Annotated in this window: 44 protein-coding genes and 1 riboswitch (1 of these 45 only partly in view); of the genes, 31 read left to right on the top strand and 13 right to left on the bottom strand. The window is 60.6% G+C overall.

Features of this window, described 5'->3' with window-relative positions; all coding sequences use genetic code 11:
- Positions 1-716 carry the start of a TolC family outer membrane protein gene (locus KW846_RS15490; RefSeq protein ID WP_007977451.1) on the bottom strand. 724 nt of this gene lie to the left of the window's left edge, so the window shows 716 of its 1,440 coding nt (coding positions 1-716); it begins with the start codon at positions 714-716; the stop codon falls past the left edge of the window.
- Positions 717-922: 206 nt separating this feature from the next.
- Positions 923-1,028, top strand: a riboswitch (TPP riboswitch).
- 150 nt (positions 1,029-1,178) lie between these two features.
- Between KW846_RS15490 and thiC the strand changes: the two genes are divergently transcribed.
- Positions 1,179-3,068, top strand: a complete 1,890-nt coding sequence (gene thiC / locus KW846_RS15485; RefSeq protein WP_007977453.1) for a phosphomethylpyrimidine synthase ThiC — start codon at positions 1,179-1,181, stop codon at positions 3,066-3,068.
- Between the two features lie 151 nt (positions 3,069-3,219).
- Positions 3,220-4,512, top strand: coding sequence for a putative hydroxymethylpyrimidine transporter CytX (cytX, locus tag KW846_RS15480; RefSeq protein ID WP_007977456.1), 1,293 nt, complete (start codon positions 3,220-3,222; stop codon positions 4,510-4,512).
- Here the strand turns inward: cytX and KW846_RS15475 are convergent.
- On the bottom strand, positions 4,481-5,227 hold the full coding sequence (locus KW846_RS15475; protein ID WP_116580721.1) for an RsiV family protein: 747 nt from the start codon (positions 5,225-5,227) through the stop codon (positions 4,481-4,483). The genes cytX and KW846_RS15475 overlap by 32 nt on opposite strands.
- Positions 5,228-5,451: 224 nt before the next feature.
- Between KW846_RS15475 and KW846_RS15470 the strand changes: the two genes are divergently transcribed.
- The 9 genes from KW846_RS15470 to KW846_RS15430 all read left to right on the top strand — a co-directional run bounded on the left by KW846_RS15470 (position 5,452) and on the right by KW846_RS15430 (position 15,149).
- Complete coding sequence (locus KW846_RS15470; RefSeq protein WP_218483209.1) at positions 5,452-6,069, top strand: NUDIX domain-containing protein; 618 nt, start codon at positions 5,452-5,454, stop codon at positions 6,067-6,069.
- Positions 6,060-6,512, top strand: a complete 453-nt coding sequence (locus KW846_RS15465) for a DUF1249 domain-containing protein (protein ID WP_007977461.1) — start codon at positions 6,060-6,062, stop codon at positions 6,510-6,512. Before KW846_RS15470 ends, KW846_RS15465 begins: the two co-directional genes overlap by 10 nt.
- A 112-nt stretch (positions 6,513-6,624) precedes the next feature.
- A complete protein-coding gene (cpdA, locus tag KW846_RS15460) occupies positions 6,625-7,440 on the top strand; it encodes a 3',5'-cyclic-AMP phosphodiesterase (RefSeq protein ID WP_218483206.1) in 816 nt (271 codons plus the stop codon).
- A 203-nt stretch (positions 7,441-7,643) separates the two neighbouring features.
- Complete coding sequence (locus KW846_RS15455; protein WP_218483204.1) at positions 7,644-8,252, top strand: YqiA/YcfP family alpha/beta fold hydrolase; 609 nt, start codon at positions 7,644-7,646, stop codon at positions 8,250-8,252.
- Positions 8,253-8,302: 50 nt separating this feature from the next.
- Positions 8,303-10,207 (top strand): DNA topoisomerase IV subunit B, encoded by a 1,905-nt coding sequence (gene parE, locus KW846_RS15450; protein ID WP_007977465.1) that lies wholly within the window; start codon positions 8,303-8,305, stop codon positions 10,205-10,207.
- A complete protein-coding gene (locus KW846_RS15445) occupies positions 10,207-11,196 on the top strand; it encodes an esterase-like activity of phytase family protein (protein ID WP_218483202.1) in 990 nt (329 codons plus the stop codon). Before parE ends, KW846_RS15445 begins: the two co-directional genes overlap by 1 nt.
- The gene (locus tag KW846_RS15440; RefSeq protein WP_218483200.1) at positions 11,193-11,717 is read left to right on the top strand and encodes a TIGR02281 family clan AA aspartic protease; all 525 of its coding nucleotides are present in this window, start codon (positions 11,193-11,195) and stop codon (positions 11,715-11,717) included. Before KW846_RS15445 ends, KW846_RS15440 begins: the two co-directional genes overlap by 4 nt.
- 7 nt (positions 11,718-11,724) lie before the next feature.
- A complete protein-coding gene (parC, locus tag KW846_RS15435) occupies positions 11,725-13,992 on the top strand; it encodes a DNA topoisomerase IV subunit A (RefSeq protein WP_218483199.1) in 2,268 nt (755 codons plus the stop codon).
- A gap of 443 nt (positions 13,993-14,435) precedes the next feature.
- Positions 14,436-15,149 carry a membrane integrity-associated transporter subunit PqiC gene (locus tag KW846_RS15430; RefSeq protein ID WP_218483197.1) on the top strand — a complete coding sequence of 238 codons (714 nt, stop codon included), beginning with the start codon at positions 14,436-14,438 and terminating at the stop codon, positions 15,147-15,149.
- Between the two features lie 259 nt (positions 15,150-15,408).
- Here the strand turns inward: KW846_RS15430 and KW846_RS15425 are convergent, their stop codons facing one another.
- Positions 15,409-16,926, bottom strand: a complete 1,518-nt coding sequence (locus KW846_RS15425) for an AhpA/YtjB family protein (protein ID WP_218483195.1) — start codon at positions 16,924-16,926, stop codon at positions 15,409-15,411.
- 135 nt (positions 16,927-17,061) lie between these two features.
- Here KW846_RS15425 and serB point away from each other — a divergent pair, with 135 nt between their 5' ends.
- Positions 17,062-18,276: a phosphoserine phosphatase SerB gene (gene serB / locus KW846_RS15420; protein ID WP_102673167.1), complete on the top strand. Its 1,215-nt coding sequence runs from the start codon at positions 17,062-17,064 to the stop codon at positions 18,274-18,276.
- Between the two features lie 105 nt (positions 18,277-18,381).
- Here the strand turns inward: serB and asd are convergent, their stop codons facing one another.
- From asd to KW846_RS15405, 3 genes are read right to left on the bottom strand one after another with little or no spacing between them, the layout of a single operon-like run.
- Positions 18,382-19,242: an archaetidylserine decarboxylase gene (gene asd / locus KW846_RS15415; RefSeq protein WP_104451570.1), complete on the bottom strand. Its 861-nt coding sequence runs from the start codon at positions 19,240-19,242 to the stop codon at positions 18,382-18,384.
- 9 nt (positions 19,243-19,251) lie between these two features.
- Positions 19,252-20,076 (bottom strand): rhodanese-like domain-containing protein, encoded by an 825-nt coding sequence (locus KW846_RS15410; protein WP_218483193.1) that lies wholly within the window; start codon positions 20,074-20,076, stop codon positions 19,252-19,254.
- Between the two features lie 42 nt (positions 20,077-20,118).
- The gene (locus KW846_RS15405; RefSeq protein ID WP_218483191.1) at positions 20,119-21,657 is read right to left on the bottom strand and encodes an HDOD domain-containing protein; all 1,539 of its coding nucleotides are present in this window, start codon (positions 21,655-21,657) and stop codon (positions 20,119-20,121) included.
- Between the two features lie 167 nt (positions 21,658-21,824).
- On the opposite strand from KW846_RS15405, the gene motA reads away from it, so the two are divergent.
- Both motA and motB read left to right on the top strand, forming a co-directional pair.
- On the top strand, positions 21,825-22,676 hold the full coding sequence (gene motA / locus KW846_RS15400) for a flagellar motor stator protein MotA (protein ID WP_015093220.1): 852 nt from the start codon (positions 21,825-21,827) through the stop codon (positions 22,674-22,676).
- Positions 22,677-22,679: 3 nt separating this feature from the next.
- The gene (motB, locus tag KW846_RS15395; protein WP_218483189.1) at positions 22,680-23,726 is read left to right on the top strand and encodes a flagellar motor protein MotB; all 1,047 of its coding nucleotides are present in this window, start codon (positions 22,680-22,682) and stop codon (positions 23,724-23,726) included.
- A gap of 372 nt (positions 23,727-24,098) precedes the next feature.
- On the opposite strand, the gene KW846_RS15390 is transcribed toward motB, so the two are convergent.
- From KW846_RS15390 to rsgA, 4 genes are all read right to left on the bottom strand, one after another.
- On the bottom strand, positions 24,099-24,590 hold the full coding sequence (locus KW846_RS15390; protein ID WP_116580711.1) for a toll/interleukin-1 receptor domain-containing protein: 492 nt from the start codon (positions 24,588-24,590) through the stop codon (positions 24,099-24,101).
- A complete protein-coding gene (locus KW846_RS15385; RefSeq protein WP_218483187.1) occupies positions 24,590-25,549 on the bottom strand; it encodes a caspase family protein in 960 nt (319 codons plus the stop codon). The genes KW846_RS15390 and KW846_RS15385 overlap by 1 nt, the downstream gene beginning before the upstream one ends.
- Before the next feature lie 2 nt (positions 25,550-25,551).
- Positions 25,552-25,959 (bottom strand): TIR domain-containing protein, encoded by a 408-nt coding sequence (locus KW846_RS15380; protein WP_007978807.1) that lies wholly within the window; start codon positions 25,957-25,959, stop codon positions 25,552-25,554.
- Between the two features lie 198 nt (positions 25,960-26,157).
- On the bottom strand, positions 26,158-27,189 hold the full coding sequence (gene rsgA, locus KW846_RS15375; RefSeq protein ID WP_007978809.1) for a small ribosomal subunit biogenesis GTPase RsgA: 1,032 nt from the start codon (positions 27,187-27,189) through the stop codon (positions 26,158-26,160).
- Between the two features lie 106 nt (positions 27,190-27,295).
- On the opposite strand from rsgA, the gene orn reads away from it, so the two are divergent.
- The 5 genes from orn to KW846_RS15350 all read left to right on the top strand — a co-directional run bounded on the left by orn (position 27,296) and on the right by KW846_RS15350 (position 38,692).
- Positions 27,296-27,838: an oligoribonuclease gene (gene orn, locus KW846_RS15370; protein WP_007995036.1), complete on the top strand. Its 543-nt coding sequence runs from the start codon at positions 27,296-27,298 to the stop codon at positions 27,836-27,838.
- Positions 27,839-27,987: 149 nt separating this feature from the next.
- On the top strand, positions 27,988-28,599 hold the full coding sequence (locus KW846_RS15365; protein WP_218483185.1) for a trimeric intracellular cation channel family protein: 612 nt from the start codon (positions 27,988-27,990) through the stop codon (positions 28,597-28,599).
- 108 nt (positions 28,600-28,707) lie between these two features.
- A complete protein-coding gene (locus tag KW846_RS15360; protein ID WP_218483183.1) occupies positions 28,708-32,727 on the top strand; it encodes a dermonecrotic toxin domain-containing protein in 4,020 nt (1,339 codons plus the stop codon).
- Positions 32,728-32,916: 189 nt separating this feature from the next.
- Positions 32,917-33,888 carry a hypothetical protein gene (locus KW846_RS15355; protein ID WP_218483180.1) on the top strand — a complete coding sequence of 324 codons (972 nt, stop codon included), beginning with the start codon at positions 32,917-32,919 and terminating at the stop codon, positions 33,886-33,888.
- A 70-nt stretch (positions 33,889-33,958) separates the two neighbouring features.
- A complete protein-coding gene (locus KW846_RS15350; protein ID WP_218483178.1) occupies positions 33,959-38,692 on the top strand; it encodes an RHS repeat domain-containing protein in 4,734 nt (1,577 codons plus the stop codon).
- On the opposite strand, the gene queG is transcribed toward KW846_RS15350, so the two are convergent.
- Positions 38,683-39,762 carry a tRNA epoxyqueuosine(34) reductase QueG gene (gene queG, locus KW846_RS15345; RefSeq protein ID WP_218483176.1) on the bottom strand — a complete coding sequence of 360 codons (1,080 nt, stop codon included), beginning with the start codon at positions 39,760-39,762 and terminating at the stop codon, positions 38,683-38,685. The genes KW846_RS15350 and queG overlap by 10 nt on opposite strands.
- Before the next feature lie 63 nt (positions 39,763-39,825).
- Here queG and KW846_RS15340 point away from each other — a divergent pair, with 63 nt between their 5' ends.
- The 12 genes from KW846_RS15340 to KW846_RS15285 all read left to right on the top strand — a co-directional run bounded on the left by KW846_RS15340 (position 39,826) and on the right by KW846_RS15285 (position 54,820).
- A complete protein-coding gene (locus KW846_RS15340) occupies positions 39,826-41,325 on the top strand; it encodes an NAD(P)H-hydrate dehydratase (protein ID WP_218483174.1) in 1,500 nt (499 codons plus the stop codon).
- Entirely contained in the window at positions 41,313-41,783 is a 471-nt protein-coding gene (tsaE, locus tag KW846_RS15335) for a tRNA (adenosine(37)-N6)-threonylcarbamoyltransferase complex ATPase subunit type 1 TsaE (protein WP_218483171.1), read from the top strand. Before KW846_RS15340 ends, tsaE begins: the two co-directional genes overlap by 13 nt.
- A complete protein-coding gene (locus tag KW846_RS15330) occupies positions 41,784-43,214 on the top strand; it encodes an N-acetylmuramoyl-L-alanine amidase (RefSeq protein WP_371321752.1) in 1,431 nt (476 codons plus the stop codon). It begins immediately after the preceding gene.
- Positions 43,211-45,121 (top strand): DNA mismatch repair endonuclease MutL, encoded by a 1,911-nt coding sequence (gene mutL, locus KW846_RS15325; protein WP_007973255.1) that lies wholly within the window; start codon positions 43,211-43,213, stop codon positions 45,119-45,121. Before KW846_RS15330 ends, mutL begins: the two co-directional genes overlap by 4 nt.
- Positions 45,121-46,092 carry a tRNA (adenosine(37)-N6)-dimethylallyltransferase MiaA gene (miaA, locus tag KW846_RS15320; RefSeq protein WP_218483169.1) on the top strand — a complete coding sequence of 324 codons (972 nt, stop codon included), beginning with the start codon at positions 45,121-45,123 and terminating at the stop codon, positions 46,090-46,092. The genes mutL and miaA overlap by 1 nt, the downstream gene beginning before the upstream one ends.
- 93 nt (positions 46,093-46,185) lie before the next feature.
- Positions 46,186-46,446 carry an RNA chaperone Hfq gene (gene hfq, locus KW846_RS15315; protein WP_003221112.1) on the top strand — a complete coding sequence of 87 codons (261 nt, stop codon included), beginning with the start codon at positions 46,186-46,188 and terminating at the stop codon, positions 46,444-46,446.
- 12 nt (positions 46,447-46,458) lie between these two features.
- Complete coding sequence (gene hflX / locus KW846_RS15310; protein ID WP_218483166.1) at positions 46,459-47,760, top strand: ribosome rescue GTPase HflX; 1,302 nt, start codon at positions 46,459-46,461, stop codon at positions 47,758-47,760.
- A gap of 96 nt (positions 47,761-47,856) precedes the next feature.
- Positions 47,857-49,032 carry an FtsH protease activity modulator HflK gene (gene hflK / locus KW846_RS15305; RefSeq protein ID WP_007973262.1) on the top strand — a complete coding sequence of 392 codons (1,176 nt, stop codon included), beginning with the start codon at positions 47,857-47,859 and terminating at the stop codon, positions 49,030-49,032.
- Complete coding sequence (gene hflC, locus KW846_RS15300; protein ID WP_007973264.1) at positions 49,032-49,901, top strand: protease modulator HflC; 870 nt, start codon at positions 49,032-49,034, stop codon at positions 49,899-49,901. The genes hflK and hflC overlap by 1 nt, the downstream gene beginning before the upstream one ends.
- Positions 49,902-50,214: 313 nt before the next feature.
- Positions 50,215-51,402 (top strand): ATP phosphoribosyltransferase regulatory subunit, encoded by a 1,188-nt coding sequence (locus tag KW846_RS15295; protein ID WP_007973265.1) that lies wholly within the window; start codon positions 50,215-50,217, stop codon positions 51,400-51,402.
- Between the two features lie 54 nt (positions 51,403-51,456).
- A complete protein-coding gene (locus KW846_RS15290; RefSeq protein ID WP_007973267.1) occupies positions 51,457-52,746 on the top strand; it encodes an adenylosuccinate synthase in 1,290 nt (429 codons plus the stop codon).
- 139 nt (positions 52,747-52,885) lie between these two features.
- Positions 52,886-54,820, top strand: coding sequence for a methyl-accepting chemotaxis protein (locus KW846_RS15285; RefSeq protein WP_218483164.1), 1,935 nt, complete (start codon positions 52,886-52,888; stop codon positions 54,818-54,820).
- 86 nt (positions 54,821-54,906) lie between these two features.
- On the opposite strand, the gene KW846_RS15280 is transcribed toward KW846_RS15285, so the two are convergent.
- Positions 54,907-56,463 carry an iron ABC transporter permease gene (locus KW846_RS15280; RefSeq protein ID WP_218483162.1) on the bottom strand — a complete coding sequence of 519 codons (1,557 nt, stop codon included), beginning with the start codon at positions 56,461-56,463 and terminating at the stop codon, positions 54,907-54,909.
- Complete coding sequence (locus KW846_RS15275) at positions 56,463-57,473, bottom strand: extracellular solute-binding protein (protein ID WP_218483159.1); 1,011 nt, start codon at positions 57,471-57,473, stop codon at positions 56,463-56,465. The genes KW846_RS15280 and KW846_RS15275 overlap by 1 nt, the downstream gene beginning before the upstream one ends.
- Positions 57,474-57,671: the final 198 nt, after the last annotated feature.

Raw genomic sequence — 57,671 nt, 5'->3', positions numbered from 1 at the left:
TTCGGTACCGGCGGCAGGATTGGCAGGTTATGGCTGATGCCCCAGATCGAGTTGTACTGACGGTTGGTCAGGGTGATCAATGCTTCAAAGGCGTCGTCCACCTGGCGCTGCGCAACGATGCGGTTGGCGCGCGCGGTGTCGTAGCTGGCCTGTGAGTTCAATACGTCGGTCTTGTCCGAGAGGCCGACATCGAAACGCTCGTTGGATTGATCGAGCTGGCGCTTGAACGCCGCTTCTTCGGCCTTGGTCGAGGCCAGGTTGTCCTGAGTGCGCAGCACGTTGAAATAGCTGTCGGCGGTTTGCAGGATCAGGTTCTGCTCGGTCGCCGAGAGTTGCAGGGCGGCCTGTTCATTGACTTCCTTGGCGGCCTGGAACTGGAACCAGCGGTCAGCCCGGAACAGCGGCTGCGCCAAAGTGGCCTGGTAGGAATGAGCATCGCGGTTGGACGTGCCCGAAGGTTGATCGAGCGACGTACGCACCTCGGAAACATTCGCACCGCCCGAGAGGTTCGGCAGCAGCCCGGCGCGGGCCTGGGGCACGACTTCCTTCTGGGCGCCGTATTGGGCGATGGCCGCCGCCAGATCGGCGTTGTTGTTGACGGCTTCCTGATAAACGCTGACGAGGTCGTTCTTGTTCGATAAGGGCGCATCTGCTGCCCAGGCCAATCCGTTGGACGCACAAGACACGGCAAGGGCCAGTGAGAGTTTGCGCAGCATAGACGATCCCTAGAATTGATATTACAAAGGTAATTTGAGCGCCAAGGCTAAGGCCCTGCTTCGACAGCGTCAATGCGCGGCTCAGCGTAGCGAGTGTAGTTGCGCATTGGGGGGGGCAACAATCCTGATACTGCGTGTTATTACGCCATTCATCATGGTATTTGCCGGGGGGTTGGCGTTCTTTGCCAGTTGTGTCTAGACTGGCCGGGTTCTTGTCGGGGTGCCTTGCTATGAGGCTGAGATCGAATAATTTCGGATCCCGTTGAACCTGATCAGGTTAGCGCCTGCGTAGGGAACAAGATTTCTCGTCACCCGGCGAGTCCTCTTGTGCTTCGTCCGGGAAATTGTTCGACAATCGAACGCTCCCCGTGTGACGACGCACAGCACCAGTCCTGGTGCGTCCGTGCCTTTCAGGTTCTGCTCCGACAATCCACTGCCTGGATGCTGTCTGGAGAGCCCGTGATGACCATAAAAGCAAAAAACGCGATCAACCTCAGTGAGTCGGCCAAGGTCGATGAGCAGTCGGTTCAACCTTTTACCCGTTCGCAAAAAGTCTACGTCCAGGGCTCTCGTCCGGACATCCGCGTGCCGATGCGCGAAATCACCCTGGACGTGACGCCGACTGACTTCGGTGGCGAAATCAACGCCCCGGTGACTGTCTACGATACCTCGGGTCCCTACACCGATCCCAACGTGGTGATTGACGTGCGTAAAGGCCTGGGTGACGTGCGTTCGGCGTGGATCGACGACCGTGGTGACACCGAACGCCTGAGTGGCCTGAGCTCGAACTTCGGTCAGGAGCGCCTTGCCGATCCAGAGCTGACCAAACTGCGCTTTGCCCACGTGAACAACCCGCGCCGTGCCAAGGCCGGGGCCAACGTCAGCCAGATGCACTACGCGCGCAAAGGCATCATCACCGCCGAGATGGAATACGTCGCCATCCGCGAAAACATGAAGCTGCAAGAGGCCCGCGCCGCCGGCCTGTTGAAGCAACAGCACGCTGGCCACAGTTTCGGCGCGAGTATCCCGAAAGAAATCACCCCTGAATTCGTCCGCGAGGAAATCGCCCGCGGCCGCGCGATCATTCCTGCCAACATCAACCACACCGAACTGGAACCGATGATCATCGGCCGTAACTTCCTGGTGAAGATCAACGGCAACATCGGCAACAGCGCCCTGGGTTCGTCCATCGAAGAAGAAGTGGCGAAACTGACCTGGGGCATTCGCTGGGGTTCGGATACGGTCATGGACCTGTCCACCGGCAAGCACATCCACGAAACCCGTGAGTGGATCATCCGCAACTCGCCGGTGCCGATCGGCACGGTGCCGATCTACCAGGCGCTGGAGAAGGTCAACGGTGTGGCCGAAGACCTGACCTGGGAGCTGTTCCGCGACACGCTGATCGAACAGGCCGAGCAGGGCGTCGACTACTTCACCATCCACGCCGGCGTGTTGCTGCGCTACGTGCCGATGACCGCCAAGCGCGTGACCGGCATCGTGTCCCGTGGCGGCTCGATCATGGCCAAGTGGTGCCTGGCGCACCACAAAGAGAACTTCCTCTACACCCATTTCGACGAAATCTGCGAAATCATGAAGGCCTACGACGTCAGCTTCTCGCTGGGCGACGGCCTGCGTCCGGGCTCGATTGCCGACGCCAACGACGAAGCGCAGTTCGGCGAACTGGAAACCCTCGGCGAGCTGACCAAGATTGCCTGGAAACACGACGTGCAGTGCATGATCGAAGGTCCGGGGCACGTACCGATGCAGTTGATCAAGGAGAACATGGACAAGCAGCTGGAGTGCTGCGACGAGGCGCCGTTCTACACCCTCGGCCCGCTGACCACCGACATCGCGCCGGGCTACGACCACATCACCTCGGGCATCGGTGCGGCAATGATCGGCTGGTTCGGTTGCGCCATGCTCTGCTACGTGACGCCGAAGGAGCACCTGGGGCTGCCGAACAAGGATGACGTGAAGACCGGGATCATCACCTACAAGATCGCCGCGCACGCCGCCGATCTGGCGAAGGGGCACCCGGGTGCACAGATCCGCGACAATGCCTTGAGCAAGGCGCGTTTCGAGTTCCGCTGGGAAGACCAGTTCAACCTGGGCCTCGATCCGGACACCGCGCGCTCGTATCACGACGAAACCCTGCCGAAGGATTCGGCCAAGGTCGCGCACTTCTGCTCGATGTGCGGGCCTAAGTTCTGCTCGATGAAAATCACCCAGGAAGTGCGCGAGTATGCGGCCAACCAACGGATCGAAGCGGTCGACGTGGACGTCGCCCAAGGCATGGCCGAACAGGCCGAGCGCTTCAAGCAGGAAGGCAGTCAGCTGTACAAGAAGGTGTGATCTGACCTGAATAAGGTGGGGCCTGAATGGGCCTCATCGCGGGCAAGCCCGCTCCCACAGGGATTTGTGCATGACGCAGATCCAGTGTGGGAGCGGGCTTGCCCGCGAAAGCGATCAACACAACAACAAATGTCCCTCTGAGATAACACCCTTGAGCATTCAACCCAGCACTTATTCACCCGACATCGCGGTGCCGACCGACAAACGTGTGTTCGGCGGTCGCGATCTGTTTTCCCTGTGGTTCTCCCTCGGCATCGGCCTGATGGTCCTGCAGACCGGTGCATTGCTCGCGCCGGGCCTGGGCCTGTCGGGTTCGTTGCTGGCGATTTTCCTCGGCACCCTGGTCGGCGTTCTGCTGCTGGCGGCGGTCGGGGTGATTGGCAGTGACACCGGCCTGTCGTCGATGGCCGCCCTCAAGCTCAGCCTCGGTGCCAAGGGCGCGAGCCTGCCGGCGGTGCTGAACCTGCTGCAGCTGATCGGCTGGGGCTCGTTCGAAATCATTGTCATGCGCGATGCCGCCAGCCTGTTGGGCGCGAAGGCCTTCAGCGAAGGCAGTCTGCTGTCGAATCCGCTGCTCTGGACCCTGTTCTTCGGCGCCCTGGCGACCCTGTTGGCGGTCAGTGGCCCGCTGACGTTCGTCCGGCAGATCCTGCGCAAATGGGGTATCTGGCTGCTGCTGGCCGCGTGCATCTGGCTGACCTGGAACCTGTTCGCCAAGGCGGATCTGGCGGCGTTGTGGGCGCAGGCCGGTGACGGTTCGATGCCATTCGCCGTGGGTTTCGACATCGCCATTGCCATGCCGCTGTCCTGGCTGCCGCTGATCGCCGACTACTCGCGGTTCGGCAAACGGGCGAAAAACGTCTTCGGTGGCACGGCCATCGGTTTCTTCATCGGTAACTTCTGGCTGATGAGCCTGGGTGTGGCCTACACCTTGGCATTCGCGCCGAGCGGTGAAGTCAATGCGTTGCTGCTGGCGCTGGCCGGTGCCGGCCTGGGGATTCCGCTGCTGCTGATTCTTCTGGATGAATCGGAAAACGCCTTTGCCGATATTCACTCGGCAGCGGTGTCCAGCGGGATTCTGTTGCGTGCCAAAGTCGAGCATCTGGCCCTGGCCATCGGCGTTATCTGCACGCTGATTGCCCTGCTGGCACCATTGGCCCAGTACCAGAACTTCCTGCTGCTGATCGGTTCGGTGTTTGCACCGTTGTTCGGCGTGGTGCTGGTGGACCACTTCATCCTGCGCAAGCGCAGTGGCCAGGTGGCTTCAGCCGCTTTGCGCTGGCCGGCGCTGCTGGCCTGGCTGGGTGGGATCAGCACTTACCATCTGCTGGCCAACCTGTATCCGGACGTGGGGGCGACCCTGCCGGCGCTGGTCCTGGCAGGGTTGCTGCAGCTGGTGCTGGGCCGGGCCTTCAGTTACGGCCGGGAAACAGCTCGGGCTTGATGATGCCGTTCAGGCGAGGGTAGGGGATCTTCAGTTCGACATGGCCCAGCGCGTAAGGCGCAATGGTGCTGGTTTCGTACTTGAGGATCACCCCGCCGTAGGTCAGCGCCACGTTCTGGGTTTTCTGGAACGGCCAGCTCTTCACGAACTCCGGTTCCTGATCGAGCTTGGTGCTGATCAGCCAGCTGTTGTGCGCCACTTGCGCGGCTTTCCAGAACGCGTCTTCCTGCCCCGGTACCAACATGTCGGACAACGTCAGCACTTTATGCTGCTGGCGCGAGTAGTTGATGAAACCCCGCCCCGGCGTGCCATGGGCGCCGCCAGTGTCCAGGTAGCTGGACAATTCGATGATCACCAAGCCGTCATGCTGCTCACGTACCTTCGCTTGCAGATAGCTGCTGTTGCGCGGGCCGGCGGTGCGCAAAAACTCTTCGCGATAGGCCGCCAGGGTCGGTGCCACAGGCGCATCGGGCGAGGTGCGGGTCATCTGCAGCAGGCGTTTTTCGATGATGCCGTCCAGTGCAGGCTCGTCCGGGAAGTGCAGGGTGTCGATGTTGACCAGCGGGCAATCCGGGTTGCTGCAACCGGGCTTGAGTTGCTCGGAGGCATCGCGGGTGGTTTCCAGCGGCGTCCGGTAGTTGGGCTGGAACAGGCTCGCGCAAGCGCCCAGGGTCAAGGCGATGGCGGCCACGGAGGCGATTTTGAAAAGCGACATGGGCGTCCTTTCTGAAACAGGGGAAGGCAAAAAGTTACCGGCTTCGACTCTCAACAAAGCAATCAGTTCGCCACTAAGCTAATTAGAGAGGGTTTCGCCTTCACCGTCCATCCCGCTGACGGGAAAGGGGCTGCATCAAACATCACGGGCGCGTTAGGATGGCGCGAAGTCGAGGCCCAGGAAGAAAGGAGCCTCGTTCAGGATTCGCAGTAACGAGGATTGTCATGACGGATTTTGCCAACGCCATTCCGACCGCCGTTGATATCGTGCGGCGCGAAAAATGCTACGAGGGCTTCTACAAGCTCGAACGCGTGCACTTGCGCCACGAATTGTTCGCCGGGGGCATGAGCCGTGAGATCAATCGTGAAGTGTTCGTTCGCCATGATGCGGTCTGCATGTTGCCTTACGATCCGCAGCGCGATGAAGTGGTGCTGATCGAGCAGTTTCGCGTCGGCGCCATGGGCAAGGCCGACAACCCGTGGCTGATCGAACTGGTCGCTGGTCTGATCGACAAGGATGAAGTGCCGGAAGCAGTTGCTCACCGCGAAGCGCAGGAGGAAGCTGGGCTGGAAATCGGGGCGCTCTGGCCGATGCTCAAATATTTTCCATCGCCGGGCGGCAGTAACGAATTCGTGCATTTGTACCTGGGGCGTTGTGACACTACCGGGGTTGGCGGCCTGCATGGGCTGGAGGAAGAGGCAGAAGACATCCGCGTCACGGTCTGGGCTTTCGAAGATGCCCTGCGAGCCGTGCGCGACGGGCGTATTGCCAACGCGGCGAGCATCATTGCCTTGCAATGGCTGGCTTTGAACCGCGTTGAAGTGAGGGGGTTATGGTCGTAAACAAGCTGCGCGATCGCTATCGGGTAGATCTGGTGGGGCTGCAAGCGTCCTGCGAGGCGAACTACGCGCGCCTGATGCGACTGCTGCCGGACATGCGCAGCGAGCCTGCCGCGCGGCGCATCGCCGTGACCCATGGCGACCAGATGCTCGGCGTGCTGGCCCTGGAGGTATTGCTGACCTGTCCTTACACCACGACCCTGCAAGTACGGCAGGAGCACAGCCTGCCGTGGCTGCCGGTGCCGCAACTGGAAGTGCAGGTCTATCACGACGCGCGCATGGCCGAAGTGGTCAGCGCCGAACATGCACGACGCTTTCGCGGCATCTATCCTTACCCGAACGCCTCGATGCACCAGCCGGACGAAAAGGCCCAGCTGAACATGTTTCTGGGCGAATGGCTGAGCCATTGCCTGGCGCTGGGGCATGAGTACGAAGTCGTACGTTAACCGTGAAGCGCAGTTGTGAACTGCGTCAGGTTCACGGATTTCCCCTTTCGATCGTCCCCCAGCATAATTGCGGCACTTACCCATCCCCGTGATCACGCCCTGGGAGAACGCCTTGCCGAGCGTATCCACATTGACCACCGCCGATCCGGCGTTGCTGGTGCAACTCTCCGACAGCCATCTGTTTGCCGAAGCGGACGGTGCGTTGTTGGGCATGAATACCTGCGACAGCCTGCAAAAGGTCATCGAACTGGTGCGCGCGCAACAACCGCAGATCGATTTGATCCTGGCCACGGGTGATCTGTCCCAGGACGGGACGCTGGCGTCCTATCGGCAGTTTCGCGAGATGACGCGCCAGCTCGATGCGCCGGCACGCTGGATTCCCGGCAATCACGACGAGCCGCAGATCATGGCCGAGGCGGCGGTGCAGAGCGCTTTGCTCGAGCCGGTGGTGGATATCGGCAACTGGCGGGTCACGATGCTCGATTCGGCGGTGCCGGGCTCGGTGCCGGGATATTTGCAGGATGAACAGCTGCAGTTGCTCGCCCGCTCGTTGAGCGAAGCGCCGGAACGCCATCATCTGGTGTGCTTCCACCATCACCCGGTGTCCATCGGTTGTGCCTGGATGGAACCGATTGGCCTGCGCAATCCCGAGGCGTTGTTCGCCGTGCTGGACCGTTTCGAACAGGTTCGCGCGGTGTTGTGGGGGCATGTGCACCAGGAAATCGATCAGAGGCGCAATGGCGTGCGATTGATTGCCTCGCCCTCGACCTGCATCCAGTTCGAGCCTGGCAGCGAGGATTTCAAGGTCGGGGAACAGGCACCGGGGTATCGCTGGTTGCGCCTGCTGCCCGATGGGGGGCTGGAAACCGGCGTGGAGCGGGTCACCGGGTTCGATTTCACCGTGGATTACGGTTCCAACGGCTACTGATTTTTCATTTTTCTGGAAAACCGGGGCGCGGCCTTCGCGAGCAAGCCCGCTCCCACACGGGATTGGCGTCGGTCACAAGTCCCCTGTGGGAGCGGGCTTGCTCGCGAAGGCGTCTACACAGACGCCTTGAATTTCGCGGATATCCCCGATTCCCCAGAGTCCCTGTAAACTCCGACTCTTTAGCCGACGCACAGGGAACTCAAATGTCCGGTTCGATCCTTTATATCCACGGCTTCAACAGCTCGCCGTTGTCGAAGAAGGCCTGCCAGTTGGTCGAGGTGATGGGGCGTCTGGGCCTGAGTGAACAGCTGCGCGTTCCGGCATTGCACCACCACCCGCGCCAGGCTATCGAGCAACTGGAGCAGGCGATCGCCGAACTGGGACGGCCACTGCTGGTCGGCAGCTCCCTCGGCGGCTACTATGCCACTCACCTGGCCGAGCGCCATGGCTTGAAAGCCCTGTTGATCAACCCTGCCGTCAGCCCGCACCGGATGTTCGACGGCTTTCTGGGGACGCAGAAAAACCTGTATACCGAAGAGACCTGGGAAATGACCCACGACCACGTGACGGCCCTGGCCGAGCTGGAAGTGCCGGCACCCCGGGATCCGCAGCGTTATCAGGTATGGTTGCAGACAGCTGACGAAACGTTGGACTATCGTCTCGCCCAGCAGTATTACCGGGCATGCGCCTTGCGTATCCAGGCCGGTGGCGACCACAGTTTCCAGGGTTTTGCCACGCGATTGCCGGCCATGTTGAGTTTTGCCGGCATCGGCGGCGATTTGTATCAGGCAATCGATTTCAGCGCATTGTGAGCGATAGCCCCATGAATTCTTTTTTCACCGAACACTGACGACGAGACCCCATGGCCACTCCCAGCGCTAGCTCTTATAACGCCGACGCCATCGAAGTCCTCTCGGGCCTCGACCCGGTGCGCAAACGCCCCGGCATGTACACCGACACCAGTCGGCCGAACCACCTTGCCCAGGAAGTCATCGACAACAGTGTCGACGAGGCCCTGGCCGGGCATGCCTCATCGGTACAGGTGATCCTGCATGCCGACCATTCCCTGGAAGTCAGCGATGACGGCCGTGGCATGCCGGTGGACATTCACCCCGAGGAAGGTGTTTCGGGCGTCGAGTTGATCCTCACCAAGCTCCACGCCGGTGGCAAGTTTTCCAACAAGAACTACCAGTTCTCCGGCGGTTTGCACGGGGTGGGTATTTCCGTGGTCAACGCCTTGTCCACCGAAGTGCGGGTGCGGGTCAAGCGTGACGGCAACGAGTACCAGATGACCTTCAAGGATGGCTACAAGGCCACCGAACTGGAGATCGTCGGCACTGTCGGCAAACGCAACACCGGGACCAGTGTGTTCTTCGCACCGGATCCGAAATACTTCGACTCCCCGAAATTCTCCATCAGCCGCCTCAAGCACGTGCTCAAGGCTAAGGCCGTGTTGTGCCCGGGGCTGCTGGTCAGCTTTGAAGACAAGGCCACCGGCGAAAAAGTCGAATGGCATTACGAAGACGGCCTGCGTTCCTACCTGGTGGACGCGGTCAGCGAATTCGAGCGCCTGCCGGACGAGCCGTTCTGCGGCAGCCTGGCCGGTAATAAGGAAGCGGTGGATTGGGCGCTGCTGTGGCTGCCCGAAGGTGGCGACGCGGTACAGGAAAGCTACGTCAACCTGATCCCGACCGCCCAGGGCGGTACCCACGTCAACGGCTTGCGCCAAGGCCTGCTCGACGCCATGCGCGAGTTCTGCGAATTCCGCAGCCTGTTGCCGCGCGGTGTGAAGCTGGCGCCGGAAGACGTCTGGGAACGCATTGCCTTCGTTCTGTCGATGAAGATGCAGGAGCCGCAATTCTCCGGCCAGACCAAGGAGCGCCTGTCGTCCCGTGAAGCGGCGGCGTTCGTCTCCGGTGTGGTCAAGGATGCGTTCAGCCTGTGGCTCAACGCTCACCCGGAAACCGGCATGCTGCTGGCGGAACTGGCGATCAACAACGCCGGCCGTCGCCTCAAGGCCAGCAAGAAGGTCGAGCGTAAACGCATTACCCAGGGCCCGGCGCTGCCGGGCAAGCTGGCCGACTGCGCCGGGCAGGACCCGATGCGTTCCGAGCTGTTCCTGGTGGAAGGTGATTCCGCCGGCGGCTCGGCCAAGCAGGCGCGGGACAAAGAGTTCCAGGCGATCCTGCCGCTGCGCGGCAAGATCCTCAACACCTGGGAAGTCGACGGCAGCGAAGTGTTGGCCAGCCAGGAAGTGCACAACATCGCCGTGGCGATCGGTGTCGATCCGGGCGCTGCCGACATGAGCCAGCTGCGCTACGGCAAGATCTGCATCCTCGCCGACGCCGACTCCGACGGTCTGCACATCGCGACCTTGCTGTGCGCCTTGTTCGTCCAGCACTTCCGCCCGCTGGTGGATGCCGGTCACGTCTACGTGGCCATGCCGCCGCTGTATCGCATCGATCTGGGCAAAGAGATTTACTACGCCCTGGATGAAGCCGAACGCGACGGCATCCTTGATCGTCTGGTAGCCGAGAAGAAGCGCGGCAAGCCGCAGGTCACCCGATTCAAGGGTCTGGGTGAAATGAATCCGCCGCAGCTGCGTGAAACCACCATGGACCCGAACACCCGGCGTCTGGTGCAGTTGACCCTGGAAGATTTCGAGGCTACCTCGGAAATGATGGACATGCTGCTGGCGAAGAAACGCGCCGGTGACCGCAAGACCTGGCTGGAGTCCAAGGGCAACCTGGCCGAGGTACTGGGCTGATGCGTCTGGGCTTTGCCCTGGCCTGTGCGTTGCTGCTGACGTCGATTACGGTATCTGCCGAGCCGACGCCACAGCTGCGCCTGTTGTCCGGGCATGTCGTTGACAGTATGCGCGGCGGCAACCTGTCCGGGCTGGCGCAGTGCGGCAATGACCTGTGGGCAGTTTCCGACCGCGACGATGACCAGATCTATCGCCTCGATACCCGCGGACCTTCCTGGCAGGCCGAAGCGGTGCACATTGACGTGCCGCCGGTGCCTGACAGCGGCTTGCCCTGGGGGTTGAAGTCTAGTGTCTGGGGGGCTTCGTTCGTGCGTGGCGGCGATCTGGACTTCGAAGGCATCTCCTGCGACAGCGCCGGCAATCGCTACATCGTCAGCGAAGGCCATGCCGCTGTCTTGCAAGTGCCGCCAACGGGGCCTGCTACCTGGCTGAAAATTTCGCCGATGATGGTTCGCGAGGCGCGGGCCAGAGGTCTGTTGCTGCAATTCAATGCGCTGTTCGAAGGGCTGGCGGTCAATCCGGCGGGCGATCAGATGTGGCTCGCCGCCGAGCGTCAAGGTCGCGGGCTGCTGATGGTCAAGCGCAAACAGACGTTGTGGGATTGCGACGGTGGCTGCGTGCTGCTGAGCGAGGCGGGCATGGAAATGCAACCCGAGCAGTTTCCCCGCGCCAAAGCTGTCTCGCAGGATTTCTCTGACCTGTCGCTGTTCAACGGCAAGCTGTTCACCCTTGAACGCAACGCCTATCAGATTTGTCGCCGGGATCCGCAGACGGCCAGTGTCGAGCGCTGCTGGTCGTACGCCGCCGAGTTACTGCAGGAAAACCGGCGTTATCCACAGAACTACGGGCTGGAAGAAGCGTTGGTCGTGGATGCCGATGGTGCCTGGATTGGCGTTGACAACAATTTTGGCGCCCGTGTCGATGGCGAAGTGCGTCCGGTGGTCTGGCGTTTCGCTGCACCGGAAGGTGGCTGGAGTGCCAAGCCATGAGCCAACAAACGCCGGGGCAGCGCATCGGCCGGGTATTCATGGTGCTGGCCTGGTGCGCAGCGCTGTTTCTGGCCACGCGGTTTTTCGGCCAGTGGGAAGCGCGGCAGAAAAATCCGAACGTGGTGGTCAGCTCGGAGCAGGGCGAAGGTTTCATCGAGGTGAAACTGGTCAGCAATGTGCAGGGGCATTTCGTTGCCAGCGGCCAGATCAACGGCCAGCCGGTGGACTTCATGCTCGATACCGGGGCGACCGATGTGTCGATTCCGGCGGACCTGGCCAAGCGTTTGAAGCTCGAAGAAGGATTCGGCGTGACCCTGAGTACGGCCAATGGCCTGAGCCAGGGCTACCGCACCCGTATTGAACGCCTGCAACTGGGCGACATCGTGCTGCGGGATGTGCGCGCGCTGGTGGCCCCGGGGCTGCACGGCGATCAGGTGTTGCTCGGCATGAGCGCACTGAACAAACTTGAATTTACCCAGCGCGGTGGCACCATGCTGCTGCGCCAGACAACGAACCGATGAGGCCCGCATGAGCGACTCCCTTGATCTCAGCCTGGACGGTGTAGAACGCCGGTCACTGGCTGACTTCACCGAAAATGCCTACCTCAACTACTCCATGTACGTGATCATGGACCGTGCCCTGCCGCATATCGGCGACGGTCTGAAACCGGTACAGCGGCGTATCGTCTACGCCATGAGCGAGCTGGGGCTGGACGCCGATTCCAAGCACAAGAAATCGGCGCGTACCGTCGGTGACGTGCTCGGTAAATTCCACCCCCACGGCGATTCGGCCTGCTACGAAGCCATGGTTCTGATGGCCCAGCCGTTCAGCTATCGCTACACGCTGGTCGACGGCCAGGGCAACTGGGGTGCGCCGGATGATCCCAAGTCCTTCGCCGCCATGCGTTACACCGAAGCGCGGCTGTCGCGTTATTCCGAAGTGCTGCTCAGTGAGCTGGGCCAGGGCACGGCGGACTGGGGGCCGAACTTCGACGGCACGCTGGACGAGCCGCTGGTCCTGCCGGCTCGTTTGCCGAACATCCTGCTCAACGGCACCACCGGCATCGCCGTGGGCATGGCCACCGACGTGCCGCCGCACAACCTGCGCGAAGTCGCCACGGCGTGCGTGCGTTTGCTCGATGAGCCCAAGGCCACGGTCGAACAGCTCTGCGAGCATATCCAGGGCCCGGATTACCCGACCGAAGCGGAAATCATCACCCCGCGCGCCGACCTGCTGAAAATCTACGAAACCGGTCGCGGTTCGGTGCGCATGCGTGCCGTGTATCACATCGAAGACGGCGACATCATCGTCACCGCGTTGCCACATCAGGTCTCGGGCGCCAAGGTGCTGGAACAGATCGCCGCGATGATGCAGGCCAAGCCGTCCAAGGCCCCGCAAATCGCCGACCTGCGCGACGAATCCGACCATGAAAACCCGTGCCGGATCGTGATCATTCCGGGGGCGCGGAAAAACTTCGACCACGATGCGCTGATGCAGCACCTGTTCGCCAGCACCGAGCTGGAGTCGAGCTATCGGGTCAACATCAACATCATCGGCCTGGACGGCAAGCCGCAGCTGAAAAACCTGCGCGCGTTGCTGGTCGAATGGCTGGAGTTCCGGGTGCAGACCGTGCGTCGTCGCCTGCAATTCCGCCTCGACAAGGTCGAGCGTCGCCTGCACCTGTTGGACGGTTTGCTGATTGCCTACCTCAATCTGGATGAAGTGATCCACATCATCCGTACCGAGGAACAGCCACGGGCCAAACTGATTGAACGCTTCGCCCTGAGCGAGATCCAGGCCGACTACATCCTCGACACCCGTTTGCGTCAGTTGGCGCGACTGGAAGAGATGAAGCTGCGTGCCGAGCAGGATGAATTGCTCAAGGAACAAGCCAAGCTGCAAGCCCTGCTGAGCAGCGAAGCCAAGCTGAAAAAGCTGGTGCGCACCGAGCTGATCAAGGACGCCGAAACCTACGGCGACGACCGCCGGTCGCCTATCGTCGAGCGCGCCGAAGCCAAGGCCCTGACCGAGCACGATCTGCTGCCGAACGAGAAAGTGACGGTCGTATTGTCGGAAAAAGGCTGGATTCGTTCCGCCAAAGGCCACGAGATCGATGCCACCGGGCTTTCCTACAAGGCCGGGGACGGTTTCAAGGCGTTGGCCACCGGGCGCTCCAACCAGTTTGCCGTGTTTATCGACTCCACCGGCCGTAGTTACTCGGTGGCCGCCCATACCTTGCCGTCGGCCCGTGGCCAGGGCGAACCGCTGACCGGTCGCCTCACACCGCCACCGGGAGCGAGTTTCGAATGCGTGCTGATGCCCGAAGACGACGCGTTGTACGTGATCGCCTCCGACGCCGGCTACGGTTTCGTGGTCAAGGGCGAGGACCTGCAAGCCAAGAACAAGGCGGGCAAGGCCCTGTTGAGCCTGCCGAACAACGCCAAGGTCATGCTGCCACGCCCTGTGGCCGATCGTGAGCAGAACTGGCTGGCGTCGGTGACGACCGAAGGTCGCCTGTTGATCTTCAAAATCAGCGACCTGCCACAATTAGGAAAAGGCAAAGGCAACAAGATCATCGGGATTCCCGGTGAGCGAGTGGCCAGTCGCGAAGAGTATGTGACGGACATCGCCGTATTACCGGACGGTGCAACACTGGTGTTGCAGGCCGGGAAACGTACCTTGTCACTGAAAGCGGACGACCTCGAACACTACAAGGGTGAACGTGGCCGTCGCGGCAACAAGCTGCCGCGTGGCTTCCAGCGGGTAGATGCGCTGCTCGTCGAAAACCTCAATTAGGCGACATAGGGGGCGTTCTCGACTAGTTTCACCACCGCGCCGGGCCTGCTGTTGAGCAGGGTAAGGCGCGAGAAGCGAAGTTTGGTCATTCCAAATAAGCTTCGAGCAACACAGCCCTGCTCAACAGCAGGCCCGGCCCTTCGGGTTGTGCCTTAAAACGGGCCAGGCTGCGTTGGAGGCCTTGGAAAGGGAGCAACCATTACCAGCGGCCTCCGCCTTGCCTGGCCCGTTTTAAGGCGACAACGCGGTGGTGAAACTAGGCGAGAACACCCCCTGGAAGCGCCGAACTACGATTTAACCCGTAGTTCGGCGCTTTGCGCTGGAGTCGGAACGAATATTCACGGATGATATGGCCTTTCAAGCGCCGGCACTGCCGCGCGTTCTTCATATTTGTTGAGTATTTTCACTGTGATCAGCCTTTTAGCGATCACCTGGATGGGACGATGACTGCTCTGCGCCTTCCTTTTATTCTTATGCTCGCCGGCATTCTTGGCCTGGCGGGTTGCAGCGTTCACCAACCGGTGTCGTTGTATCAGCTGGACGCTGGAACCCCGGTTCAGCCTGCACAGAACGCGGGCATGGCGGTATTGTTGGGCCCGGTTACCGTGGCCGACTACCTGCAGCGCGAAACCCTGTTGCAGCGTCAGCCGGATGGCAGCTTGCAAGCATCGACCGACGGTCGTTGGGCCGGCAGCCTTTCGTCGGATATCGATCAGTTGCTGCTGCGTCAGGTCGCAGGTCACCTGGACAGCCAGCGCGTAGTGCTGGCCCCGGCAACATTGGGGTTCACCCCGGACGTTCAGGTGCTGCTGACCATCACGCGCCTGGATTCGGGTGCAAAACAACCGGCGATCCTTGATGCGCAATGGCGCCTGATCGACCGTCGCGGGCAGGTCCGTGATAACCGCATCATCCATTTGCAGGAACAGCATGCCGGTAGTACGGCGGCTCAGGTCCAGGCACAGGGCGTGTTGTTGCAACGCCTGGCCGAGGAATTGTCGGTGGCGCTCAAGCCGCTGGCCAATCAGCCGCCGATCGCCGAAGCCCCGCGTAAAGCGCCAGCCAAGGCGGCTGCACCTGCGGTAGAACAGGAAAAGCAGCCGAAGATCCCGATGGCTGCGCCTATTCGCACGGATATGGAAGTGTTCCGCTTCTAAGCCTGAACTGAAGCTGCTTCCCCTATAAAGCCCGCCTTGTGCGGGCTTTGTTGTTTCTGCAGGCTGGTGATCTTTAGTGTGGTTGGTGGCCTCATCGCGAGCAGCTCGCTCCCACAGGGGATCTTCAGTGAGCACTCCGTTGTGGTAAACCCTGATCAATTGTGGGAGCGAGCCTGCTCGCGAAGGCGTAGGTGCAGACAACAAAAAAGCCCGCAGACGATCACTCATCTGCGGGCTTCATCGTGGTCAGGCCTAAGGTTTAAGCCCGGCGTTCGTGCATCCGCGCCAGTTGCCGTTCAAGCATCGATGGATACGGCTCCATCAACCGCTCTACGCAGCATGCACCTTCAGGACTGGCAATCGGGCGGATCCGTGCGCGCTGACGGATCAAGGCGTCATCGCTGATCCTGCGTTCCACCAGCAGCAGATTGCGACTGTGCTGCGACAGGGCCAGGGCGTCCTGGGCCGGGTCGGTCAGCAACAGGTCGATCTGGCTCAGACCGAACAGTTCGTCGCCCAGAGTCAGGCCCAACTGCAACTGCAGGGTGATGCCGCTGTCCGCGACTTCGATCTGCAGTTGGTGGCCCAGGGCCCGCAGCAGCTCGCCACAGCAAATGGCATTGGTCAGGTAATCGTCGCCGCTGTCTTCGGTGTGGAACAGCATCAACGTGCTGCCATCGTTCAAAGTCTCCACTTCGCCTTGATACAGCGATGCGGCCTGGTCGAGGCAGTCGCGATAGCGCTCCAGCAGTTCTTCAAGGCGCGCCCGCGGCAGGCGTCGCAGTTGCTCCTGAGAGCCCAGTTGTACCGCCAGTACCGCACTGTGTTGCGGCACGCTCGGCGTGGCCTTGCGAATTACCGGTTGCGGGGTGGTGTCCAGCGATTCGTCGCGCAGATCGGCGAACGGGTCTTCGTCATCGTCGTCTTCGACGGTGCTGACGATCTGACGTGGCGCCGGCTTGAGCGCCGCTACCGGGCGGCTCTCGTCGAAACTCGGATCGCGCAGGTTGCGGACTTCGAAGGCCGGGTCGGCCTCGTCATCGACGTCGTCGAATTCCGGTTCCGGTTCCGGCACAGGGGCGGGCTCCGGGGCGAAGTTGGCGTGCAGCTGACGCGCCAGGTCACCGATTTCGTCCTGGCGGTCGGTGGCCGGGGTGTATTCATCGATATTGCGCAGCCACACCCGCAATTGCAGCAGGGGTGTTGAGAGATACCTCCCCATGCGCAGGCTCAGGGCCAGGGACAGGGCCAGCAGGATGGCGCTGAGGATGCCCATGCTTTGCAGGCTGATGGTCATCGGCTGCTGGAACTGGTCCATGTCCAGACTGATGCGCAATTGTCCGGCGGTCACGTCCTGGAAGGTGATCTTGCTCTGGTACATGCCTTCGGCCTCGCCCAGCAGGCCATGCTTGGGACGCTGGCCGGATTCGGCAAGGATGCGGTTGTCCGGACTGTAGATGGCGGCGTGGGCCACCAGCTTGTTCTTGGTCAGGTTATTGAGCAGCACATTGAGGCTGAGGATGTCGTTGGACACCAACAGCTCCGTGGCCGAAGTGGCCGTCTGCGTGGTCAGGCTTTCGCCCAGCGCATCCGCCTGCTCGTGCATGGCCTGCTTGAACTGCAGGCCCATCACACCGGCATAGATGACCAGGGCCAGGGCGACCAGGATCACGTTATGGCTGGCGATGCGCAATGCAATCGGTACACGGCGGTGGCGCAGTGCCCGGAAGATCAGCAGGAAGAAATTATCGGTTTTTACTGGCGTGGGCCGGTTCACTTGAGCTCGGCTCTTTTGTCCGTGAAGTTGACGCGCAGTATAGCGACAGGCCCTAGACCGTCAAAGCGCTCACGGTGCCCGATGGTCACTGAAAGTGGGTAGAATGCGGTTTTTTTCCACCTGCGGGGGTGCGCCTTGCGCGAAATCGTCCTGATAAACATCACGGGAGTCGACCGTCCGGGTCTGACTGCGGCCATTACCGGCGTTCTGGCCCAGGGTGGTGTGAACATTCTCGACATCGGTCAGGCGGTGATCCACGACACCTTGTCGTTCGGCATCCTGGTTGAAATTCCCGACACCGAGCAAGGCAAGTCCGTGCTCAAGGACATCCTGTTCAAGGGCTACGAGCTCGATCAACAGGTGCGTTTCACGCCGGTGTCCGAACAGGATTACCAGCAGTGGGTCGGCAACCAGGGCAAAAAGCGCCACATCGTGACCCTGTTGACCCGCAAGGTGACAGCCGGTCAGTTGCAGGCCGTGAGTTCGATCACCGCCAAATATGGCCTGAACATTGACCACATCGATCGTCTGTCCGGGCGCATGCCGCTGGACACCCCGGCCGACAAGGGCAAGGGCTGCATCGAGTTTTCCGTGCGTGGCGAGGCGGCTGATCCGCAGGCGCTGCGGGCCGAATTCCTCAGCGTCGCCCAGGAACTGAACGTCGACATCGCCTTCCAGGAAGATTCGTTGTTCCGTCGTAACCGTCGCCTGGCGGTGTTCGACATGGACTCGACCCTGATCGAAGCCGAAGTGATCGACGAGTTGGCCAAGGCGGCTGGGGTGGGTGACAAGGTTTCGGAAATCACCGAGCGGGCGATGGCCGGCGAGCTGGATTTTCGCGCCAGCTTCAAGGAGCGCCTGGCCTTGCTCAAAGGTCTGGACGTCAATGTGCTGGACTCCATCGGTGCTTCGTTGCGCCTGACCGAAGGGGCGGAAACCCTGTTCGCCGAACTCAAGCGCCTGGGCTACAAGACCGCGATCCTGTCGGGCGGCTTTACCTACTTCGCCAAGCAACTGCAGGCCAAGTTGGGAATCGACTATGTGTTCGCCAACGAACTGGAAGTGGTCGACGGCAAAGTCACCGGCGTAGCGGTCGAGCCGATTGTCGATGCGCAGCGCAAGGCGGATTTGCTGAGGGAGCTGGCGCACAAGGAAGGCTTGCGCCTGGAGCAGACCATTGCGGTCGGTGACGGTGCCAATGACTTGCCGATGCTGGCGATTGCCGGGTTGGGCGTGGCGTTCCGCGCCAAGCCGCTGGTCAAGCAGTCGGCCAAGCAGGCCATTTCGACGCTGGGTCTGGATGGCGTGCTGTACCTGCTGGGCTTCCGCGATCGCGACGGACAGCTCTGATACATGTAGGAGCTGCCGCAGGCTGCGATCTTTTGATCTTGACTTCTTAAGTTCAAAAGATCGCAGCCTGCGGCAGCTCCTACATTATTTGGATCAGCGTATGGATCAGGCTTTTGGTGAACCCATGCCCTGACCCATCTGCACCGCTGTACCGGCAGTCATTTCCTCGGCCCACTTCACCTGATCCGGTCCGAACAGCACGACGGCGGTCGAACCCAGCTTGAAGCGACCCAGTTCCGCACCTTTTTCCAGGTGGATCGGCGCGCGTGCGGCTTCGTCGTAGCGGAAGGTTTTCAGCTCGCGCTTCGGCGGTGTGACCAGGCCGGCCCAGACGGTTTCAATTGAAGCCACGATCATCGCGCCCACCAGCACCACGGCCATCGGCCCGCGCTCGGTGTCGAAAATGCATGCCACGCGCTCGTTGCGAGCGAACAGTTCCGGAACGTTTTCAGCGGTGGTCTGGTTGACCGAGAACAGACGACCCGGGATGTAGACCATCTCGCGCAGGGTGCCGGCCAGCGGCATGTGTACGCGGTGGTAGTCCTTCGGCGACAGGTAGATGGTCGCGAAGTCACCGCCCATGAACGGCGCAGCATTCGCCGCATCGCCACCCAACAGTTCCAGCACACTGAAGCTGTGGCCCTTGGCCTGGAAAATACGACCGTGCTCGATCGGGCCGAGCTGGCTGATCGCGCCGTCGGCCGGGCTGAGGATCGCGCCCGGAGTCTCGTCCAGCGGGCGGGCGCCGTCTTTCAGTGCGCGGGTGAAGAACGCGTTGAAGTGCTCGTAGGCAGTCAGGTCTTCGACCAGCGCCTGGGACATGTCCACCTGATAGCGCTTGGCGAACCAGGCGGTAAAGGCATTCTTGAACCAGCGCACGCGGCATTCGGCGATGCAGCCGGCCAATCGCGATAGCAAGTTGTGGGGCAGCAGGTACTGGCCGAGGAGAAACAGACGCTTGTTCATTAACAGTCCTTAAAAATCTTGAATTTCTACCGGGGTATCGGGATGGTTGCCCCATTCGCCCCAGGAGCCGGCGTAGCCCTTGACCCGCGGATAACCGAGAGCCTTGGCCACCAGATAGGTGAAGCCAGAACGGTGGTGGGTCTGGCAGTGGGTAATCACTTCTTTGTCTTTGCTGATCCCGAGTTGTTCGAGGATCTGCGGCATGTCGGTGCGGATGCGCAGCTGGCGCGACTGATCCATGCCGGCGGTCCATTCGAAATTGACCGCGCCGGGAATGTGCCCGCCCTTGGCCGCCAGGACCTTCTCGCCGGAATACTCCAGCGGTCCGCGTGCGTCCCAGATCGCCAGGTCGGCGGCGCCGAGGCGGCTTTGCAGGTACTCACGGGTGGCGGTGGGTTCGTCGTGCAAGGTCAGTGAAACCGGACCGCCCACGGCTGGCGGGATCTGGATCGACATGGGCAAGCCTTCCGCCAGCCAGGCCGTCAGGCCGCCGTCGACGTAGTGGTACTTGCAGTGGCCGATGACATCCAGCAGCCAGATGAAGCGCCCGGCCCAACCGCCGCCTTCATCGTCATACACGACATAGACCGCATCGGGATTGTGTCCCAGCTCGCCAAACAGCGTTTCGAGCGCTGCCTGCGGGGGCATCAGCCCCGGGGCGGGTGCCTGCCCCAGTTGCGTGCGTTTCGGATCGACAAAACGCGCGCCGGGAATGTGTCCCTCGGCGTAGCGGGCGGGACTGGTCAAGTCCACCAGAATCAGTTCGCGAGCGTCGAGGCGAGGGAGCAAGTCGCTCGGCTCGATCACCAGCGGCAAGCCAGAGAAGTCAGACATGTGAGGTCTCCAGAGCACAAAAGGGAGGATTGTAGCGCAGCCTTATTGGCCACGGTGGCTAAAGCTGTGCAGGGCTTTCTCGATGCACTGCGCGGTTTTACCGAAGGCCTGTACGGAAATTTCCGAAAACGGCCTGCCGCCCTGATCCGCCACGACGATCATGATCACCCGGCCATTGTTGACCAGCGAGCGCAGCAGCAGGTGTTCGCCGCTGAACTGTGAGCGCAGGCTGTTGGGCAACAGGGCCGAGAATTGCGTGTTGTTGGCCGGCGTCAGGCGGGCCTGGGCCTGTTGCGCGAGCAGGCGTTGCAAGACGTTGCTCTGGCTGACCACGAAGTTCAGCCCGGCTGCTTCCTTCGCCAGGCCGGCCGTCTGGTGCACGCGCAGGTTGGCGTGGGTACGGTCGACCATCAGGATCATCACCCGACGCATGCCGCAGGCCACCAGAGCATCGCGGGCGGCAATGGTCAGGTGCATGGCGTTGGTGAACCGACTCGGCTCGACCAGCAATTCGGCGCATTGCTTGCGCCATTTCGCCAGATCTTCGGCGGTGGGTGCCGCGGCCGCCAGCAAACCTGAGTGGACACGGTTCATGCCCCACGGCCAGATCAGCGATTCGGCGGGGTGCCAGAGATCGGGCATGGCGTGATGGCGTGCGCTGTTGGCGGCTTGCTGGTGCAGTTGTTGTTGCACCTCATCCATCGGCATTTGCAGGTAAAGGCTGGTCAGGTACTGCCAGCGTTCACTGTGCGGGCTGTCCCAGGCGTGTTGTGCCGACAGCGCCAGCCCGTTGGCCAGCAGCACCGTATTGGCCGGTTGATTGAGCCAGCGGCGCAGGGTCGGATCGTCATCGAGGCGGTTCTGCTGGCGCAAAGGGTGCTCGCTGTCACGGGCGATGCGCAAGACTTTCACCAGCTCCCGCTGCTCGGTGAGCAACAGGCGATAGCCCTGTTGCACCCAGATCGGCAAGCGCCAGACTTCCACCAGCGCCTGGCCGATGTCGAGCAAGCGTACGCCAAACAATTGCTTTTCGACTTTACGTGCCGACTCACCTTTATGGATGACCCGCAGCTCCCAGTCCTCGAGCAGTTCCGGATGGGTTAGCGCCAAAGGCCACAGGGGCGAAAGAAACAGCAAGCTGCCCCAGTGGATGTCCTGCCACAGGCGGGCCAGGCGACTGGCAAAAAAACCATTGGCCTGTTGCGTGGCGTGCTGGCTGATCATCTGCAGCTGACGCAAGGCTTTGGGGATTTCGGACTGGGGTTTGGCGGGCAGGCGCGCGAGCAATTCTTCGGTGCGTTTGAGGCCGAGGCGATTGATCGCAACCTCAAGGTTTTCCGCCGGCTCGGTCATGCCGCCGTGGGTGTGCCGGTTGGCTTCGCGAATCACGCTCAAGGCCAGGGCGGGGCTGCCTTGCATGAGGTCGGCGATATCGCGCAGCGAGCTGCGATTGTCGCGGATGGCCTTGCAGACCCGGTCGTGGCTGGCTTGCGGAACCGGCAGGCGTACGCCATCGAGCAGCTTGACCCAGCCTTCGAGCGTCGTCGGTTTTGGTGTTGGAACGTTCGTTTCGTTAACCATGGTGGGAGGCGATCATCGTCAACAATACCTGTGCCCGGAAGGGGTCAAATTAGCTTTTCGCCTGAACTGGCTATAGTCTGGCGCAGTTTTGCCGATAAGTAGAAGAAGAGATTTTTTAACTTCCGAATATGACCTTGAACCCGACTCAGTAAGTGCTCTCCTAACCTATGGCTAAAATTATCGGCATCATCGTCGTATTCGCGAGCGTGCTCGGCGGATACGTGCTTTCCCACGGCAAGATTGCCGCACTGATCCAGCCTTTCGAGGTCATGATCATCGGCGGTGCGGCCCTAGGCGCCTTCTTGCAGGCCAACCCCGGCTACATGACGATGCACGTGCTCAAGAAGTCCCTGAGCATGTTCAGTTCGCGTTTCAACCACGCCTTTTACCTTGAAGTGCTGGGCCTGATCTACGAGATCCTCAACAAGAGCCGCCGCGAAGGCATGATGGCCATCGAAGGCGACATCGAAGATGCCGCCGCGAGCCCGATCTTCGCCAAGTACCCGACGGTCCTCAAGGACGAGCGCATGACCGCGTTCATCTGTGATTACCTGCGCATCATGTCCTCCGGCAACATGGCCCCGCACGAGCTGGAAGGCCTGTTCGACATGGAGCTGTTCAGCCTCAAGGAAGACCTGGAACACCCATCCCACGCAGTCAACGGCATCGCCGACGCCATGCCCGGTTTCGGTATCGTCGCGGCGGTACTGGGTATCGTGGTGACCATGGCCTCGCTGGGTGAGGGCGACCAGAAGTCCATCGGCCTGCACGTCGGTGCGGCACTGGTCGGTACCTTCTTCGGTATTCTCGCCGCCTATGGCTTCTTTGGCCCGCTGGCCCACTCCCTGGCCCACGATGCCAAGGAGGAGCTGAACGTCTACGAAGCCATCAAGGCCTCGCTGGTGGCTTCGGCTTCCGGCATGCCGCCATCGCTGGCCGTAGAGTTCGGACGCAAGGTCCTGTACCCGGCGCACCGTCCAAGCTTCGCCGAGCTGGAACAAGCGGTTCGCGGTCGTTAAGTTATGGAAAATAATCAGCCGATAATCATCAAGCGCGTCAAGCGCATCGCCGGCGGGCATCACGGGGGCGCGTGGAAAATCGCCTTCGCCGACTTCGCCACGGCGATGATGGCGTTCTTCCTGGTGTTGTGGCTGCTGTCCACCGCCACGCCGGAACAGAAGATCGCCATCGCCGGTTACTTCAAGGACCCGATCGGCTTTTCCGAAAGCGGCACGCCGTACATCATCGATCTGGGCGGCACGCCGACCCTGGCGCCGGAAAACACCCTCAACCCCGAGGTGAAGTCCCAGCCGCAGCCGGACAAGGTCACCATCGATACCGACCAGGTCGAAGGCATGGCCGAGCAGGTCGAAAAAGAGCGCCTCGAGTTGTTGCTGCAGGAACTGCAGAACAAGGTCGAAGAAAACCCGCAGATGCAGAAGTTCAAGGACCAGATCCTGTTCGAAATCACTCAGGACGGCCTGCGCATCCAGATCATGGACGCGGAAAACCGCCCGATGTTCGACTCGGGCTCGGCTCGCTTGAAACCGTATTTCGAAGACATCCTGCTGGCCATGGCCGACACCATCAAGGCGGTGCCGAACAAGATCAGCATCAGCGGCCACACCGATGCCAAGCCATACACCGGCACCGGTGATTTCGGTAACTGGGAACTCTCGGCCAACCGTGCCAACGCCGCACGGCGTGCGCTGGTGGCGGGCAGCTATCCGGATGCACAGGTGGCGCGCGTGGTCGGTTATGCCTCGTCGGCGTTGTTCGATCGCGAGCATCCGTTCAACCCGGTCAACCGCCGTATCGACATCGTGGTGCTGACCAAGAAAGCCCAGCGTGCGATCGAAGGCTCGCAAGGCGCGGAGCCTGCTCCCGATGCGCCGCAAGGTTCGGCTGCTCCGGAGGCCACACCGGCTACACCGGTCGATCCAAATGCGTTGCCGGTGGACAAGGAACCGCTGCCGGCTCACGAACTGCGCGAGCGTCTGAACCTGTTTGATGATCCGGCACCGAAAACGGGTGAGCCAGCCAAACCGGCTGGAGCGCCCAAGCAGTGACCGACAAAAAAGCCGACAGTGATGTCGGCTTTTTTGTCTCTGTTGCTGCCCACTTAAGAGAAGGAGCGAACAATAAACAACCTGTGGCGAGGGAGCTTGTCGGATCGCCGCACCGTCCCGTTGGACTGCGCAGCAGTCGCATTTTTAGGGCCGCTTCGCGCCCCAGCGGGAGCAAGCTCCCTCGCCACAGATACAGTGTTAGTCCTTTTCCTTTAGTGAACAGCATTACGATAGTCGCGGCTTTTTTATGTGTGCGACACGACCGGAATGAATGCTGCCGATCATTTTCGTGGTGTCACGAAAATGATCGATAGGCCACAAGGCGAGTACCAAAAGCCGCGACATCACGGTTTTTTTGCCTTTACTGCAGTTTCAGAACCCACGAATGATTCGCGTCTTGAGCTCGGCATGAAAGCGATCCGCATTGGACTTGTTCACGCTGCGCACCGACTCGCTGCCGGTCACCGATTCCAGTGACATCGAGCGCTTGAGCGTCGCTTCGTTGCGATAGGCATCGATAAAGAACTCGATGTCCCGGTCGCTGGTCAGCTTCGGCCATTTGTCCAGGTACAGCGGCAGCTCGGTCGGGCCGGTCTTGAACGAGCAGATGCGTCGGTGGGTGATGGTCGCCTCGCCGATTTCGAACGGCACCCACCAGGACAGCGCGGTTTTCTCCGAGACCACCGCCAGCAAGTGCGTGCATTCACTGATATTGCGGGTAATCACCCCGGTGATGTCGTCGGTGGTCTGGGATTCGGCATCCAGCACATCGAGGTAGGTCTTGATGTTGGCCTGGATCAGGCGCGCATTGATCTTGACCGCGTGGGCGCGGTCCATGTGGCGGTAGCTGATAAACACTGGCATCAGAAATGTCCCTTGATCGCGAGTTCGCGGTAATAGGCGCCGAGGGCGGTGAGGCGGCAGCCGGTGGAGTGGATGGCGGCGTAGTACATATGCTCGGCGTCCACCGGTTCGACCAGGCTGTGGCGGTTGCACTTTTGCAACTGGGCGAAGACGTCGCCGTGCTCCGGGTTGAATTCAGGCTCGGTGGGTTCAAAGCTGGGGGCGAGGGGGTACACCGACTCCGCTTCGGCAAACCATTCGGGGAGTTTGCGCAGGATCTCCTTGGGGATCAGTGGCGACACTTCGCGCAGGGAAATGAACTGCGAGACGTTGGTCTTGAACACCGGGCGCTGTTCCCAGGCATCGAGGGCGTTGTCGACAAACGAATAGAGGCTGCCGGGTGTGATCTTGCCCAGGATGTTTGCTGCTCCGCCATGCAGGGCCTGGAGCAATAGTCCGGTGAATACGCCGTGTTGCCCGCCCTCCATCGCCGGCTCTTCCTTTTTGCAGGCGGTCAGAATGGTCATGCCTTCGCCGACCACGCTACCCTCACTGCGCAAGGCGCGCAGTTCGCCGGCCGAGCCGCTCTGGCAGCAATCAAGGATGATCACTTTGTTTTTGATCTTCGTGGCCTTGCCCGCCCAGTTGAGAATGTCGCTGAGGCGTATCCCGTCCTTGGCGCTCTTGTAATCCTGCGGGATCAACATGCCTTCGTCGGTGTCGGTGTCGAAGCTGCCGTGGCCGGCGAAATACAGCAGCGCGACATTGCAGTCCCCGGAAAACAGTTCGCGGATCTGGTCTTCGAGCTTTTCCCGGCTCAGGTAGTCCTCGGCGGAGGTCAGCACGATGTTCTTGAAGTTCGGATCGCCATTGGCGTCGGTCTTCAGCACGGAAGCCATGGCCATGGCGTCATTGCTGCAACCGCTCAGCCGCGAAACGTGGGTGTAGTCGTTGATGCCGATAAACAGTCCCTTGCGCATGGTTACACCGCCGTATGCTGGCGAATGGCGCTGATGATGCTATTGGTGTTCCAGGCACACTCGGCATGTGCCGCCTCACGTACCACCGTGGAAATCCGCTCGGCGCCGAACGGTTTGATCGCAATGATCACCTTGCCCATGCGCTTGGCGATCTCGATTTCCTTGTTGATCCACTTGCTGTAGGTGGAATACATCCCGGCCATGATCAATACCGCCGAACACGGACGGATCTTGTTTTCGATGGCCTCCTCCAGTTGTTTGTCGGTTTTCGCGCCGACAATCGGGTTGTCCGGTGGCACCGAAAAATTCTTGTAGGTGAAACCGGGCTTGGCGTTGAGCAGGCGCACGAGATTGTCGTGGGCGTCGGAGTAGTTCCACGAGTGGCTGATGAACAGATGGTAGGTTTGCATGGGTGTCCCTCGGTGTCGCTGGAGTGCGAAGAGGGTTTGAAACTAGGTGATTACAGGGCGGCTACAAGAGGTCGGCGCGGAAAGAGAAATGCCCTACAAGCGAGCGTGCGCACGTCTTACAGGAAGGTCTGATGTTTAAGCGGGAGAAGATCCAGCCGCCGACCACCCCGTGTAAAGCTGGGCGGTCGGCACGACTGTTTAGTAGCCGTTTTCCGGCAGGCTGGCGATGATCGAGCGGTAGCTGTTCATCCGTTGCTGCTGCACGCGGCCATCTTCAAGGGCCTTGAGCAGGGCGCAACCGGGTTCGCGGTCATGCTTGCAGTCGCGGAAGCGGCAGGTGCCCAGCAGGTCGTTGAACTCGATGAAGCCGGCTTCGACGTCGGCACGGCTGACGTGACCCAGGCCGAATTCGCGGATACCCGGGGAGTCGATCAACTCACCGCCGCCGGGGAAGTGGAACAATCGCGCGGTAGTGGTGGTGTGGGTGCCCTGGCCGGACAGCTCGGACAGCGGGCCGACGCGGGTTTCGACATCCGGCAGCAGGCTGTTGACCAGCGACGACTTGCCGACACCGGACTGGCCGACGAACACGCTGATGCGTCCGTCCAGTTGCGTCTGCAACTGCTCCATACCGTTACCGTGATGCGCCGACACTTCCAGCACCGGGTAACCGAGGGTGCGGTATACGGCGAGCAAGGCATTCAGCGCAGGGGCGTTGTTTTCGTCGATCAAGTCGAATTTGTTCAGCAGCAGCAGCGGCTTGATGCCCGCATGTTCGGCCGCCACCAGGTAGCGGTCGATCAGGTTGGCGTGGGGCTCGGGCAGCGGTGCAAACACGATGACGATCATGTCGACGTTGGCCGCCACCGGCTTGAGCTGACCACGGCTGTCCGGGCGGCACAGCTCGGTGTTGCGCGGCAGTTGCGCCACGATCACGCCGATGCCCTGGTTGCCGGCGCGCCACACCACCTGATCACCGGTCACCAGCGCCGGCAGGTTCGCGCGTAGGTGGCAACGGAACACCTGGCCGGCCAGTTCGCCGTCGCGGGCCTCGACCTCGACCTGCACACCGAAGTGCGCGATCACCAGACCGTGCTGTTCCGGGCCCAGGTCGCCGCCCTCAAGTGCCTCGACAGCCGAGGACTCGCGTTTGGCGGCGCGGGCAGCGCGTTCGCCCTGAATCTTTTCGATGCGCCAGTTTTGGCGGCGATTGAGTTGGCGTTTGGCCATGGGTGTTCCGTATGAAGAATGCAGCGATTAGGTAAAACGGCCGCGAGTTTAGCACGCCCGGCCACCGGCCTAGGCTAAACTGCGCAGCATTGCTTAGGAGCCGAACATGCAAAATCCGCAGAACCTGATCTGGATCGACCTGGAAATGACCGGTCTGAACCCTGATACCGACGTCATCATCGAAATGGCCACCATCGTCACCGATAGTGACCTGAACACCCTGGCCGAAGGCCCGGTGATCGCCATTCACCACAGCGACGAAATCCTCGCCGGCATGGACGAGTGGAACACCCGCCAGCACGGCGGCTCGGGCCTGACCCAGCGCGTGCGCGACAGCCGCATCAGCATGGCCGAAGCCGAAGCCGAAACCATCGCCTTCCTGGAAAAGTGGGTGCCAAAGGGCAAATCGCCGATCTGCGGCAACAGCATCTGCCAGGACCGTCGCTTCCTTTATACCCACATGAAATCCCTGGAAAGCTATTTCCACTACCGCAACCTCGACGTGTCCACGCTCAAAGAGCTGGCGGCGCGCTGGGCACCGGACGTACGCGACAGCTTTAAGAAGGGCAGCACGCACCTGGCCCTGGACGACATCCGCGAATCCATCGCCGAGCTGCAGCATTACCGCAAGCATTTCATCAAGTTCTGACCGGACTCCCCTGTAGGAGCTGCCGCAGGCTGCGATCTTTTGATCTTGATTCTTAAAAGACAGGATCAAAAGATCGCAGCCTGCGGCAGCTCCTACATGGGATTTGTGAAAGTGGGTAGACTGCGCGCCTTTTTGCAAGGATCGCCACCATGTTGCTGATGCTCTACCTGATCGCCATCACCGCCGAAGCCATGACCGGCGCTTTGTCTGCGGGCCGTCGCGGCATGGACTGGTTTGGCGTGGTGCTGATTGCATGCGTCACGGCGTTGGGCGGTGGTTCGGTGCGTGACGTGTTGCTCGGCCACTACCCGCTGACCTGGGTCAAGCACCCGGAATACCTGGTGCTGACCACGGCTGCGGCGATGATTACCGTGTTCACGGCACGCTGGATGCGGCATTTGCGCTCACTGTTTCTGGTGCTCGATGCCATGGGGCTCGTGGCCTTCACCCTGATCGGCTGCATCACCGCCCTGGAAATGGGCCATGGCATGTTGGTCGCGTCGGTCAGTGGTGTGATCACCGGCGTCTTCGGTGGCATCCTGCGGGACATCTTCTGCAACGATATTCCGCTGATCTTCCGGCGTGAGCTGTATGCCAGCGTCTCGTTTGCGGCGGCGTGGTGCTACATGCTCTGTCTGTACCTGAATTTGCCAGGGGAACAGGCGATTCTGATCACCCTGTTCGGCGGTTTCCTGTTGCGCTTGTTGGCGATCCGTTTTCACTGGGAAATGCCAAAATTTGTCTATAACGATGAGTCGTGAGTATTAACGATCAGTGTATACCGAGTGGTAGGTGGTAATTATGTAACGCATTGTGAGTGGCCATATTACATAGGCTGAAGTTTCACTTTGGCTTATAGGCTACTTCCAATGCTTGATGCATGTTCAGAACATTGTGCTGATAACAGTCGTAAACGGTTCATCGAAGAAAAAATCCCTGATTGGCTAACCCGGGCGTCACCCCACAGACGTTTGGCATTGCGACAGTCTCCGATCGCCATTGCTGATTGGTACAGAGCGGCATCAGAGGCGTCCCACACCGCCCTGGCACAAGCCAACAAGGCAGCCTGGCTGTCTCGGGGCAGGCTGGACCGGGTGTTCGCACCGCTTGCCGATATCCGCCAGTTCGCCGCGCCGTTACTTCAGAAAGCTCTGAAAGGTCGATTTGGTGTTGAGCTGGATGTCAGCCAGACATACCTGCGGCTTTATCTGCCCAAAGGTATTCTGGTGGGGTATCAGGTCAAAACCCTGTCTCTGCTCGACGCGGCCTTGCGTAACTTCGAGAAGAAAGAAGCGGCCGCAAACTACTTTGACGACGCCTCTTCCTTTATCAGCCAGCCCGATGCCTTTGGTCACTTCAATTTACTGCCGATTAATCGGCAGATAAGTATCAGCGCCTTCGTTTTGCTGTGTCGCGAACTGGATATCGGCGGCCAGTATTCGAAACGGCTGGAAGCCTTGTTGTTACCGAAGGACGCGGTCGCCAAAGCGGTGCTGGAGTACCGGGTCAAAACCAGTCAGAAAGATGCCTTCCGGGCCGCCGTGTTGCTGGCGCGGATGAAGGGGGATATCGGCGCACAATCCCAGGCCTCGTTATTGAGGTTGCTGGATGGCGTGCACAGTCCGGCCATACACGGTTATCAGTTGCAAATCATGAGCGCCAAGCTGACCGGGATCATGGTGCTGGCCGGCGATCTGGAACGCGCCATCCGGACCGAGCCGATTCTGGTGTACATCCCTGATGATCCACAGCATCCGATCAAGGAATATCCGTCGACGCTGGCATTCAAGGTCACATTGACGGAACAGCTGCGCTCAACGGAGTACCAGCGGTTTTTCGCCCGATTTGTCGCACATGAGCATCGCGGCGCATTTTTTGCCGCCCTCGACCAGTCTCTGAATGTTGTGGCGTGGCATCCCCCGCAACCCGGTGACCCGCAACCTGCCTGGCGTCGTACGCGTGTGGACAATCCCTTGCTGCGATTTGACGTGCACAGGGTTCAGGGCGATCCGTGGCAATGGTTGTACCAGGACTCGATGAACAAAATCGTCAACGACGCACGCATCATCGCGGTGCCTACGGCGGATGAAGACCGCCAGTCGCGCTGGGCGTTTTGGGACAGTGTGCAGCATGTGGCATCCATCGTCCTGCAGGCTGCCACTTTGGTGGCCATGCCATTTGTCCCGTTTTTGGGCGAACTGATGTTGGCCTACACCGCTTACCAACTGCTCGATGATACGTTCACCGGCATCCTCGATTGGACCGAGGGGCAGTTGAACGAGGCGACGGCTCATCTGCTGGCCATCGCGGAAAATATCGCGCAGCTTGGCGCGTTCGTGGTCGGCGGGCAGGTTGTCAGCAAGCTGCTGCAGCGCTCGGCCTTCGTTGAAACCTTGAAAATCGTCGACACCGGGGCAGGTCGGCTGCGCCTGTGGAACCCCGATTTGAGAGTCTATGAGCGCCCGACTCGTTTACCGGTCGACTCGCAGCCTGACGAGCTGGGGCTCCATCAACATCGCGGCACCACTGTGCTGCCTCTGGATGGAAAACACTATGAAGTAGTGGCCGAGGGTGGCGGCGATGGTTATCGCATCCGTCACCCGAACCGCGCGGATGCCTACCAGCCGCGGCTGACCCATAACGGCGTCGGCGCATGGGCGCACGAGGTCGAGCGGCCCATGGAGTGGCAGGCTGCGCAGTTGTTCCGGCGCCTGGGACATTCAGTGGCGCAGTTTTCCGATGTTACGGCCGCACGCATTCTGGCCGTGAGTGGCATCGATGAAGCGGTGTTGCGAGACCTGCACGTCCACTCCCGCCGCCCGCCGGCGTTGCTTGAAGACAGCATCAGGCGATTCGACACCGATCAACAGATCCAGACCTTCATCGCACAATTGAGAAGTCTCGACCCGGCGATCTATACCAAGGCGGATCCGCAGATGCAGGAACAACTGCTCCTGGCCCGGGGCGTTCTGTTGCCGGAGCGAGTGCCAGGCAGTGGCGACCCGTTGCGCGGTGTGGTTGAAGCGCTGGATGATCAGTCGCTGAAAAAACTTTTGGGCGACAACGCGGCATTTGGCGATTCTTTGCCAGAATTCGACATTCGGGTCGCGCGGCTGCGGGCCAGAATGGCCAGCTGGGCAGAGGAAAGCCGAAGTGCTCTGTTCGAGGGGCGTGAAGCAAGGTTCGAACACAGTAATGATGAGGAAGTGCTGCGACTACGACGTGTCTTCCCCGATCTGCCAAAAACCATCGCTGAAGAGTTGTGGCGTAACGCCGGCACCCCCGAGCGCCTGCGCCTGCGCAACCAACTCGGCATCAGCCGGCAAATGGCCGAAGAGACATTGTTTTATTTGCGTGAGGTTCGCCTCAGCAGAGCTTGCGAGGGGCTTTATCTGGAGGCTGTAACCGGGCCGGATACCGACCGGTTGGCATTGCATCAACTTCAGACCTTGAGCGGATGGTCACCGCAGGTGCGTATTGAAGTGCGCGCCGGTCAATTCGATGGCGCGTTGATCGACAGCATCGGTCCTGCCGAGGCCGCCATCCGCAAAGTCCTGGTCAGGGACAAAGGTCGATACCAGGCTTTCGACAGCTCCGGGCTACAGCTGCACGGGTTAGATGATTTGTGCGGCGCTGTTCAGCATGCATTGCCGGATGCACAGCGTCTGGCGTTGGGGTTGCCGCATGCAAGTCAGGACGGTGAACTCATGCAAGCGGTCCGGCGGCAACCGTTGCTGGCTCGCGCCGAACTCCGGGCTTTGTTCGGGCAGCCACCGCTGGAGCCAGGCCTGCGTTCACCGATGGGGCTTGCGGTAGGGCGTTCGGGTTACCTATTGGGTGGTGGCGATGTCGTACCCGAGTCGTCAGGGTCAACGGTGCAGCGTCTGCAAAGGCTTTATCCGACGCTGTCTGAAGAGCAAATCGATACATTCAGACGCGAGTTGCCAGGTGCCGATCCGTTGCTGGCGGTGGCCCGTCTGGAAAACCAATACCTGACGCTGGTCAACGATCTCGGAGCCTGGACGGCCGATGTGCCCTTGGTGCATCCGCTGGATGGTTCGACGCTGAGCGCTGAAGAAATGGTCGTGCAACGGCAACGACGGGCAGCCTTTTCCGAGGAAATCCAGGCCAGTTGGCGTCGTCAACTGACGCAGCAAAACCGCTTCGATACGCACCGCTTTTTTTCCAAGATCGACATCCTTGGCGACCTTCCCCGATTGTCGGCGGACTTCAGCCACATCTCCGAATTTCTGTTGATCAACAGCAGCGGCCATCTGCAGGCGGGCAAATTTCTCGAAAGCTTTCCCGGGCTGCAATTCCTCACCATGCGCGGCATTCGGCTGGATGCATTTCCCGTAAAAACCTTTCAGATGCGCAGGCTGACCGTGCTGAGCCTGGACAGTTGCAACCTTCGCCTGAGCGAAGCAACGGCGGAAGGGCTGGCGCATATGGAGGGTCTCGAAGAGCTGGATTTGCGCAACAATCCCCTCGAGGTTGCGCCGTACGTTGGCCATATGAAAAACCTGGAAGAGCTGCGGTTGAGTCGGACTGATTTGCAGGAGGTGCCCGCAGGCTTGTTCGATCTGGAAAAGTTGCGTTATGCCGACCTGTCTGGCAACCGAATCGTGAAACTGCCAAATGAGTTGTTTGAAGTTGATGATGTGCGCAAAGTTACATACAACTTTCGCGACAATCCCTTGAATGAATTGAGTCGCGAAAATATTGCCGCTTATGATGAGAATTCAAGCCTTGATAGACATGTGTTGATTCAGTTTGACGATGGACTTGATCTGTCGAGTGACAGTGAGTCGGGTAGTGAAACTGAGTCGGACGATAGCGGGGTCGGTAGTTCGAGTGAAGCTTCCGATGATGAATTCTTTGTTGGGTAATTTATCAATGTGAGCCTAGGTCGAAATAATCGGTAAGGCGTTTGCCATTAATGTCGAAGTGAAGAAACTGTTCTCGCCGGACTGGGTGCTTGAGGAGTCAAAGACTTTTTGTTATTTGGTCTGCAGGTTGCGGTGAAGTGTCAGGCGCGACTGTAGATGATCGATTATTGTCAATAACAAGGAAGTCTTATGAGCGCTATACAAGCAATGCCCATTCAAGGCGGGATCAGCCTTTCACAACTGGATGTGCGTTTTGAGGTTCCCGGTATCGAGTCCAAACGCGTGTTTGCCAATGGCCGAATGCAAGTTCGAGTCTGGGTGTTCGTCGAAGCAGTTGATGAAAGTGGTGCGCCGGTACCACTGGCGTATTTCCCGGATTTGATTTCGACACGGCTTATTCGCTACCACGATGCCGAGCCGTTGGCCCGTGATGCGTACAACGGCCACCCGCTGCCAGGCTGGAACTCGAGCTTTATCGAAAACCGGTATACCCACGAAATGCCCGGATTCGTTCAATCTCCCGGCGGTGGCGGCAGTGCCGGGACACCGATGGAGTTCTGGGTTTCTTCCTCGGTAGAGGGTCAACTGCAGATTGCCGCTGAGGTGACGATACAGGGGCAGGTTTACAGAAGTAACAAGACCATCAATCCGAATGGTTCCCGTATCAACAGGAGTGTCGTGATTACTGCCGATCGGAGCCCGGCTTATAGTCACGATCAATTTACCTGGAAATCACAAAAGCTCCTCGGCTCTTTCAAGGGTTACAACTTTTTCAAATATGACTTGGGACTTTATCCCGGTGGTCGTCAAGTCAGATTGCTTGAGTGGAAAACCAGTCAATATGGAGAGTCTGGAATCCGCCCGGTGAAGTTCTGCTATACCGGTTTGATTCTGTCACACCCTGTGCCAAGGTCTTTTACCGGAGTGATGGCATCCGTAGGGGTAAAGACAGTTGATTTGATCGGCCAGCATTTACCAGTCGATTGCGCTGATGGCGAACTTGTCGCTTTCAAGGGTGTGCCACCTGTATATAAATACTCGCCTGAAGAAGTCAGGCTGGAACCTTTCAAGTTTATCGTGCTGGATGAATTCGGAAACACTCATCAGCTGATGCTGGTGATCGATATAGAAAGTAGCGAATTTCTGTTGCGCAGGGGCTGAAGTGGTCTTCGCAAAAGTCGTTGTTCAGGCTTTTAAAAATACTACGCCATGACATTTGAAAGGACTTCAGATGAAGATCAAACAGGCAAGCATTCAATCCAATGCATTCAATTTCAGTGAGTTCCTGGCGGGTGGCATCGATCCCCGTACGGGGCTTTACACCTGTTCGCTGACGCTGGGCGAGGTGACCTGCGGCGTGTTGACCGGCCCGACGTTGCCCATCAGGTTGTTTTTCAGCCCGCTCAATGGCGGCGACAGCGGTTTTGGCAAGGGTTGGTCGATGCCCCTGACACATTACGATGTGGTCAGCGGTGTACTCACCTTGTCGGGCGGGGAGAGTTACAAAGCACGCCAGACGTCTACACAACTGGTGTTTGCCGAACTGAAGCTGGAAACGCTCAAAGTGCTGTGTCCCGGCCCCGGGCGTTTTGACGTCGTGCACAAAAGCGGGTTGCGTGAGGAGCTGCAGGTTTATGGCGCCAGCGGCATGGCGGTGCCGATCAGAATTGTTGCTGCCAACGGTGCAGCGATCATGCTCGATTACATTTCCATCAACGGCGAGCCGGTCCTGTCACAGGTGCGCGATGACCGACGAACATTGCTGGCAGTTACCCGGACGCCTGGCCAGGTATCACTGACCGAATATCCCGACACCGAATGTGCGGTGACGTTTGCGCTCAAACTGGTCAACGATGAGGTGACGTCCATCAGGTTGCCGGAAGAAGGCACCTGGTCCCTGACTTATGAGCCTAAAGGTGCGCTGACCTGCCTGACGAAAGTCGAATCGCCTTTGGGAGCGCGTGAGCTGATCGGGTACGAGGAAGCAGGCCACCAGCTTCCGCCCGATGCGCCGTTCAGGTCCATTCCCCATGTGATCTCTCACACGCTGTACCCGGGGCAGCAGCAACCTTCCATCACCACAAACTATGAGTTTTCGCAGACCAATTTTCTGGGCTTCGATGACGACGATATTCGCTGGTCTCGGGACGGGGACACGCTTTACCAGAGCTCGTCGGACTATCAGTACTCTTCCATGGAAACACTGATGGACGGCGCCAAAGTGCACCGTCGCACCCAGCGCACCTACAACAAATATCATTTGCTGGTTTCGCAAGTGACGACCTGCAATCAGGCGTTGACCGCCCAGACGATCAAGTATCACGTCGAGCCGGACAAGTCGTTTGACCAGCAGCCGGCGCAGTTTCGCATGCCCAGAGTGCAGACGCTGCTCCATGAAAATCGCAAGACCAGAACCAAGTGCGAGGAAGTGACCGAAACCGATTTCGATGCCTCGGGCAATCTGCTCAGACACGTCGCACCGAACGGCGTGGTGACCCTTGCGCAGTTTTATCCGGCGAACGGCGACGAAGGTTGTCCCGCCGACCCGTTGGGTTTCATACGCTTCGAAAAGCACCGAACCGTGTTGCCGGCGCCAGGCTTCGCCAGCGCCGCGACCACCGAGTTCCGTTATCGCTATCAATTGCTTGGCGAGCCTCAAGCGGCCGGCTCCCACGTTGTCCTCGTTCAGGAGACGTTTTATGAGCGATCAGATGAAAACGACACCCTGCGCTCGCAGACCGATCTGACCTATGTCGATCTGCCGACGGACACCCAGCGTCACGGTCTGCTGCAAAAACAGACTGTCACCTACAATGGCCAGGCGTCCGCAACCGAATTTCATTACACCCTGGATACCTCGACGCTGGACCTGCAAACCCTGCAGATCGGCTTCGATGGCGCCCGCAGAACATCGAGCCTGAGGTTTTCGGCAACCAACGGTTTGAAGTTGTCGGAGCAGAACGAGGATGAAGGGCAGATCGTTTTTACTTACGACCGCCTCGGCAGGGTGCTGAGCGAGACCATCGCCCCCGGCAGCGATGTTGCGGCGACACGCCTGACCCGATATCTACCGGCCAATGGGCCAGGCTCGTCCGCGAAATCCATCATCACGGACCCTAACGGCGTACAGCAAAGAATCAGCTACGACGGCATCGGTCGGGTAATCGAAATCGAAGAGCAAGACGCTGATCAATCGAGCCCCGGCGAATTTCGCCAGGTATATGCCGCGAGTCATGACCGGCTGGGCCAACTGACTGGCGAAGTGCACACCGATTGGTGGCCTGGACAGACACGGGCGCTGCACACCCGGTTTGTTTTTGATGATTGGGGCGAAGTCAAAACCACGATTCGCCCCGATGGTCGCCGGGAGCATCGCGATGCCGATCCCGTCAGCCGCCAGGAAACGACCTGGCAAGAAGGCATGGGCAAATCGGTGACCCTCTTCAATGATTTCGGCAAGCCGGTGAGCATCGAACTGTTGGATACCGGCGAGCAAAGTCTTGGCAAGCAGTTGTTTGAATACGATGGACTGGGTCGTAGCGTGGGCCAGACCGATCCGCTCGGGAACCGGACTACGTTCGAATACGATGTTTTCGATCGCCTGACGCGCAGCGTCCTGCCTGATGGTCATGCGGTGCAGACCGACTACGCGGCCCATAGCCGGGAGCCCTTGCCCGTTGCGGTGACAATGGCCGGGCGCACCGTGGGCCAGCAGCGCTTCGACGGGCTCGGACGCTTGGTCCAGAGCAGCTGCGGCGGCCGCACGAGCAGTGCCGGATATATCGCTGGCAGCAGTCAGCCAGCCTGGAAGCAGAGGCCCGATGGCGAGCGGATCGAATTCCGTTACGAACCCGGCCTGGGGGGGCGGATGACGCAACGACAGGCCACCGGATTGCTCGCCCGTTATGACTATCATCCCCGACTGGGTGAGTTGGCGAGGTGCGTCGAACAGGAGTGCGAGACCCGGTTCGAGTATTACCCCTCGGGGCGTCTCAAGCGTGAAACGTCGACGGTCGCGGCCAGCCAGCAGAGCAGTTCGTACACCTATACCCTGGGCGGTCGCCCGCTCAGTTGCATCGATGTACTGGGTGACGAACACAAGACCGATTATGACGATGCGGGACGTCCACGCTCATTCGAGCAGCGGGCGCTGAAGGCATCTTTTGCCTATAACGAGCTGGGCCAGTTGAGCGTCATTGATACGCGAGCAGCGGTTGGCGAGGGTTCACTGGTGACTCACCTGGCCTACGACGATCTGGGGCGTGAAGTCTCGCGTACATTCCAGATCGGCGATGAAACCCCGCGCGTTCTGACATCGAGCTATACCCTGGCCGGCAAACTGGCGCAGAAGACTCTGAAGCAGGGCGACGAGGACTTGCGCGATGAGGCGTTCACCTATGACGCGCGTGGCCGGCTCAGCCACTATTCATGCAGTGGCTCCCGGCGACCACGCGATGCCCGGGGCCATGAGATCATCGCCCAGCGCTACACCTTCGATGCGTTCGATAACATCATCAGCCTGGAGACCGAGTTTCCCGGCGGTAGTAACCTGGCATCGTTCGACTACAGCGCCGAGGATCCCACCCAACTGATTGGCATCCGCAACAGTCATCCGGATTACCCGGCGCCGGTGACCCTGCACTACGACGCCAACGGCCATCTGATCCAGGACGAACTGGCGCGTCGCCTCGAATACGATGCGCTCGGGCGCTTGACCGCTGTGGCCAGCGCCGTCGGCGATGTGCTGCGCAGCTACCACTACGATGCCCGGGACCGCCTGGTCGGGTTGTCGCAGCCAGCGGGGCCGATGATCAAGCGGTTCTACCGCGACGGGCAAGTAATCAACGATATTGGCGGACCTGACGCCAGCACCCTGTTACGCCCGACCGGTGTTTTGCTCGGCGAGAGTCGGCAGGGTAGCCATCCCGGTGTGATGCTGTTCGGCGTGGATCAGCAACAGAGCGTCCTGTCCGAGAGGCAGGGCACGCAGAGTCGCCATCATGCCTACAGCCCTTATGGTCATCGTCCGGCGGAAGGCGGGTTGTTTTCTCTCCTGGGGTTCAATGGCGAACCACTCGATCCGCTGACCGGTCTGTATCTGCTGGGCAATGGCTATCGCGCCTACAGTCCGGCGCTGATGCGTTTTCTCAGTCCGGACAGCCTGAGTCCGTTCGGCGCCGGTGGCTTGAATCCCTATGCGTATTGCGCAGGCGACCCGATCAATCGGATGGATCCGACCGGGCACGTCTGGGAGGCGGTGCTGGGAATCACCCTGGCGGTCGCCGGCCTGGCGCTCAGCGTCGTCACTGCGGGCGCCGCAACACCGCTGACATTGATGTGTATGGCACTCGCCGCTACGTCTACGTCGTTGGCGATTGCCGGCATTGTCGTGGACGAACTTGCCCCTGAATCGGGCGTCGGCGAAGTGCTCGGCTGGGCCAGTCTGGCCACCGGCGGGATGTCTGCGGTGGGTGGTCTGGGCGCGTTGGGCAAAGGCGCGATCAAGACCGGCAACAAAATCGCCGGTGCCTTCAAGCCGGGTTTGAGCGGCGATCCTAAAACGGCGGCCAAGGCGATGGCGAGCGGCATGAAAAAAGGCAAGGCAAAGAAACCGCCACCGATGCTCAAAGGCAAAGGGGCGAAAAAAAATGCCCGGGCCGCTCTGGCAGCTGACGGTGAGACAAGCGCTCCAGCGAAATGGACCCGCACCGGGGCTGGCGACGAGTCAATACCGGCCGAAATGAAGCCATCCCAGCTGGGCGAATGGACGATATTCCGGGATGGTCTCGACCAAGGACTTCATCCGAAGGCAGCGAGCACATTCATGAGCAATCCGGATTTTGAAAAGTATGGTGGCACCAGCAACCAATGGTCAGTGCGCCTGGGTGGAAAGGATCGGGTCACATTTTCCATTCATGAAAGCAGTCATGAGGTGAAGATCCTGCAAATCGGTGGTCACTCCTGACCGGATAGCCGTTTGGCATGCTGGCGCAACGCCCACTCGACATGCTCCCTGACCATCTCCGACGGATAATCCCGCCGCGCCTTCAGCGCTTCCAGCACCGGAATCGTTGAAGGCGCATTTCCCAAACCCACCGCCAGGTTGCGCAGCCAGCTCTGATAGCCCGCCCGACGCAGTGGCGAGCCTTCGGTGCTGCTCAGGAATTTCTCCTCATCCCACATGAACAGTTCCGCCAGTTCGGCGTTGTCCAGGTTGTGCCGCGGCTTGAAATCGCCTTCACCGGACGGGCGGGCGAAGCGGTTCCAGGGGCAGACAATCTGGCAATCATCGCAACCGAACACCCGATTGCCGATCAGCGGCCGCAGGTCTTGCGGGATCGCGCCTTTGAGTTCGATGGTCAGGTAGGAAATGCAGCGCCGGGCATCCAGCACATAAGGGCCGACGAAAGCATTGGTTGGGCAGATGTCGAGGCAGGCCCTGCACCGACCGCAGTGTTCGGTGGCGTGGGGCGGGTCTACCGGCAGCGGCAAGTCAACGAACAGCTCGGCGAGGAAGAAATAACTGCCTGCCTTGCGATTCAACACCAGGGTGTTTTTGCCAATCCAGCCCAGGCCGGCCTGTTCGGCGATGGCTTTTTCCAGCACCGGTGCACTGTCGACAAAGGCACGGAACCCAAACGGGCCGATTTCTGCCTGAATCTTGTCCGCCAGTTGTTGCACGCGCTTGCGGATCAATTTGTGGTAATCGCGACCCAGGGCATAACGCGAGACGTAGGCTTTTTCCGGTTGGGCGAGCATTTTCGCCATGTGGGTGTCGCCCGCCAGGTAGTCCATGCGCAGCGAAACCACGCGCAAAGTGCCGGGCACCAGTTCCTCCGGGTGTGAGCGTTTGCTGCCATGGGCGCCCATGTAGTCCATCTCGCCGTGGTAGCCGGCGGCGAGCCAGCGCTCCAGGTGTTGCTCGTGCTCGCCCAGGTCGAGCCCGCTGATGCCGACTTGTTGAAAGCCCAGCTCGCGGCCCCAGTCCTTGATGGATTGGGCGAGGGCAGGCAGGTCTGTGGTAATAGCAGGCATGAGGCGAGAGAAACCGGAGCTGAGGTGCGTATAATTCTGCCAGACATCGGAGCCCGAAGACGCATGCCGCACACTAAAGATGAATTACCCGACGCGCTGTACAGTGCCGCCCAGGTGCGAGCACTCGACGCGAGCCTGATCGCCGCCGGCACACCGGGCTTCGAATTGATGCAGCGCGCGGCGCGGGCGACGTGGCGGGCGCTGGTGCGGCAATGGCCGACAGCGAACGAACTGACGGTACTCACCGGCCATGGCAACAACGCCGGGGACGGGTATCTGGTGGCCGTGTTGGCCCAGCGTGCAGGATGGTCCGTCCGGGTGTTGGCGGTGGCAGATCCGCAGCGCCTGAAGGGGGACGCGGCTTTGGCCCATGCCGAGGCGGTGTCTGAAAACGTGCTCATCGAGCCCTGGACGGCACAATCCGGATTGCGCGGCATCGTCCTGGATGCTTTGCTCGGCACCGGCCTGAGTGGCGAGGTGCGTGAGCCTTATGTCGGTGCGATCACCGCGATCAATGTGAGCGGGCTGCCGGTCGCGGCAGTGGATATTCCTTCAGGACTGTGCGCCGATACCGGGCGCATCCTCGGCCTGGCGGTGCGGGCCGACCTGACAGTGACCTTCATCGGCTTGAAATTGGGGTTATTCACCGGCGAGGCGGCGGATGTGGTCGGCGAACTGCTGTTCAACGACTTGCACGCAGACCCCCGGTTGATAGAAGGCGCTGCTTTCACCGCCCGTCGCCTGACTGCGGCTAACCTGCCGCGTCCAGCGGCGCGGGCACCGGCTTCCCACAAAGGCAGATTTGGCCATGTGTTGCTGATCGGTGGCGACCGCGGGTTGGGTGGTGCGATTCTGCTGAGCGCGCAAAGTGCGCTGCGCAGCGGGGCGGGTATGGTGTCGGTGGCGACCCGCAGCGAACATGTCGCGGCCGCGCTGGCGCGGATCCCCGAGGCGATGGTGCTGGGCACTTCCTCGGCCAATCAGCTGATGGATTTGCTGCAAAAGGTTTCCGTGTTGGTGGTCGGTCCAGGGCTGGGGCAGGCGGGGTGGGGGCGCAGCTTGTTGTCGGCCGCCGCTAACGCACCGTTGCCGCAAGTCTGGGACGCCGATGCGCTGAACCTGCTGGCCGAGGAGCGTGTGAGTTTGCCCAGGGATTGCGTGATCACTCCGCATCCGGGCGAAGCGGCGCGTTTGCTCGGAATGAGTACGGCGCAGGTTCAAGCCGACCGACCGGCAGCGGCCCATGCATTGAGCAAGAGATATTCGGCGGTCGTGGTGCTCAAGGGGGCCGGGAGCCTGATCGCCAGTCCCGACGGACGGCTGGCCGTCTGTCATCAGGGCCACCCGGCGATGGCTACTGCCGGTCTGGGTGATGTACTGGCCGGTTTGCTCGGCGCATTGCTGGCCCAGGGCATGGAACCCTTCGACGCGGCCTGCCTGGCAGTCTGGCTCCACGCCAATGCCGGCGAGCAACAAGGAAAATTGGGCCGTGGGCTGGCGGCCAGTGATCTGATTCCAGTCATTCGTCAGTTGTTGGAGGAGCAAGCACCGTGTCTGAAGTAACCCTGTACCTGGCCGATGAGCAGGCCATGAGCGACTTTGGCGCACGCATTGCCCGAATCACCCAAGGCCATGGCCTGATCTTCCTCGAGGGTAACCTGGGGATGGGCAAAACCACGTTGTCCCGAGGCATCATCCGCGGCCTGGGGCATGTAGGGGCCGTAAAAAGTCCGACCTTCACCCTGGTTGAGCCCTACGAGATTGGCGACATTCGCGCCTTCCATTTCGATTTGTACCGACTGGTCGATCCGGAAGAGCTGGAGTTCCTCGGTATCCGCGACTATTTCGAAGACGATGCCCTGTGTCTGATCGAGTGGCCCGACAAAGGTGCACGCTTTTTGCCAAAGCCGGACCTGACCATTACCATTAGCCCGCAAGACAGCGGGCGTTCGCTGAAAATTTTATCCCAGGGCTCGCGTGGCGAGGCCTGGTGTGCCGCTTTGGCATTGGAATCCAAATAAATGATGGGGTTAGGTATGCGCTTTCGCGCGTTGGTTGCTGCCGTAGGGGTGTTGTTTCTGGCGGTGACCGTCGACGCTGTGGCCGATACGAAGGTCAACAGTGTTCGTCTGTGGCGGGCACCGGACAACACACGTCTGGTGTTTGACCTGACCGGCCCGGTGCAACACAGCGTCTTTACCCTGACCGCGCCGGATCGCCTGGTTATCGACATCAATGGTGCGACCCTCGGTGCGCCACTCAACGTCAACACATCGAACACCCCGATTACCGCCATGCGCTCGGCTCAACGCACGCCGACCGACCTGCGGGTGGTCATCGACCTGAAAAAGGCGGTGACGCCGAAAAGCTTCTCCCTGGCGCCGAACGCCCAGTACGGCAACCGGTTGGTGGTCGATCTGTTCGATAACGCCGCGGATGCCGCGCCTCCTCCAGCGCCGACACCGTCGGTTGCCACGATGCCCGCCGTGCCGGTCACGCCGACGGAACCTGCTATCAAATTGCCGCCAGCCCCGGCTGGCAAACGCGACATCGTAGTGGTGATCGACGCCGGTCACGGTGGCGAAGATCCGGGGGCTTCCGGCTCCCGAGGCCAGCGCGAGAAGGACGTGGTGCTGCAGATTGCTCGCGAAACGCAACGGCAGGTCAACGGCATGAAAGGTTTCCGCGCCGAACTGACCCGTACCGGCGACTACTTCATTCCGTTGCGCGGCCGTACCGAAATCGCCCGCAAGAAAGGCGCCGACCTGTTCGTCTCGATCCACGCCGACGCCGCGCCTTCTGCCGCCGCTTTCGGTGCTTCGGTATTTGCCCTGTCCGATCGCGGCGCGACTTCCGAGACCGCCCGCTGGCTGGCCGACAGCGAAAACCGTTCCGACCTGATCGGTGGTGCCGGCAACGTCAGCCTCGATGACAAGGACCGCATGCTCGCCGGCGTGCTGCTCGACCTGTCGATGACGGCATCCCTGACCTCCAGCCTGAACGTTGGCCAGAAAGTCTTGAGCAACATCGGCCGGGTGACACCGCTGCACAAGCAACGGGTTGAGCAGGCCGGGTTCATGGTGCTGAAGTCGCCGGATATTCCGTCGATCCTGGTGGAAACCGGGTTCATCTCCAACGCCAACGAAGCCTCGAAGCTTGCCGCGTCGAGCCACCAGCAGGCACTGGCGCGTTCGATCAGCAGCGGCGTGCGCCAGTTCTTCCAGCAGAACCCGCCGCCGGGCACTTACATTGCCTGGCTGCGCGACTCCGGCAAGATCGTGCAGGGGCCGCGTGACCACCGCGTCAACCCGGGCGAGACCCTGGCGATGATCGCCGTGCGCTATCAGGTGTCGCCCGCGACCCTGCGCAGTGCCAACAACCTGTCGAGCGATGAGCTCAAGATCGGTCAGCACCTGACCATTCCGGGCACTGAACTGGCGGCCAAAGAATGAATCAGGTCGTGAACAGCGGCGCTCGCATCGAACTGCTCAGCCCACGACTGGCGAACCAGATTGCCGCCGGTGAGGTGGTTGAGCGCCCGGCTTCGGTGATCAAGGAGCTGCTGGAAAACAGCCTCGACTCCGGTGCCAGGCGAATCGACGTCGATGTGGAGCAGGGCGGCGTCAAATTGCTGCGGGTGCGCGATGACGGCAGCGGCATTTCCGCCGATGACCTGCCGCTGGCGCTGGCCCGCCACGCCACCAGCAAGATCCGCAACCTGGAAGACCTCGAACAGGTCATGAGCCTGGGCTTTCGCGGTGAGGCCCTGGCATCGATCAGCTCCGTCGCGCGCCTGACCCTGACCTCCCGCACCCGCGACGCCGATCAGGCCTGGCAGGTCGAGACCGAAGGCCGTGACATGGCGCCGCGCGTGCAGCCTGCGGCGCATCCGGTGGGCACCTCGGTTGAAGTGCGCGACCTGTTTTTCAACACGCCGGCACGACGCAAGTTTCTCAAGACCGAAAAAACCGAATTCGATCACCTGCAGGAAGTGATCCGGCGTCTGGCCCTGGCGCGCTTCGATGTGGCGTTCCATCTGCGCCACAACGGCAAGACCATCCTCAGCCTGCACGAGGCCCATGACGATGCGGCCCGTGCCCGGCGCGTGGCGGCGATTTGCGGGCCGGGCTTCCTGGAACAGGCCCTGCCGATCGAAATTGAGCGCAACGGCCTGCATCTATGGGGCTGGGTCGGCCTGCCGACCTTCAACCGCAGCCAGGCCGACTTGCAGTATTTCTTCGTCAATGGCCGTGCCGTGCGCGACAAGCTGGTGGCCCACGCGGTACGCCAGGCCTATCGCGACGTGCTGTTCAACGGTCGGCACCCGACCTTCGTACTGTTTTTCGAAGTCGATCCGACCGGTGTCGACGTCAACGTGCACCCGACCAAACACGAAGTGCGCTTCCGCGAAGGACGCATGGTCCATGATTTCCTCTACGGCACCTTGCACCGCGCCTTGGGCGATGTGCGACCGGACGATCATCTGGCGGCACCGGTTGCCACGGCCATCGTCCGGCCTACTGGCCTCGAAGCCGGTGAATTCGGACCCCAGGGCGAAATGCGCCTGGCCGCCAATGCGCTGCTGGAACAGCCTCAGGCCCAACCGTCGTTCAATGCGCCGGCAGGTTCGGGTGCTGGCGCGGGTTATCAGTATCAATACACGCCGCGCCCGCAGTCCGGTGTTCCTGTCGCCGAAGCGCAGGCCGCCTACCGCGAGTTTTTTGCGCCGCTGCCCGAGGCCAATGCCGTCGCGCTGCCGGCCGGGCAGGACGACATCCCGCCGCTGGGTTATGCGCTGGCACAACTCAAGGGCATCTACATCCTTTCGGAAAACGCCCAGGGCCTGGTGCTGGTGGACATGCACGCCGCCCATGAGCGGATCATGTATGAGCGCCTGAAGGTGGCGATGGCCAGCGAGGGCCTGAGTGGTCAACCGTTGCTGGTGCCGGAGTCTCTGGCCGTCAGCCAGCGTGAAGCCGATTGCGCCGAGGAACATGTCGCCTGGTTCCAGCGCCTGGGCTTTGAGTTGCAGCGCCTGGGCCCGGAAACCCTGGCCATCCGACAGATCCCGGCCCTGCTCAAGCAGGCCGAAGCCAACCGGCTGGTGGCGGACGTGCTGGCTGACCTGATGGAATTCGGCACCAGCGACCGCATTCAGGCGCACCTGAACGAATTGCTCGGGACCATGGCCTGCCACGGCGCGGTTCGGGCGAACCGGCGTCTGGCCCTGCCGGAAATGAATGCCCTGCTGCGTGACATGGAAAACACCGAGCGCAGCGGTCAATGCAACCATGGCCGACCGACCTGGACCCAACTGGGCCTGGACGATCTGGACAAACTGTTCTTGCGCGGTCGTTGATGAGCCAGCTCCCACCTGCGATTTTCCTGATGGGCCCGACCGCCGCCGGCAAGACCGACCTGGCCATCGAACTCACCAAAGTCCTGCCTTGCGAGTTGATCAGCGTCGATTCGGCGCTGGTCTACCGTGGCATGGACATCGGCACCGCCAAGCCTTCCAAAGAGCTGCTGGCGCAATATCCGCACCGTCTGATCGATATTCTCGACCCGGCCGAGAGCTATTCGGCCGCGGATTTCCGCCGTGATGCCCTGCAAGCCATGGCCGAGATCACCGCGCGCGGAAAAATTCCGCTGCTGGTAGGCGGCACGATGCTCTATTACAAGGCTTTGGTTGAAGGTCTGGCGGAAATGCCGGCCGCCGACCCGCAAGTGCGTGCACAGATCGAAGAAGAGGCTGCACGCCTTGGCTGGCAAGCCCTGCACGACCAGTTGGCAGTGATCGACCCGGTTTCTGCCGCGCGTATTCATCCGAACGATCCGCAGCGTCTGAGTCGAGCGCTGGAAGTTTATCGGGTAAGCGGTCAGAGCATGACTGCGCTACGCTTGCAACAATCTGTGCAAAGTACCGAAGCAGCCGCTTCGGGACAGCAACAATTGCCCTATACTGTCGCGAACTTGGCTATTGCCCCGGCAAATCGCCAGGTACTGCACGAGCGAATTAAACAAAGATTCACTTTAATGTTGGAACAGGGATTCATTGACGAGGTCGTAGCCCTGCGTAATAGAGGTGACCTGCATGCCGGGATGCCGTCTATACGTGCAGTAGGCTATCGCCAAGTCTGGGACTACCTGGATGGCAAGCTGACGTCAGCCGAGATGCAGGAGCGTGGAATCATTGCCACGCGCCAATTGGCGAAACGCCAGTTCACCTGGCTGCGCAGTTGGACTGACCTGCATTGGCTGGACAGTCTGGATTGCGACAATCTGCCGCGCGCCTTGAAATACCTTGGGACCATCTCCATATTGAGCTGAGTCCTTGCAATTGCCGTCTATCCTTGGGGGTGTGGCGGCTAAAGCCATCTGTTTACCTATTTTTTATATTGAATCCTTAAAGGAGTGCGGCACATGTCAAAAGGGCATTCGCTACAAGACCCTTACTTGAATACTTTACGTAAAGAGAAAGTTGGGGTGTCCATCTACCTGGTCAACGGCATCAAACTGCAAGGAACGATCGAGTCGTTCGACCAGTTCGTCATCCTGCTGAAAAACACCGTAAGCCAGATGGTCTACAAGCACGCTATCTCTACAGTGGTACCGGTTCGTCCAATTCGTCTGCCTAGCGCAACCGAATCCGATGCAGGTGACGCTGAGCCAGGTAACGCCTGATAGGAGTCTCCTTTGTTCTTTGAGCGCCACGGTGGTGGTGAGCGAGTGATCCTCGTTCACTTGGATGGACAGGACCCTGAGGCGCGCGAAGATCCGCAGGAGTTTCAGGAATTGGCTAATTCGGCCGGCGCCGAGACCGTTGCGTTTTTTAACGTGCCGCGTCATCGGCCAACCGCCAAATTTCTGATTGGCAGCGGCAAGGTCGAGGAGCTACGCGATCTGGTCCATGCCGAAGAAGCAGACCTGGTCATCTTCAATCACGTCCTCACACCCAGTCAGGAACGTAACCTCGAACGTGTCTTCGAGTGTCGCGTGATCGACCGCACCGGTCTGATTCTCGATATTTTCGCCCAGCGCGCCCGCACCCATGAAGGCAAGCTCCAGGTAGAACTGGCCCAGCTTGACCACATGAGCACCCGGCTGGTTCGTGGCTGGACCCACCTTGAGCGTCAGGGTGGCGGCATCGGCATGCGTGGCCCGGGTGAAACCCAGCTGGAAACCGACCGCCGTTTGCTCCGGGTTCGCCTGCGACAGATCAAGGGCCGCCTGGAAAAAGTGCGCAGTCAGCGCGAACAGTCGCGACGCGGCCGTTCCCGTGCGGATATTCCTACCGTGTCCCTGGTGGGCTATACCAACGCCGGCAAATCCACGCTCTTCAATAACGTGACGAAATCCGACGTGTACGCGGCTGACCAGTTGTTTGCCACGCTGGACCCGACCTTGCGCCGTCTGGAACTGGACGACCTGGGGCCGATTGTCCTGGCCGACACTGTGGGTTTCATTCGCCACTTGCCCCACAAGCTGGTCGAAGCATTTCGGTCTACGCTCGAAGAGTCGAGCAACTCCGACCTGCTGTTGCACGTGATCGATGCGGCCGAACCGGATCGCATGTTGCAGATCGAGCAGGTGATGGTGGTGCTGGGCGAGATTGGTGCCCAGGACTTGCCGATCCTCGAGGTCTATAACAAACTCGATTTGCTTGAAGGCGTTGAGCCACAAATCCAGCGCGACGAAAACGGCAGGCCCCAGCGGGTCTGGCTCTCGGCACGTGATGGCATAGGTCTGGAATTGCTTGAGCAAGCCATTGCCGAGTTGCTGGGCAGTGATTTGTTTGTCGGTACCTTGCGCTTGCCTCAGCGCTTTGCGCGTCTGCGTGCACAGTTTTTCGAGCTGGGCGCGGTACAGAAAGAAGAATACGACGAAGAAGGTGTCAGCTTGCTGGCCGTTCGATTACCGCGCTCGGAGCTCAATCGACTGGTCAGCCGTGAAGGCGTTGTGCCGACGGAGTTTATCGAGCAACACACTTTGCAATAAAAGCCTGAGAAAGCGGTTGTGCCGTGGTGACAGGCATTCTGTAGCATTGGTCGGCGCGCCGTGGGTGCGTCTTTGCTTTATCAGATGGAGAGCGCTATGGCTTGGAATGAGCCGGGTGGCAACTCGAATAATCAGGATCCTTGGGGTGGCAAGCGTCGTAACAACGGCGACCGCAAGGGGCCACCGGATCTCGACGAGGCCTTCCGAAAGCTGCAGGAAAGCCTGAACGGTTTGTTCGGTGGTGGGAAGAAACGTGGTGGCGACGACGGCGGTGGTCCGGGCAAGAGTGGCGGCTTTGGCGGCCTGCTCGGCATCGGCCTGGTCGTGTTGGCCGCCGTTTGGCTGTACAGCGCGGTTTATGTCGTCGACGAGCAGGAGCAAGCCGTGGTGCTGCGCTTCGGCAAGTACTACGAAACCGTGGGTCCGGGCCTGAATATCTATTTCCCGCCGATCGACAAGAAGTACATGGAAAACGTCACGCGTGAGCGTGCCTACACCAAGCAGGGCCAGATGCTGACCGAAGACGAGAACATCGTCGAAGTGCCGCTGACCGTGCAGTACAAGATCAGCAACCTGCAGGACTTCGTGCTGAGCGTCGATCAGCCGGAAATCAGCCTGCAGCACGCGACCGACAGCGCCTTGCGCCATGTGGTGGGTTCCACCGCCATGGACCAGGTACTGACCGAAGGTCGTGAGTTGATGGCCAGCGAGATCAAGGAGCGTCTGCAACGCTTCATGGACACCTATCGCACCGGTATCACAGTTACCCAGGTCAACGTTCAGAGCGCAGCGGCACCGCGCGAAGTCCAGGAAGCCTTCGATGACGTGATCCGTGCCCGGGAAGACGAACAGCGTTCGCGCAACCAGGCCGAAACCTATGCCAACGGCGTCGTGCCGGAAGCCCGTGGTCAGGCCCAGCGCATCCTCGAGGATGCCAATGGTTACCGTGACGAGACCGTCTCGCGCGCCAAGGGTGAGGCCGATCGCTTCACCAAGCTGGTCGCCGAGTACCGCAAGGCGCCTGAAGTCACCCGCCAGCGTCTGTACCTGGACACCATGCAGGAAGTCTTCAGCAACACCAGCAAGGTGCTCGTGACCGGCAACAAGAACGGCCAGAGCAACCTGTTGTACCTGCCGCTGGACAAGATGGTCGAAAGTGGTCGCAACACCGGCACTCCGGTGACCAGTGCGGCAGCCACCAGCAATGAAGCGAATGCGCGTGCGGCAGCTGATCTGCAGCAACAGCAAGCACGTACCAGGGAGAGTCGCTGATGAGCAATAAATCGCTGATCGCCCTTATTGTCGGCGTCGTCGTGGCGATCGCTGCCTGGAACTGCTTCTACATCGTGGCTCAGACCGAGCGTGCGGTGTTGCTGCAGTTCGGTCGCGTGGTCCAGACCGATGTTCAGCCAGGCCTGCATGTGAAAGTGCCTTACGTTAACCAGGTGCGTAAATTCGACGCACGCCTGATGACGCTGGATGCGCCGACACAACGCTTCCTGACGCTGGAAAAGAAAGCCGTGATGGTCGATGCCTACGCCAAGTGGCGTGTGAAGGACGCAGAGCGTTACTACACCGCGACTTCCGGCCTCAAGCAGATCGCCGATGAACGTCTGTCCCGTCGTCTGGAATCGGGCCTGCGTGACCAGTTCGGTAAGCGCACCTTGCACGAAGTGGTCTCCGGTGAGCGCGATGCGTTGATGGCGGACATTACGGCTTCGCTGAACAAGATGGCTGAAAAAGAACTGGGCATCGAAGTGGTCGATGTGCGGGTCAAGACCATCGACTTGCCGAAAGAAGTGAACCGCAGCGTGTTCGAACGTATGAGCACCGAGCGTGAGCGTGAAGCTCGCGAGCACCGCGCCAAGGGTAACGAGCTGGCCGAAGGCATCCGTGCCGACGCCGATCGTCAACGCCGCGTGCTGCTGGCTGAAGCCTATCGTGAATCCGAAGAGGTTCGCGGTGACGGCGATGCCCAGGCCGCTGCGATCTACTCCAAGGCCTACGGTCAGGATCAGGAGTTCTATGCGTTCTACCGTAGCCTGCGTGCCTACCGTGAAAGCTTCGCGAACAAATCCGACGTCATGGTCCTCGACCCAAGCAGCGACTTCTTCCACTACCTGGAAAAAGCCAAGCCTTGATACGGCGTTGACCTGATTTATCTCCCCGCCGGGCGGCTAAAACCTCTGGCGGGGTGATCCTTTGGGAAAACGTGTGTATGATGCGGCAGCCGGGAAATTCCCGGCTTTTTTGCGTCTGCATGTTTGATTGCTGTTTTAAAGCAGATGCCGGGCCGATTGGCTCGACAGTTTTTCGAGGAAAGTGGTTGGCGAAGCCGGTAGAAGGGCTTTTCGCTCCGTCGCTCATGCGCGTGGTTTGTGCGCAAGCCGATCATTTTCTGCTTCACTCAAGGCTCGCCGACAGGCTGGTCGCCCGGAGATAGGGGAAGGCGTAATGGCAACGGTAGACCGCTGGCTCCTGCCAGATGGCATCGAAGAAGTACTGCCACCGGAAGCTGCGCGTATTGAAGTCGCGCGTCGTCAGGTGTTGGATCTGTTCCAGAGCTGGGGTTACGAGTTTGTCGTGACTCCCCATATCGAGTACCTGGAATCCCTGCTGACCGGCGCGGGCCAGGACCTGGATCTGCGCACCTTCAAGGTCATCGACCCGCAATCGGGCCGCCAGATGGGTTTCCGTGCCGACATCACGCCGCAAGTGGCGCGCATCGATGCGCATACCCTGCGTCGCGAAGGTCCGAGTCGCCTGTGCTATGCCGGCAGCGTGCTGCATGCTCAGCCGCGTGCCTTGTCGTCCTCGCGCAGCCCGATTCAGCTGGGTGCCGAGTTGTACGGCGACGGCAGCCCGAGCAGCGACGTCGAAGTCATCAGCCTGATGCTGGCCATGCTGCAACTGGCCGATGTGCCGGATGTGCACATGGACCTCGGTCATGTCGGCATCTATCGCGGCCTGGCCCGCGCGGCCGGTTTGTCTGGTGAAGTCGAGCAGCAGTTGTTCGATGCCTTGCAACGCAAGGCCATCGACGAGGTCATTACCTTGACCGAAGGTTTGCCTGCCGATCTGTCGGGCATGCTGCGGGCATTGGTCGACCTGTGTGGCGGTCGTGAAGTGCTGGCTGCGGCCCGCGAGCGTCTGGCCAAGGCGCCTGCCCCGGTTCTGGCGGCGCTGGATGACCTGCTGGCAATTGCCGAGCGGTTGTCCGTGCGTTTCCCTGAGCTGCCGCTGTATTTCGACCTGGGCGAGCTGCGTGGCTATCACTACCACACCGGTGTGGTGTTCGCCGTGTTCGTGCCGGGTGTTGGCCAGTCCATTGCCCAGGGCGGTCGTTACGACGACATCGGCGCCGACTTCGGTCGTGCCCGTCCGGCGACCGGCTTTTCCACCGATTTGAAAACCCTGGTGACCCTGGGGCGTGCTGAGATCGAGCTACCGTCTGGCGGTATCTGGATGCCTGACAGTACGGATGCGGCACTCTGGCAGCAGGTTTGCCAGTTGCGCAGTGAGGGTCAGCGTGTCGTTCAGGCCTTGCCTGGACAACCTTTGGCCGCCGCCCGTGAAGCGGACTGCGACCGGCAATTGATTCAGCAGAACGGGCTTTGGCAAGTATCGCCACTGGCTTCTTGAGTTTTCCTGCCGGCTGCCGCCGGCACCAAGTTTGCGCGAATGAGGACAAGTGTTATGGGTAAGAATGTCGTAGTCCTGGGCACCCAATGGGGTGATGAGGGCAAAGGCAAGATCGTTGATCTGCTGACCGAACATGCTGCCGCCGTAGTGCGCTACCAGGGTGGCCACAACGCAGGTCACACTTTGGTGATCGATGGCGAAAAAACCGTCTTGCACCTGATCCCGTCGGGCGTGCTGCGCGAAGGCGTGCAGTGCCTGATCGGCAACGGCGTGGTGGTTGCACCTGACGCCCTGCTGCGCGAGATCACCAAGCTGGAAGAAAAAGGTGTGCCGGTGCGCGAGCGCCTGCGTATCAGCCCGTCCTGCCCGCTGATCCTGTCCTTCCACGTTGCGCTGGACCAGGCCCGTGAAAAGGCCCGTGGCGAGCTGAAGATCGGTACCACCGGTCGCGGCATCGGCCCGGCCTACGAAGACAAGGTTGCACGTCGTGGCCTGCGTGTGGGCGACCTGCTCAACATGCCGCGCTTTGAAGACAAGCTGCGTGAACTGGTGGATTACCACAACTTCATGCTGGTGGGTTACTACAAAGAGCCGGCCATCGACTTCGACAAGACTCTGGCCGAGTGCAAGGAATACGCTGAGCTGCTCAAGCCGCTGATGCTGGACGTGACGGCCGAGCTGCACGACCTGCGTCGCGCCGGCAAAGACATCATGTTCGAAGGCGCCCAAGGCTCCCTGCTGGACATCGACCACGGTACCTACCCGTACGTGACCAGCTCCAACACCACCGCTGGCGGCGTTGCTACCGGTTCGGGTGTCGGCCCTATGTTCCTGGACTACATCCTGGGCATCACCAAGGCGTACACCACGCGTGTAGGTTCGGGTCCATTCCCGACAGAGCTGTTCGACGAAGTCGGTGCGCACCTGGCCAAACAAGGTCACGAGTTCGGCGCGACTACCGGCCGTGCTCGTCGTTGTGGCTGGTTCGACGCTGTTATCCTGCGTCGCGCTATCGATGTGAACAGCATCTCGGGCATCTGCCTGACCAAGCTGGACGTGCTCGACGGTCTGGAAACCATCAACATCTGCGTCGGCTACAAAGACGCAGAAGGCAAGGCCGTTGCCCCGACTGATGCCGACAGCTACGTGGGCCTGCAGCCTGTGTACGAAGAAGTGCCGGGCTGGACCGAGTCGACCGTGGGTGCCAAGACCCTGGAAGAGCTCCCGGCTAACGCCCGTGCCTACATCAAGCGCGTTGAAGAGCTGATCGGCGCACCGATCGACATTATTTCGACGGGCCCGGACCGCAACGAAACCATCGTTCTGCGTCATCCGTTTGCTTGATAAGTCGTTGATGTAAAACACAAAGGCTCCTTAATCGGGGCCTTTGTCGTATTTGCCTGCAGGACGGCATGACCTTTGCTGTAAATATCTTCAAAAAGAATGCCATCAAATTAATGGCGTCCAAGTAGAGGGATTCACAGTGTCGGCCGTTCTCTCACTGTTACAAAGCCGTTTGTTGCGGCCTGTGTTCGTTACCCTGGGTATCGCCCTTTTGGTGCAGGTGCTGGTGGCTGTTGCTCTGACCCGGAGCACGGTGACCGCGCTTGAAGCCGATCTCGGCACGCGCCTGGGCGCGGACAGTCAAAAACTTTCCGCCGAGCTTGAGCAGGCCGGACGTGAAGTCACGTCCAGTCTGGACAGCCTTTCTACCAGTACACGTCAGCGCCTCACGGCCGGTTTGTCCTCGCGTCTTGAGGAAGAGCAGGCGCAACTGCGTTCGACCCTGGAAAAGGACCTGAAGGACTCCGCCAACGATATGGCGCAGCTTCTGGCTTCGGTCGCGCCCCGCGCCATGTGGGACAACGACGTTCCGACGCTGTCCGAATTCGCCCGCCGGGCCCAGCGCAATCCCAATGTGTTGTTCGTGGTGTATGACGACGCTACCGGTCAGCACCTGACGCGCTACCTCAACCGGGAAAACCCGATCAACAAGGCACTGCTGGAAAAAGGCCAGGGCGAGCGGGCGCTCGACAAGGTGCTGGATGCAGCGAAGAACGATCCTTCGGTCTTCTACATCGAGGCCTCGATCAACCCCAATGGCGTGGAAATCGGCAAGGTCCTGATGGGGGTCTCGACGGCTTCCGTGGAGACTGATCTCGCAGCCCTCGACAAGCGCTTCTCGGCATTGATCGCCAGCAGCGATCAACTGGTCGGCGACAGCCTCAAAGGCGCGGCTGCCGACAGCGCAACGGCGATGCGCGCGCGTCTGCAGTCCGCGCAGTCCACAGCGGCTGAAATGAAAGCCAACACCACCAGCACCGTACAGGAAGCCGCTGCAACATTGCGCTGGCGCATCGGCGTGTGTCTGGCAGTCGTGGGTTTTGGTGTCCTGCTGTTGCTGGCGGTGGTGCTCGGTCGTCGAGTGGTCAAACGCCTGAAAATGCTGATCGTTGCCATGGATGACCTGGCCGCGGGCGAGGGCGATCTGACCAAGCGTGTGCAGATCAACAGCAAGGACGAAATCGGCGACATGGCCTCGGCGGTCAATCGCTTTGTGGATAAGTTGCAGCCGATCGTGCGCGAGGCGGGCGATGTGGCTCAACGTACCGGCGTCGAGATTGGTGCCATGACCCTGCGCAACGCGGGTGCGGACGCAGCGGCTGGCATGCAGCGCGACGAAGTGGCGGAGAGTTTGCGTGCCCTGTCGCAAATGGCGGATGAGGCGCAGTCGGAAAGCCACGCCATGCAGGCGGCGCTCAAGCAGGTGGTGGAGATTCGTCAGGCCACCGACGAAAACACCCGCACCTCGGCGAAAGTCGGCAGCCTGATCGAGGAGCTGGCGGGGCAAGTCAATACCGGCGCTCAGGTGATTGAGCGTCTGGCGCAGCAAAGCGAACAGATTGAGGTGGTGCTGACGGTGATTCACGGCATCGCCGAGCAGACCAACCTGCTGGCGCTGAACGCGGCGATTGAAGCGGCGCGTGCCGGCGAGACCGGGCGCGGGTTTGCGGTGGTGGCAGATGAGGTGCGGGCACTGGCGAGCAAGACGCAGAGCTCCACCGGCGATATCCAGGCGCACATCGTGGCGTTGCAGCAGGGTGCGCGTGAGGCGGTCGCAGCAATCGGTCAGGCCGGACGCCAGGCCAACGAAGGTTTAGTGGTGCTGCGTGACAGTGCGCGGTTGCAGCAGTCGGTGCAGGCGTCGGTCGAGCAGGTGCATGCGGCGATTGGACTGGCGACCCAGGCTGCGGCGCATCAGGCTCAGGGGGCGCAGGCTGTGCGAGGTCGGGTCGAGACCATTCATGTACAGGCCGAGAAAGCGGCTCAGGCGGTGGTGGAAACCACGGCCAGCGGTAAGGTGCTGGATGGGTTGGCGGCGCAGTTGAAGGCGAGCCTGGGGCAGTTCAGGGCTTAAAAGATCAAAAGATCGCAGCCTGCGGCAGCTCCTACATGGAAATACGCGTTTTCCTGAGCTGCCGCAGGCTGCGATCTTTTGCTTTGTCAGCGGCTCAAATACATCCGCGTCGTCAGTAGATAAACCGGCAACCCCGACACCACGATCAACAACGCCGCATAAGGCGCCGCCGCCGCAAATTCCACATTCGCGGTGTGTGCCCAAACTTCCGTTGCCAATGTATTCAGCCCGGTCGGACTCAACAGCAAGGTCGCCGTCAGTTCTTTCATCGCATCCAGGAACACCAGGGCAAAAGCCGCGCCCAGTGCCGGGAAAATGATCGGCAGTGTCACTCGGCAGAAAGCGCTGAAAGACGAGGCGCCCAGCGTGCGTGCCGCTTCTTCAAGCTGCGGTGCCGCCTTGTTCAGGGCGGTGCGGATCGGCGCCTGGGCCAGCGGCAGAAACAGCAGTGCGTACGCGATCAGCAGCAATGCCGAAGTCTGGTACAGCATCGGCACGTAGTGCAGGGCGAAATACACCAGGGTCAGGGCGATGACCAGTCCCGGCAGGGCATGCAGCAGATATGGCAAGCGCTCGGCCCAGATCGCCAGTTGGCCCTTATGGCGCACGACCAGCAGGCCGACCGGCACCGCCAGCACCAGGCAAAACGCAGCGCCACCCAGCGACAGCGCGAGGGATGACAGCAATGCTTCACCGATGGCTGCCATTGGAAAGGCCGCCGATGATCCGACTGCCAGCCAGTAAGCCAGCATGCCCAGCGGAATCCCGCTGCCGACGATTGCCAGCAGCAGGCAATAAAGCTGTCCTGCCATTGCCCACGGCCCCAGTTGAACCTGCTCCGCGCGTCGCGCCGCACCCTGGCCGGTGCGCACGTGTCGACCTTTGCCGCGCACGCGCAGCTCCAGCCACAGCAGCGCCAGGCAGAGCATCAGCAATACGGCGGAGAGCATCGCCGCGTTGGCATTGCTGAATTCCAGCTCGAACTGCTGGTAGATCGCCGTGGTGAAGGTTTGCAGGCCGATGATCGACAGCGCGCCGAATTCCACCAGCATGTGCAGGGCGATCAGCAAGGAACCGGCGAGCAGCGATGGCCATAGCAGGGGTAGGGTGACCTTGAAGAACACGCCCCAGCGGTTCTGTCCCAGCGTGCGCGCCGACTCTTCCAGTGAAGGGTCGAGATTGCGCAGGGTCGCCGCCACCGGCAGGAATATCAGCGGGTATTTAGAGAGCGTCATCACCAGAATCGCCCCGCCGAGCCCTTCGAAATGAGCGCTCAATGAAACCCAGGTGAAGCTGCTGACAAACGCCGGTACGGCGAAGGGCAGGCAGAGGATCACGCCCCACAGGCGTCGCCCCGGCAGACTGCTGCGCTCCAGCAGCCACGCCAGCGACAGGCCGATCACGCCGCAGGCCAGCGTCACGCCGACCATCAGGGCCAGGGTGTTGCGCAGCAGTCCGAACACATAGGGGCGCCACAGCAAATGCAGCGCCTCGGCCCAGCCTGCTTGCCAGGCCTTGAGCCCGACATAGGCCAGCGGCAGCAGGCTGAGCACCACCAGTAGCAAAACCGGCAGGACCAGCCAGATCGACGGCCGCTTGCGCCGTGGCATGTACCCGCCATGCGCGGAAAGCGATGCGCTCATCAGTTCAGGCCAACATCACGTTCCAGATCCAGGGCTTCTTCGGCGTTGCCCAGGTCGGCTGGCGTGACTTTCGGTGCTTGCAGCTCGCTGAATGGCTTGAGCCCGCGATCAGACTCCATGCCTTTGTGCAGCGGGTATTCGGCGGTGGTCTGGGTGATCACGCGCTGGCCTTCTTCGCTGGCCATGTAGGCGAGCAATTGCTGTGCTTGTGTTGGGTATTTGCTGGATTTCAGCACGGCTGCGCTGGACACGGTGATCAGCCCGCCGACGTCGCCGCCGGTGAAGTAGTGCAGTTTCGAATCGAGCTGGCCTTTTTCACGCTGCAAGGCGAACCAGTAGTAGTTGTTGACCAGTACGGTGGCCACTTCGCCATTTTCCACGGCTTTGAGCGCGACCATATTGTTGCTGTAGGTCTTGCCGAATGCGCGCAGCCCGGTCAGCCATTCTTCGGCAGCGTCCATGCCGTGCACTTTGATGATGGCCACGGCTTGTTCCTGAAAGGCGCCGCTGGTGGGCACGAAGCCGACCTTGCCTTGCCATTTTGGATCGGAGAATTCCATCACCGAGGTCGGCAGGTCTTTTTCATCAATCAGCTTGGGGTTGTAGGCGACGACGCGCACCCGGGCAGTCACGCCAATCCAGGTGCCATTGCTGGCGACGTATTCCTTGGGCAGAACGGCCAGCGTGGCGTCATCCGCCTTGGCCAGCAGGCCTTGTTCGCCAAGTTTGTTCAGTGGCGGCGATTCTTCGGTGTAGATCACGTCGGCAGGGGAGCGATCGCCTTCTTCGACGACCTGGCTGGCGAGCTGGTTGCTGCTGCCTTTGCGTACATTGACGTGGATCCCGGTCTTGGCTTCGAAGGCTTTGGCGACCGCGTCGCCGACTTCTTTGTGTTGGCCGTTGTAGAGCGTCAGGGAAACCGGGTCGGCGGCTTGGGTGAGGGGAGTGGCGAGAGCCAGACCGAGCAGGGTGATGGTCAAGCCGCGGCGCAGGGTATTTCGAAACATCATTCGCAGGGTTCCTCACTGTCGCATTGCAAAAACTTGCAACAATGATAAACGATATTGTTTCTCAAATGCGCCTTGCGGGTTGGATTTCCTTTTGGTACAGGCTGCCGATGACCCTGTAGGAGCGAGCCTGCTCGCGATGGTTTTCAACGATAACGCGGGGTGCCTGCATGCCAGTGTTGTCTGGGCGTGCATCGCGAG

The sequence above is a fragment of the Pseudomonas sp. PDM32 genome, from assembly GCF_019219225.1.
In the GTDB taxonomy this organism is placed as follows: Bacteria; Pseudomonadota; Gammaproteobacteria; order Pseudomonadales; family Pseudomonadaceae; genus Aquipseudomonas; species Aquipseudomonas laurylsulfatiphila.
The sequence above is the reverse complement of the archived record's forward strand: the minus strand, read 5'-3'. Positions and strand labels throughout refer to the sequence as shown.

What these genes read in the sequence shown, in the direction of transcription:
- thiC (WP_007977453.1), top strand. Translation starts at nt 1,179, where the DNA reads ATGACCATAAAAGCAAAAAACGCGATCAACCTCAGTGAGTCGGCCAAG.
- KW846_RS15475 (WP_116580721.1), bottom strand. Translation starts at nt 5,227, where the DNA reads ATGTCGCTTTTCAAAATCGCCTCCGTGGCCGCCATCGCCTTGACCCTG.
- KW846_RS15470 (WP_218483209.1), top strand. Translation starts at nt 5,452, where the DNA reads ATGACGGATTTTGCCAACGCCATTCCGACCGCCGTTGATATCGTGCGG.
- KW846_RS15465 (WP_007977461.1), top strand. Translation starts at nt 6,060, where the DNA reads ATGGTCGTAAACAAGCTGCGCGATCGCTATCGGGTAGATCTGGTGGGG.
- KW846_RS15455 (WP_218483204.1), top strand. Translation starts at nt 7,644, where the DNA reads ATGTCCGGTTCGATCCTTTATATCCACGGCTTCAACAGCTCGCCGTTG.
- parE (WP_007977465.1), top strand. Translation starts at nt 8,303, where the DNA reads ATGGCCACTCCCAGCGCTAGCTCTTATAACGCCGACGCCATCGAAGTC.
- KW846_RS15445 (WP_218483202.1), top strand. Translation starts at nt 10,207, where the DNA reads ATGCGTCTGGGCTTTGCCCTGGCCTGTGCGTTGCTGCTGACGTCGATT.
- KW846_RS15440 (WP_218483200.1), top strand. Translation starts at nt 11,193, where the DNA reads ATGAGCCAACAAACGCCGGGGCAGCGCATCGGCCGGGTATTCATGGTG.
- parC (WP_218483199.1), top strand. Translation starts at nt 11,725, where the DNA reads ATGAGCGACTCCCTTGATCTCAGCCTGGACGGTGTAGAACGCCGGTCA.
- KW846_RS15430 (WP_218483197.1), top strand. Translation starts at nt 14,436, where the DNA reads ATGACTGCTCTGCGCCTTCCTTTTATTCTTATGCTCGCCGGCATTCTT.
- asd (WP_104451570.1), bottom strand. Translation starts at nt 19,242, where the DNA reads ATGAACAAGCGTCTGTTTCTCCTCGGCCAGTACCTGCTGCCCCACAAC.
- KW846_RS15410 (WP_218483193.1), bottom strand. Translation starts at nt 20,076, where the DNA reads ATGTCTGACTTCTCTGGCTTGCCGCTGGTGATCGAGCCGAGCGACTTG.
- KW846_RS15405 (WP_218483191.1), bottom strand. Translation starts at nt 21,657, where the DNA reads ATGGTTAACGAAACGAACGTTCCAACACCAAAACCGACGACGCTCGAA.
- motA (WP_015093220.1), top strand. Translation starts at nt 21,825, where the DNA reads ATGGCTAAAATTATCGGCATCATCGTCGTATTCGCGAGCGTGCTCGGC.
- motB (WP_218483189.1), top strand. Translation starts at nt 22,680, where the DNA reads ATGGAAAATAATCAGCCGATAATCATCAAGCGCGTCAAGCGCATCGCC.
- KW846_RS15390 (WP_116580711.1), bottom strand. Translation starts at nt 24,590, where the DNA reads ATGCCAGTGTTTATCAGCTACCGCCACATGGACCGCGCCCACGCGGTC.
- KW846_RS15385 (WP_218483187.1), bottom strand. Translation starts at nt 25,549, where the DNA reads ATGCGCAAGGGACTGTTTATCGGCATCAACGACTACACCCACGTTTCG.
- KW846_RS15380 (WP_007978807.1), bottom strand. Translation starts at nt 25,959, where the DNA reads ATGCAAACCTACCATCTGTTCATCAGCCACTCGTGGAACTACTCCGAC.
- rsgA (WP_007978809.1), bottom strand. Translation starts at nt 27,189, where the DNA reads ATGGCCAAACGCCAACTCAATCGCCGCCAAAACTGGCGCATCGAAAAG.
- orn (WP_007995036.1), top strand. Translation starts at nt 27,296, where the DNA reads ATGCAAAATCCGCAGAACCTGATCTGGATCGACCTGGAAATGACCGGT.
- KW846_RS15365 (WP_218483185.1), top strand. Translation starts at nt 27,988, where the DNA reads ATGTTGCTGATGCTCTACCTGATCGCCATCACCGCCGAAGCCATGACC.
- KW846_RS15360 (WP_218483183.1), top strand. Translation starts at nt 28,708, where the DNA reads ATGCTTGATGCATGTTCAGAACATTGTGCTGATAACAGTCGTAAACGG.
- KW846_RS15355 (WP_218483180.1), top strand. Translation starts at nt 32,917, where the DNA reads ATGAGCGCTATACAAGCAATGCCCATTCAAGGCGGGATCAGCCTTTCA.
- KW846_RS15350 (WP_218483178.1), top strand. Translation starts at nt 33,959, where the DNA reads ATGAAGATCAAACAGGCAAGCATTCAATCCAATGCATTCAATTTCAGT.
- queG (WP_218483176.1), bottom strand. Translation starts at nt 39,762, where the DNA reads ATGCCTGCTATTACCACAGACCTGCCTGCCCTCGCCCAATCCATCAAG.
- KW846_RS15340 (WP_218483174.1), top strand. Translation starts at nt 39,826, where the DNA reads ATGCCGCACACTAAAGATGAATTACCCGACGCGCTGTACAGTGCCGCC.
- KW846_RS15330 (WP_371321752.1), top strand. Translation starts at nt 41,784, where the DNA reads ATGATGGGGTTAGGTATGCGCTTTCGCGCGTTGGTTGCTGCCGTAGGG.
- mutL (WP_007973255.1), top strand. Translation starts at nt 43,211, where the DNA reads ATGAATCAGGTCGTGAACAGCGGCGCTCGCATCGAACTGCTCAGCCCA.
- miaA (WP_218483169.1), top strand. Translation starts at nt 45,121, where the DNA reads ATGAGCCAGCTCCCACCTGCGATTTTCCTGATGGGCCCGACCGCCGCC.
- hfq (WP_003221112.1), top strand. Translation starts at nt 46,186, where the DNA reads ATGTCAAAAGGGCATTCGCTACAAGACCCTTACTTGAATACTTTACGT.
- hflK (WP_007973262.1), top strand. Translation starts at nt 47,857, where the DNA reads ATGGCTTGGAATGAGCCGGGTGGCAACTCGAATAATCAGGATCCTTGG.
- hflC (WP_007973264.1), top strand. Translation starts at nt 49,032, where the DNA reads ATGAGCAATAAATCGCTGATCGCCCTTATTGTCGGCGTCGTCGTGGCG.
- KW846_RS15295 (WP_007973265.1), top strand. Translation starts at nt 50,215, where the DNA reads ATGGCAACGGTAGACCGCTGGCTCCTGCCAGATGGCATCGAAGAAGTA.
- KW846_RS15290 (WP_007973267.1), top strand. Translation starts at nt 51,457, where the DNA reads ATGGGTAAGAATGTCGTAGTCCTGGGCACCCAATGGGGTGATGAGGGC.
- KW846_RS15280 (WP_218483162.1), bottom strand. Translation starts at nt 56,463, where the DNA reads ATGAGCGCATCGCTTTCCGCGCATGGCGGGTACATGCCACGGCGCAAG.
- KW846_RS15275 (WP_218483159.1), bottom strand. Translation starts at nt 57,473, where the DNA reads ATGATGTTTCGAAATACCCTGCGCCGCGGCTTGACCATCACCCTGCTC.